Source organism: Psychrobacillus sp. FJAT-21963 (assembly GCF_001420585.1).
GTDB lineage: Bacteria > Bacillota > Bacilli > Bacillales_A > Planococcaceae > Psychrobacillus.
The window spans coordinates 1-57,671 of record NZ_LJIY01000003.1 but is presented as its reverse complement, the minus strand read 5'-3'; the positions used below and the strand labels follow the sequence as shown (position 1 = coordinate 57,671).

The 57,671-nt window shown below is 36.7% G+C and carries 58 protein-coding genes and 1 rRNA gene (1 of these 59 running past the window's edge); 18 read left to right on the top strand and 41 right to left on the bottom strand.

What is annotated here, in order from left to right:
• Both AN959_RS09940 and AN959_RS09935 read right to left on the bottom strand, forming a co-directional pair.
• A protein-coding gene (locus tag AN959_RS09940) for a substrate-binding domain-containing protein (protein WP_253278903.1) crosses the window boundary here: on the bottom strand, nucleotides 1-723 show its 5' portion. It extends 246 nt beyond the left edge of the window; 723 of the gene's 969 nt are visible here — the first part of the coding sequence; it begins with the start codon at nucleotides 721-723; the stop codon falls past the left edge of the window.
• Between the two features lie 121 nt (nucleotides 724-844).
• Nucleotides 845-1,858: a LacI family DNA-binding transcriptional regulator gene (locus tag AN959_RS09935; protein WP_156350768.1), complete on the bottom strand. Its 1,014-nt coding sequence runs from the start codon at nucleotides 1,856-1,858 to the stop codon at nucleotides 845-847.
• Nucleotides 1,859-2,029: 171 nt separating this feature from the next.
• On the opposite strand from AN959_RS09935, the gene AN959_RS09930 reads away from it, so the two are divergent.
• Nucleotides 2,030-2,998 carry a sugar phosphate isomerase/epimerase gene (locus AN959_RS09930; RefSeq protein ID WP_056830410.1) on the top strand — a complete coding sequence of 323 codons (969 nt, stop codon included), beginning with the start codon at nucleotides 2,030-2,032 and terminating at the stop codon, nucleotides 2,996-2,998.
• Nucleotides 2,999-3,057: 59 nt separating this feature from the next.
• Here AN959_RS09930 and AN959_RS09925 read toward each other — a convergent pair whose 3' ends face one another.
• The 23 genes from AN959_RS09925 to AN959_RS09815 form a co-directional block, all read right to left on the bottom strand.
• Nucleotides 3,058-3,696 carry a hemolysin III family protein gene (locus tag AN959_RS09925; protein WP_056830408.1) on the bottom strand — a complete coding sequence of 213 codons (639 nt, stop codon included), beginning with the start codon at nucleotides 3,694-3,696 and terminating at the stop codon, nucleotides 3,058-3,060.
• Nucleotides 3,697-4,000: 304 nt separating this feature from the next.
• Nucleotides 4,001-4,201 (bottom strand): cold-shock protein, encoded by a 201-nt coding sequence (locus tag AN959_RS09920; protein WP_053591738.1) that lies wholly within the window; start codon nucleotides 4,199-4,201, stop codon nucleotides 4,001-4,003.
• 178 nt (nucleotides 4,202-4,379) lie between these two features.
• Nucleotides 4,380-4,895, bottom strand: a complete 516-nt coding sequence (locus AN959_RS09915; protein WP_056830406.1) for a hypothetical protein — start codon at nucleotides 4,893-4,895, stop codon at nucleotides 4,380-4,382.
• 161 nt (nucleotides 4,896-5,056) lie between these two features.
• Entirely contained in the window at nucleotides 5,057-6,163 is a 1,107-nt protein-coding gene (locus AN959_RS09910) for an HD-GYP domain-containing protein (protein ID WP_056830403.1), read from the bottom strand.
• A gap of 129 nt (nucleotides 6,164-6,292) precedes the next feature.
• On the bottom strand, nucleotides 6,293-7,039 hold the full coding sequence (locus AN959_RS09905) for an SDR family NAD(P)-dependent oxidoreductase (protein ID WP_053591728.1): 747 nt from the start codon (nucleotides 7,037-7,039) through the stop codon (nucleotides 6,293-6,295).
• Between the two features lie 347 nt (nucleotides 7,040-7,386).
• The gene (locus AN959_RS09900; protein WP_056830401.1) at nucleotides 7,387-8,283 is read right to left on the bottom strand and encodes an ROK family protein; all 897 of its coding nucleotides are present in this window, start codon (nucleotides 8,281-8,283) and stop codon (nucleotides 7,387-7,389) included.
• 17 nt (nucleotides 8,284-8,300) lie between these two features.
• Entirely contained in the window at nucleotides 8,301-9,317 is a 1,017-nt protein-coding gene (locus AN959_RS09895) for an SIS domain-containing protein (RefSeq protein WP_253278902.1), read from the bottom strand.
• Nucleotides 9,318-9,330: 13 nt separating this feature from the next.
• On the bottom strand, nucleotides 9,331-10,269 hold the full coding sequence (gene pfkB / locus AN959_RS09890) for a 1-phosphofructokinase (protein WP_056830399.1): 939 nt from the start codon (nucleotides 10,267-10,269) through the stop codon (nucleotides 9,331-9,333).
• Complete coding sequence (locus tag AN959_RS09885) at nucleotides 10,266-11,108, bottom strand: class II fructose-bisphosphate aldolase (RefSeq protein WP_056830397.1); 843 nt, start codon at nucleotides 11,106-11,108, stop codon at nucleotides 10,266-10,268. The genes pfkB and AN959_RS09885 overlap by 4 nt, the downstream gene beginning before the upstream one ends.
• A 74-nt stretch (nucleotides 11,109-11,182) precedes the next feature.
• Entirely contained in the window at nucleotides 11,183-11,914 is a 732-nt protein-coding gene (locus AN959_RS09880; protein ID WP_056830394.1) for a GntR family transcriptional regulator, read from the bottom strand.
• A gap of 66 nt (nucleotides 11,915-11,980) precedes the next feature.
• Nucleotides 11,981-13,171 carry an N-acetylglucosamine-6-phosphate deacetylase gene (nagA, locus tag AN959_RS09875; RefSeq protein WP_056830392.1) on the bottom strand — a complete coding sequence of 397 codons (1,191 nt, stop codon included), beginning with the start codon at nucleotides 13,169-13,171 and terminating at the stop codon, nucleotides 11,981-11,983.
• The gene (locus AN959_RS09870) at nucleotides 13,168-13,851 is read right to left on the bottom strand and encodes a YesL family protein (RefSeq protein WP_082460928.1); all 684 of its coding nucleotides are present in this window, start codon (nucleotides 13,849-13,851) and stop codon (nucleotides 13,168-13,170) included. Before AN959_RS09870 ends, nagA begins: the two co-directional genes overlap by 4 nt.
• A 66-nt stretch (nucleotides 13,852-13,917) precedes the next feature.
• Nucleotides 13,918-15,534 carry an extracellular solute-binding protein gene (locus tag AN959_RS09865; protein WP_056830390.1) on the bottom strand — a complete coding sequence of 539 codons (1,617 nt, stop codon included), beginning with the start codon at nucleotides 15,532-15,534 and terminating at the stop codon, nucleotides 13,918-13,920.
• Nucleotides 15,535-15,568: 34 nt separating this feature from the next.
• A complete protein-coding gene (locus AN959_RS09860; protein ID WP_053591721.1) occupies nucleotides 15,569-16,447 on the bottom strand; it encodes a carbohydrate ABC transporter permease in 879 nt (292 codons plus the stop codon).
• A 12-nt stretch (nucleotides 16,448-16,459) separates the two neighbouring features.
• Complete coding sequence (locus AN959_RS09855) at nucleotides 16,460-17,461, bottom strand: sugar ABC transporter permease (RefSeq protein ID WP_056830389.1); 1,002 nt, start codon at nucleotides 17,459-17,461, stop codon at nucleotides 16,460-16,462.
• Between the two features lie 28 nt (nucleotides 17,462-17,489).
• Nucleotides 17,490-18,641: a Gfo/Idh/MocA family protein gene (locus tag AN959_RS09850; RefSeq protein ID WP_053591719.1), complete on the bottom strand. Its 1,152-nt coding sequence runs from the start codon at nucleotides 18,639-18,641 to the stop codon at nucleotides 17,490-17,492.
• A gap of 103 nt (nucleotides 18,642-18,744) precedes the next feature.
• Nucleotides 18,745-19,767, bottom strand: coding sequence for a LacI family DNA-binding transcriptional regulator (locus tag AN959_RS09845; protein WP_056830387.1), 1,023 nt, complete (start codon nucleotides 19,765-19,767; stop codon nucleotides 18,745-18,747).
• Nucleotides 19,768-20,224: 457 nt separating this feature from the next.
• The gene (locus tag AN959_RS09840) at nucleotides 20,225-21,751 is read right to left on the bottom strand and encodes a tripartite tricarboxylate transporter permease (RefSeq protein WP_056830385.1); all 1,527 of its coding nucleotides are present in this window, start codon (nucleotides 21,749-21,751) and stop codon (nucleotides 20,225-20,227) included.
• An 18-nt stretch (nucleotides 21,752-21,769) separates the two neighbouring features.
• Entirely contained in the window at nucleotides 21,770-22,219 is a 450-nt protein-coding gene (locus AN959_RS09835; protein ID WP_056830383.1) for a tripartite tricarboxylate transporter TctB family protein, read from the bottom strand.
• A gap of 54 nt (nucleotides 22,220-22,273) precedes the next feature.
• Complete coding sequence (locus tag AN959_RS09830; RefSeq protein WP_056830673.1) at nucleotides 22,274-23,290, bottom strand: tripartite tricarboxylate transporter substrate binding protein; 1,017 nt, start codon at nucleotides 23,288-23,290, stop codon at nucleotides 22,274-22,276.
• Nucleotides 23,291-23,437: 147 nt separating this feature from the next.
• Entirely contained in the window at nucleotides 23,438-24,124 is a 687-nt protein-coding gene (locus tag AN959_RS09825; protein ID WP_056830382.1) for a response regulator, read from the bottom strand.
• On the bottom strand, nucleotides 24,108-25,718 hold the full coding sequence (locus tag AN959_RS09820) for a sensor histidine kinase (RefSeq protein WP_056830380.1): 1,611 nt from the start codon (nucleotides 25,716-25,718) through the stop codon (nucleotides 24,108-24,110). Before AN959_RS09820 ends, AN959_RS09825 begins: the two co-directional genes overlap by 17 nt.
• A gap of 1 nt (nucleotide 25,719) precedes the next feature.
• Entirely contained in the window at nucleotides 25,720-26,649 is a 930-nt protein-coding gene (locus AN959_RS09815; protein ID WP_056830378.1) for an AEC family transporter, read from the bottom strand.
• A 193-nt stretch (nucleotides 26,650-26,842) separates the two neighbouring features.
• On the opposite strand from AN959_RS09815, the gene AN959_RS09810 reads away from it, so the two are divergent.
• Together AN959_RS09810 and bioB are read left to right on the top strand one after the other, a co-directional pair.
• Nucleotides 26,843-27,415, top strand: a complete 573-nt coding sequence (locus AN959_RS09810; protein WP_056830671.1) for a biotin transporter BioY — start codon at nucleotides 26,843-26,845, stop codon at nucleotides 27,413-27,415.
• Complete coding sequence (gene bioB / locus AN959_RS09805) at nucleotides 27,412-28,425, top strand: biotin synthase BioB (RefSeq protein WP_056830376.1); 1,014 nt, start codon at nucleotides 27,412-27,414, stop codon at nucleotides 28,423-28,425. Before AN959_RS09810 ends, bioB begins: the two co-directional genes overlap by 4 nt.
• A gap of 97 nt (nucleotides 28,426-28,522) precedes the next feature.
• On the opposite strand, the gene AN959_RS21025 is transcribed toward bioB, so the two are convergent.
• Nucleotides 28,523-28,666, bottom strand: coding sequence for a hypothetical protein (locus AN959_RS21025; protein WP_156350767.1), 144 nt, complete (start codon nucleotides 28,664-28,666; stop codon nucleotides 28,523-28,525).
• Between the two features lie 107 nt (nucleotides 28,667-28,773).
• Between AN959_RS21025 and AN959_RS09800 the strand changes: the two genes are divergently transcribed.
• Nucleotides 28,774-29,721, top strand: coding sequence for a nucleoside hydrolase (locus AN959_RS09800; RefSeq protein ID WP_056830373.1), 948 nt, complete (start codon nucleotides 28,774-28,776; stop codon nucleotides 29,719-29,721).
• Nucleotides 29,722-29,867: 146 nt separating this feature from the next.
• Here the strand turns inward: AN959_RS09800 and AN959_RS09795 are convergent, their stop codons facing one another.
• Nucleotides 29,868-31,871 (bottom strand): AarF/ABC1/UbiB kinase family protein, encoded by a 2,004-nt coding sequence (locus AN959_RS09795; RefSeq protein ID WP_056830371.1) that lies wholly within the window; start codon nucleotides 31,869-31,871, stop codon nucleotides 29,868-29,870.
• A 219-nt stretch (nucleotides 31,872-32,090) separates the two neighbouring features.
• Between AN959_RS09795 and AN959_RS09790 the strand changes: the two genes are divergently transcribed.
• From AN959_RS09790 to AN959_RS09775, 4 genes are read left to right on the top strand one after another with little or no spacing between them, the layout of a single operon-like run.
• A complete protein-coding gene (locus AN959_RS09790; RefSeq protein ID WP_056830369.1) occupies nucleotides 32,091-32,810 on the top strand; it encodes an ABC transporter ATP-binding protein in 720 nt (239 codons plus the stop codon).
• 12 nt (nucleotides 32,811-32,822) lie between these two features.
• Nucleotides 32,823-33,569: an ABC transporter permease gene (locus tag AN959_RS09785; protein WP_056830368.1), complete on the top strand. Its 747-nt coding sequence runs from the start codon at nucleotides 32,823-32,825 to the stop codon at nucleotides 33,567-33,569.
• A gap of 49 nt (nucleotides 33,570-33,618) precedes the next feature.
• Nucleotides 33,619-34,077, top strand: a complete 459-nt coding sequence (locus AN959_RS09780; RefSeq protein WP_056830366.1) for a LytTR family DNA-binding domain-containing protein — start codon at nucleotides 33,619-33,621, stop codon at nucleotides 34,075-34,077.
• Nucleotides 34,074-34,484: a DUF3021 domain-containing protein gene (locus AN959_RS09775; protein ID WP_056830364.1), complete on the top strand. Its 411-nt coding sequence runs from the start codon at nucleotides 34,074-34,076 to the stop codon at nucleotides 34,482-34,484. Before AN959_RS09780 ends, AN959_RS09775 begins: the two co-directional genes overlap by 4 nt.
• A 323-nt stretch (nucleotides 34,485-34,807) precedes the next feature.
• Here AN959_RS09775 and AN959_RS09770 read toward each other — a convergent pair whose 3' ends face one another.
• Complete coding sequence (locus AN959_RS09770; protein WP_172794357.1) at nucleotides 34,808-35,962, bottom strand: PstS family phosphate ABC transporter substrate-binding protein; 1,155 nt, start codon at nucleotides 35,960-35,962, stop codon at nucleotides 34,808-34,810.
• 229 nt (nucleotides 35,963-36,191) lie between these two features.
• Between AN959_RS09770 and AN959_RS09765 the strand changes: the two genes are divergently transcribed.
• The 6 genes from AN959_RS09765 to menC all read left to right on the top strand — a co-directional run bounded on the left by AN959_RS09765 (nucleotide 36,192) and on the right by menC (nucleotide 42,847).
• The gene (locus AN959_RS09765; RefSeq protein ID WP_056830360.1) at nucleotides 36,192-37,754 is read left to right on the top strand and encodes an ABC transporter substrate-binding protein; all 1,563 of its coding nucleotides are present in this window, start codon (nucleotides 36,192-36,194) and stop codon (nucleotides 37,752-37,754) included.
• Nucleotides 37,755-37,799: 45 nt separating this feature from the next.
• On the top strand, nucleotides 37,800-38,750 hold the full coding sequence (locus AN959_RS09760) for an ABC transporter permease (RefSeq protein WP_053591703.1): 951 nt from the start codon (nucleotides 37,800-37,802) through the stop codon (nucleotides 38,748-38,750).
• A 65-nt stretch (nucleotides 38,751-38,815) separates the two neighbouring features.
• Nucleotides 38,816-39,667, top strand: coding sequence for an ABC transporter permease (locus AN959_RS09755; RefSeq protein ID WP_056830669.1), 852 nt, complete (start codon nucleotides 38,816-38,818; stop codon nucleotides 39,665-39,667).
• 19 nt (nucleotides 39,668-39,686) lie between these two features.
• Entirely contained in the window at nucleotides 39,687-40,724 is a 1,038-nt protein-coding gene (locus AN959_RS09750) for an ABC transporter ATP-binding protein (RefSeq protein WP_053591702.1), read from the top strand.
• Entirely contained in the window at nucleotides 40,681-41,697 is a 1,017-nt protein-coding gene (locus AN959_RS09745) for an ABC transporter ATP-binding protein (RefSeq protein ID WP_056830358.1), read from the top strand. The genes AN959_RS09750 and AN959_RS09745 overlap by 44 nt, the downstream gene beginning before the upstream one ends.
• Before the next feature lie 19 nt (nucleotides 41,698-41,716).
• Entirely contained in the window at nucleotides 41,717-42,847 is a 1,131-nt protein-coding gene (gene menC, locus AN959_RS09740; RefSeq protein ID WP_056830356.1) for an o-succinylbenzoate synthase, read from the top strand.
• Nucleotides 42,848-42,937: 90 nt separating this feature from the next.
• Here menC and AN959_RS09735 read toward each other — a convergent pair whose 3' ends face one another.
• Both AN959_RS09735 and AN959_RS09730 read right to left on the bottom strand, forming a co-directional pair.
• Nucleotides 42,938-44,050, bottom strand: coding sequence for a M20 peptidase aminoacylase family protein (locus AN959_RS09735; RefSeq protein ID WP_056830666.1), 1,113 nt, complete (start codon nucleotides 44,048-44,050; stop codon nucleotides 42,938-42,940).
• Nucleotides 44,051-44,070: 20 nt separating this feature from the next.
• Nucleotides 44,071-44,913 carry a MurR/RpiR family transcriptional regulator gene (locus tag AN959_RS09730; protein WP_056830354.1) on the bottom strand — a complete coding sequence of 281 codons (843 nt, stop codon included), beginning with the start codon at nucleotides 44,911-44,913 and terminating at the stop codon, nucleotides 44,071-44,073.
• A 17-nt stretch (nucleotides 44,914-44,930) separates the two neighbouring features.
• Here AN959_RS09730 and AN959_RS09725 point away from each other — a divergent pair, with 17 nt between their 5' ends.
• A complete protein-coding gene (locus AN959_RS09725; protein ID WP_156350766.1) occupies nucleotides 44,931-45,212 on the top strand; it encodes a hypothetical protein in 282 nt (93 codons plus the stop codon).
• Between the two features lie 92 nt (nucleotides 45,213-45,304).
• Here the strand turns inward: AN959_RS09725 and AN959_RS09720 are convergent, their stop codons facing one another.
• Nucleotides 45,305-45,919 carry a PH domain-containing protein gene (locus AN959_RS09720; protein ID WP_056830350.1) on the bottom strand — a complete coding sequence of 205 codons (615 nt, stop codon included), beginning with the start codon at nucleotides 45,917-45,919 and terminating at the stop codon, nucleotides 45,305-45,307.
• A 117-nt stretch (nucleotides 45,920-46,036) separates the two neighbouring features.
• Here AN959_RS09720 and AN959_RS09715 point away from each other — a divergent pair, with 117 nt between their 5' ends.
• Complete coding sequence (locus AN959_RS09715; protein WP_056830348.1) at nucleotides 46,037-48,199, top strand: M28 family peptidase; 2,163 nt, start codon at nucleotides 46,037-46,039, stop codon at nucleotides 48,197-48,199.
• Between the two features lie 55 nt (nucleotides 48,200-48,254).
• On the opposite strand, the gene AN959_RS09710 is transcribed toward AN959_RS09715, so the two are convergent.
• Both AN959_RS09710 and AN959_RS09705 read right to left on the bottom strand, forming a co-directional pair.
• Entirely contained in the window at nucleotides 48,255-49,214 is a 960-nt protein-coding gene (locus tag AN959_RS09710) for a D-2-hydroxyacid dehydrogenase family protein (RefSeq protein ID WP_056830346.1), read from the bottom strand.
• A 13-nt stretch (nucleotides 49,215-49,227) separates the two neighbouring features.
• Nucleotides 49,228-49,962, bottom strand: coding sequence for a sulfite exporter TauE/SafE family protein (locus tag AN959_RS09705; protein WP_056830345.1), 735 nt, complete (start codon nucleotides 49,960-49,962; stop codon nucleotides 49,228-49,230).
• 163 nt (nucleotides 49,963-50,125) lie between these two features.
• Between AN959_RS09705 and AN959_RS09700 the strand changes: the two genes are divergently transcribed.
• Nucleotides 50,126-51,133: a sorbosone dehydrogenase family protein gene (locus AN959_RS09700; RefSeq protein ID WP_056830343.1), complete on the top strand. Its 1,008-nt coding sequence runs from the start codon at nucleotides 50,126-50,128 to the stop codon at nucleotides 51,131-51,133.
• A 1-nt stretch (nucleotide 51,134) separates the two neighbouring features.
• Here the strand turns inward: AN959_RS09700 and AN959_RS09695 are convergent, their stop codons facing one another.
• The 6 genes from AN959_RS09695 to AN959_RS09670 all read right to left on the bottom strand — a co-directional run bounded on the left by AN959_RS09695 (nucleotide 51,135) and on the right by AN959_RS09670 (nucleotide 55,255).
• Nucleotides 51,135-51,608 carry a GNAT family N-acetyltransferase gene (locus AN959_RS09695; protein WP_056830341.1) on the bottom strand — a complete coding sequence of 158 codons (474 nt, stop codon included), beginning with the start codon at nucleotides 51,606-51,608 and terminating at the stop codon, nucleotides 51,135-51,137.
• A gap of 11 nt (nucleotides 51,609-51,619) precedes the next feature.
• Nucleotides 51,620-52,315, bottom strand: a complete 696-nt coding sequence (locus AN959_RS09690; RefSeq protein ID WP_056830339.1) for a hypothetical protein — start codon at nucleotides 52,313-52,315, stop codon at nucleotides 51,620-51,622.
• Nucleotides 52,312-53,040 (bottom strand): hypothetical protein, encoded by a 729-nt coding sequence (locus tag AN959_RS09685; protein ID WP_056830337.1) that lies wholly within the window; start codon nucleotides 53,038-53,040, stop codon nucleotides 52,312-52,314. The genes AN959_RS09690 and AN959_RS09685 overlap by 4 nt, the downstream gene beginning before the upstream one ends.
• Nucleotides 53,027-53,905 carry an ATP-binding cassette domain-containing protein gene (locus tag AN959_RS09680; protein ID WP_056830335.1) on the bottom strand — a complete coding sequence of 293 codons (879 nt, stop codon included), beginning with the start codon at nucleotides 53,903-53,905 and terminating at the stop codon, nucleotides 53,027-53,029. The genes AN959_RS09685 and AN959_RS09680 overlap by 14 nt, the downstream gene beginning before the upstream one ends.
• The gene (locus tag AN959_RS09675; RefSeq protein ID WP_056830333.1) at nucleotides 53,902-54,276 is read right to left on the bottom strand and encodes a GntR family transcriptional regulator; all 375 of its coding nucleotides are present in this window, start codon (nucleotides 54,274-54,276) and stop codon (nucleotides 53,902-53,904) included. The genes AN959_RS09680 and AN959_RS09675 overlap by 4 nt, the downstream gene beginning before the upstream one ends.
• Before the next feature lie 112 nt (nucleotides 54,277-54,388).
• Nucleotides 54,389-55,255, bottom strand: coding sequence for a helix-turn-helix transcriptional regulator (locus tag AN959_RS09670; RefSeq protein WP_056830664.1), 867 nt, complete (start codon nucleotides 55,253-55,255; stop codon nucleotides 54,389-54,391).
• 138 nt (nucleotides 55,256-55,393) lie between these two features.
• On the opposite strand from AN959_RS09670, the gene AN959_RS09665 reads away from it, so the two are divergent.
• Complete coding sequence (locus tag AN959_RS09665; RefSeq protein ID WP_056830331.1) at nucleotides 55,394-55,747, top strand: VOC family protein; 354 nt, start codon at nucleotides 55,394-55,396, stop codon at nucleotides 55,745-55,747.
• A gap of 95 nt (nucleotides 55,748-55,842) precedes the next feature.
• On the opposite strand, the gene AN959_RS09660 is transcribed toward AN959_RS09665, so the two are convergent.
• Entirely contained in the window at nucleotides 55,843-56,847 is a 1,005-nt protein-coding gene (locus AN959_RS09660) for a nuclease-related domain-containing protein (protein ID WP_056830329.1), read from the bottom strand.
• Nucleotides 56,848-57,402: 555 nt separating this feature from the next.
• Nucleotides 57,403-57,518, bottom strand: a 5S ribosomal RNA gene (gene rrf, locus AN959_RS09655).
• Nucleotides 57,519-57,671 lie beyond the last annotated feature (153 nt).

Genomic DNA, 57,671 nt, shown 5'->3' with positions numbered 1-57,671 from the left:
AGCTTCTTTAATAGCTTGTAGTACACCAAGCGCCATTCCATCATCTTGTGTAAACACAGCATCTATTTGCGGATGTGCTTGTAAAATGTTTTGCATCACTTCTAATGATTTTTCAGTAGAGAAGTCACCACTTTGTGAAGCAATAATTTCCATTCCTTCTGCATTTTCCATCGCTTCTTTAAAACCTGATCCGCGTTGTTCTGTAACTGAACTTGGTGGTCCGGAAATTTCCACTACCTTACCTTTTCCATTTAATTTTTCCACAAAGTATTTACCAGCATTTACTCCGATACCTTCATTGTCCCCTTTGACAACAACTGTAGCCGCATCATTTTCAAGCTCACGGTCCACAATTACTAAAGGAATTCCAGCATCCTTTATTTTTTGTCCCACTGGTGAAAGTGCCGCAGACTCAATTGGAAGCATAACGATAACGTCCACACCTTGTGCGATCAAATCGTCTACATCGTTTGCTTGTTTGTTTGGATCAGCGGCATTTGTCATCACATATTCAATGCCATCGCTTTCTTTAAGAGCTTTTGCTTGCTTTTCCGCACTATCAATTAGTGCTCCCATCCACCCATGTGTTGCTGAAGGTAAAGAAATACCGATTTTTAACGTATCATCTTCTTTTCCATCTGCAGTATTCGTATCATCACTACAAGCTGCCATAATAAAGACTGTTACTAAAGATAAACATAAGATTAGAAATTTCTTCAACACTATTCCCCCTTGAATTTAGTGAACTGCTCCCCTTTTTGTAATCGATTACATCAGCAACTAAGGGCAACGCTCTATTATTAATCCCTTTTAATAACAGAGCGCTGATCTTAGTTGTTTATCGTCATGTAGATTCCCGAATGACTAATTCATGGTTTAATATGACATTATCCACATCATTTCCTCTGATCTTATCGATTAACATTTCCGCCGCCACCGTACCCATCTTATACATAGGCTGAGCAATCGTTGTGAGCGTAGGGTTTGTCATATTAGAAAAATCAATTTTGTCAAAGCCTATTACTGCTATATCATTTGGTACATGTAATCCAGATGCATTTATCTCTTTTAGCGCCCCTATCGCCAAAAGGTCCGATACTGCAAATATCGCTGTTGGGCGTTCGTGCATAGCGAGTATCTTTTTCATTGCCTGTTGTCCGTGCTCAAAGCCTAGATGTTTTGTATAAAGAATATAATCGTTGTTTAATGCTATACCATGTTCTTCTAATGCTCGCTGGTATCCCATTTCCCTCTGTCTCGAATAAAGAAATCTATCATCCGAATTCATAAGAGCAATTTTTTTATGGCCGATTTGTATCAAATGCTTAACTGCGCGATAAGAAGCTTCTTCATTATCTATCGTCACATAAGGAATCCCGCTATCGACGTTATACTCACTACATTGAATAATGGAATACTTTTCAGCTAGCTCTTTTAATGTTTCGATATTAACTGCAGGGTCCATTGAAATAATTCCATCCGCCATCTTCTTTCTAACAAGGTCAAAGTAAATATTCTCTTTTTCCGGATTGGAATCTGTTTCACATAACAGGATATTGTAATTCTGACTAAGTGCAACGGTTTCAATTCCTTTAATGATTTCTAGATAGAACGGATTGGAAATGCTTGGGATCAATATTAAAAGAATTCTACTTTCTGAATTTCTTAGATTCCTCCCTAACATACTAGGTTCATAACTTAAATTCTTTATAGCTTCTTCTACTTTAATCCGCGTTTTTGACGATACTGTATTTTGTCCGTTGAGTACTCTGGATACTGTCGCTACAGATACCCCAGCTTGTTTAGCCACCTGTTGGATGTTTGTCATCTTTCTAAGTCTCACTTTCTCTGATTTCATTGATAGAAAAATGAAATCGTTTACATTTACATGTTATTATATTCCGAATTATGCGTCAATATATATTTTTTTATTATAAAAATCTATTGATTTACTTGAATGTTTTATATATGTTAGTAATGTAACGGTTTACATTACTGTAAATTCTGATAACTAAGGGAGGTTGTTTTATTGAAACTAGGTGTTTTTACCGTACTCTTCTCTGATAAAAGTTTTGAAGACATGTTAAGCTATGTTTCCTCTAAAGGTATAGAAGCAATTGAATTGGGTACAGGAGGGTATCCTGGTGATGCTCACTGTAAAGTGGATGAACTTTTAACCGATGACAAGAAATTGCAGAGCTTTAAGCAAAAAATTAGCGACCACGGATTAATCATCAGTGCGCTAAGCTGCCATGCAAACCCTCTCCATCCACAGAAAAAAATTGCAGATCCCGCTGATGAATTGTTTGTAAAAACCATTCATCTAGCATCCAAGCTAGGCGTTCCAGTAGTTAATACATTTTCAGGATGTCCAGGAGATCATGAAAATGCCCTTTATCCTAACTGGCCAGTAGCCCCTTGGCCACATGATTTTCAAGAAGTATTAAAATGGCAATGGGAAGAAAAACTGATTCCTTATTGGAAAGAAAAAAATGATTTAGCACAATCACTTAACGTAAAGATTGGATTAGAACTACATGGGGGATTCTCTGTACATACTCCTGCCACACTATTGCGATTAAGAGAAGCCTGTGGTTCAATGATTGGTGCTAACCTTGACCCTAGTCATATGTGGTGGCAAGGTATTGACCCAATTGAGGCGATAAAAATACTTGGACGTGAGAATGCCATCCATCATTTCCATGCAAAAGACACAATTATCGACAAGCAAAACATGAATCGAAACGGTCTGACGGATATGACCGACTACGCGAATATGCGTGACCGTGCATGGTATTTTAGATCCGTTGGTTTTGGGCACAATCAAAAAACATGGGCAGACATCATTAGTATTCTACGACTTTATGGGTATGATTATGTCGTGAGTATCGAACATGAGGATGGATTAATGTCGATTGAAGAAGGTTTTACAAAAGCAGTCGAAAACTTAAAGCCGATTATTGTGAAGGATTCTATCAGTCAGATGTGGTGGACTTAGTAGTAAGTGGATAGAAACATTAAACTCCTCTCTTTTACGTATCAGAGAGGAGTTTAAATTTATGGCAATAAAGTCATTACTGCAAAGAAATGTAGTATGGACGCAGCAAGCACAAATATATGCCAGACAGCATGATGGTACGTAAACCCTCTCCATACATAAAAAATCGCACCAAGTGTATAGAGAACACCACCTACAGCCAGATAAATCATGCCTTCAGTCGATACGTTTGCCACAAGGGGTTTCCAAGCAAATACCATAAGCCAGCCCATCACAACGTATAACAACGTCGACGTATGCAAAAAGCGCTTAACAAAATATGCTTTAAATACCGTACCTACTATCGCAAGCCCCCATACAATCCCAAATAGCGTCCAACCCAGTGACCCTTTTACTGCAAGAAATAAAAAAGGAGTATACGTCCCTGCTATAAAAAAATAAATGGACGAGTGATCCATTATCTCAAACACATCTTTCGCACGACCAGCCGGAAACCCATGCACGAGAGTTGAAGACGCATATAACAGCACCATCGTTGCTCCGAACAACGTAAAACTCACCACATGCCACGCCGTTCCTTGCGTCACAGAGGACACGATCAAAATGACAAGTGCAGCTATACTTAAAAGAGCCCCAATCCCGTGAATGATTGCATTCGCAATCTCCTCACGCTTCGAAAATATATGTGTATTACTCATCTTAGTTCATCTCCATCTAGTGATTCATCTATTTCCTATGCTATCACTTTGTACCGATAAAAGCAGATACAAACTTTAAAAATTTGATCAGTTATTATTGAATAAGTTTTATATGGTCAGAAGTTTTTCCATCTGGACGTATTTTCTTCTATACGGTCAGAAACAATTCTATCCGGTCGTATTTTCTTTTATCCGGTCAGAAATTTCTCTATCCGGAAGTATTTTAATTAAAATGACAAAAAAAGAGACACTCTTTTCAGAGTGTCTCGAATTCACGGTTAAACATTTACTTCATTCCGAAGAATTAAAGTTTTACGATGTTAACTGCTTGTGGTCCACGTTGACCTTGTTCTACTTCAAATTCCACTTTTTGACCTTCGTCAAGTGATTTGAAACCTTCGCCTTGGATTGCTGAGAAGTGAGCGAATACGTCGTTTCCGCCTTCAACTTCGATAAATCCAAAACCTTTTTCTGCGTTAAACCATTTTACTGTACCTTGTGTCATTTAAAAGACCTCCAAAAATTGTAGTGAATAAAAAATTCACATATTACAAAAAGTACCGAACAAACACGATTACTTTTTGTAATATGTGAATTCATTGTTTCTGTTAAGCAATTTAATTATTGTCTTAACTATATAACAGTTTTATACATTTGTCTACCAATATCCACTGAGTGCAAATTTAAATACTATGCAGTTCTTCTAACGTTTCTAAAACATGCTCCAGAAAATCTTCAATATCCCCCATGTGTTCTTCATTAATTTTACGAGTAAACTTTACTTCAATCGTGTCAAGATAGCTTGGTTCTTCTTGGTTGAACAGGAAGCTCAATGTCTGTGACAGCTCCACATCATCTTCCCAAATATCGTTTAGATTTTGTTCAATAATTTTGCATTGAATAGGAAAATTTTGAACTTGCTTGTAGAATCTTAACAGTAAGGAACACCCTAAATTTGTTCCAGGAAGCTCTAATATCTCCCCTGCCAGTTCATCTAATGAGGCCATTAATACAATCTCTGCTGTAACGTCTCGAGAGCTGACGAGAGTAAATTGAACAGAAAATTCTCTAGCCAAAATGGATAAATCAATTTGGTCCACCCGGTTTGTAATAATGATTTTTCGTTCTATATTATCTAAATCATACACCTGGTTTTCCAATGCAACTTTTAAATTCTCAAAAATAGTTGGATCAAACATATAGATTCCTCCAAAGAAATTCAATAGAGCTTTTCTTTATACTAGCCACTTTTTATCGAAATTATATCACAAAGGGTACTTGCATAATTGGATATTTTAAAAGACTACCGAATTAAAAAATCTAACCCTCTTTTATAAGTAAACATCGTGATTTATTACTTTTAAATTAATGCGTCCGCCATCACAATTTCAAGCGTAAGGTTTTCCATTGCTCCTAAATTTATCTCATATGGAGCAACATTTTCATTTTCTTCATTCTTAACAATGCGAACTTCAGGACGCCCCGCAGCCTGGTAGTTATATTGTGTGACGATTCCTGTTCGACCATCATTTAATGTTACGGTTAAGCCTGGTGGATAAATGGCGATACAATCTTTGAATAAATTGACTTGATGTGTGTCGAATTGAGAGCCACTTCCAGTATACAGAATTTCTAGTCCTCGATGAGGCATTACGGCCGGCCTGAATGCTCTTGGATTTGTTACCGCATCAAACACATCTGCAACACTGATGATTTTCGCATATTTATGAATTTCATCTTCCTTTAATCCTCTTGGGTATCCCATCCCATCGATTCTTTCGTGATGCTGAAAAGCACAATGAGCAACTGGTAAAGGGATTTCATGTATTTTTCGTAGAGTATTAAAGCCCTTTTCACAATGTTGTTTGACTAGGGCATATTCCTCTTTCGTTAACTCCCCGGGTTTATTTAAAATATCTAGGGGAATATGCACCTTACCTAAATCGTGTAACATGGCCCCCAATCCAATTTCTTCAATATTCTTAAGAGGCAATCCATTTTCGATAGCAAGCTGACAAGCATATATAGAAACGTTTAACGAATGATTGAACACATAATTTTCATGTACTTTTGTCGAAGCTAGTAAATTTAATGCATTTTGATTGTCTGTTAGTGACGCTAGTATATCCTTAAATACTTTTTGAAAACTTCTTATAGCTCTACCTGATTTCATCATCCCTTGAAGATTCGAGTTGGAATGACTTAGATCCATTAATGATTGGAATCCTTCCGTAATCGTATTTAAAGCTTCCATGCGTAAAGCTTCTGGAATAGATTCAATAATCTCTATTCCTTCAGATGCTTCGTCTTCTATGTAAACAGTTGTAACATTATATTTATGTAACTTAAGGATGATTCGATCTCTTAGTTCTGCTCCTTTTGCTAACAGAATTTTACCTTTGTCATTATATATAGGTTTGCCCAACCTCATCCCCGGCCGACATTGATCAATTTTAACTAAACGCATTCGACTACTCCCTATTCTTAGTATAATGAGTCTATTTTACTTATATTTTNTGATCGTGAATAAATAAAGCCTATTCAAGGATTTTTTTCACCTTAAATAGACTTTATTTTTATAATTGTATTAAATATATTAATGTGCCAGCATACCAGCATCTACTAAATGTTCAGCACCTGTAATATAAGAGGATTCATCAGAAGCTAAGAATAATACTAAATTGGAAACTTCTCTTGCCTCCGCTAGACGTCCTAATGGAATATCTTTTAATGCGTCTCCACCCGACTCATCAGTTGCCTCAACCATCATTGGAGTGTTGATAAATCCAGGGTGAACAGAATTAACACGGATATTATTTGGACCATATTCGATTGCAGTCCCTTTTGTCATACCTCTTACTGCTGCTTTACTTGCAACGTAAGCAATGCTTGGGAAACCATAATTTGCTACAATTCCAGCAATGGATGAAATGTTCACGATTGATCCAATTCCCGCTTCCAGCATAGATGGAATTACTGTTTTCATGCCTAGGAAAATACTATGTTGGTTAATAGAACATACTTTTAAATATTCTTGTTCATCTAATTCCGCAGTTTTGGCAATTGGTCCAAGAACTCCAGCGTTATTTACCAATATAGTTATATTACCAAATGCGGCTTTCGCTTCTTCAAATACTTTTTCCCAAGACTCTGCACTTGTCGCATCATGTTTAACAAATAATGCATTTGAACCTAATTCTTTCGCAAGAGCTGATCCAGCTTCTTCATTTAAATCAGTTAAAATCACTTTTGCTCCTTCTTCAATAAAAACACGAGCGTGTGATTCTCCCATACCTCTTGCTGCACCAGTAATAATTGCTACTTTACCATCTAATCTTCCCATCCTAATTCATCCTCCACTCTATATTCTTATTAGTAAAGGAAAAATAAGCGCTTACATTTCTCTTTAATTCCATTATATCAACCACAAAAAGCTAAACAATCAATAGTATTAAGTAATATGTATCAATAACCAACACATTTAATCATTATGTAGGTTTTTTATAAATTAATTAAACAGTCAGAAATTATTTTATCCGATCACATTTTTGTGTATCCGGTCAGTAAATTTTCTATCCGGTCACAATTCTTTTTATCCGGACACAAATTTTTCTATACGGTCAGCAAGTAATAAAATGCGGACTCTACAAAAGTACCCTCGTCTAATACTATTTAGACGAGGGTACGTTCTTATTCATATTCTCTATTTATTACGGTTGAAGCTGCACCACGTAATCCCGCTTCTCCCTTATAGGCACTTGCTTCAATACGTTCTTCTTTACCTTTTAATAAAGGATGACGAAGATACTGTCTAACCTCTTTTCGAACCAATTCGATAAGTTCTGGGTGATGATTGAAAATCCCACCACCAAGAACGATACAATGAGGATCTGAAAATACGATAATATGATATACTTCCTTTGCTAATGCAGTAACTGCTTCATTTACGATTGATAGAATATGGCTGTTGCCTTGATAATAATACTCCATCATTTCTTTCAATGTTAATTCGGGATTACCGAATAGTTTTTGTCCTTTTAATTCAAGTGCAGGACCAGAAACTAGTGATTCAAGCGTTGTTTCTGAAGTATCCGTCAAGCAAAATCCAATTTCTCCTGCCATTCCAGCTCCTCGTAAAAACGCCCCCTGATGAATCGAACAGCATGAAATACCTGTACTCAGTGTTACATATACCAAGGTTTCCGTAGAAAATCCACGATTTGTATATTCTCCCCATGTTGCCATATATACATCATTATCTATGACAATCTTGGATTTAGGAAACTCATTAGCGAGCCTTTCTGCCAATGGGAAGTCTCTCCAAGGTAAATTATTCTGAAAGACTGCTATTCCTTTTTCTGTATCAACAATTCCTGGTATTCCGACTGCTATTCCATTTATATCATCTAAATTCACCCGTTCATTCACACAAATAGACTTGAATGAATCAACTAATGACTGAAACAGAATTTCACCATCATTTTTTTCACTTCGTATTTCGTTAACTTTTGCAACTGTTCCATCCTTTATAAATAGAGCCGTCGCAAGTTTTGTGCCTCCGATATCTGCAGCGAGAATGTACTCCATTTATACTCACCTTCCGATTATGACAATTTAACAACTTGTGTAAGATTTCGTGGCTTATCTGGATTAAATCCTAAATGCACCGCGCGTTGATGTGCAAGTAATTGAAGATATGGAACATAAATAGCATGTCGGTTCCTATCACTTATTTTATCCGTCAATTCAATAATGTGATCTGCTACAAACTCTTGAGGTATCGGTCCAATAGCAAGTACGTATCCACCAAGCTTTTGAATGTCCTTAACAAGTTGTTGGTCATAGTCTTCGGTCTCATGTTGAGTCAATAAAACAACTACTGTAGAATCATCTACGATAGATATTGGTCCGTGTCTAAATTCCAAACTTGAATAACTTTCGCATTCTGTTTGTGTCATTTCTTTTAATTTCAGCGTTGCTTCTTTCGCTAAACCGTTATATGAACCTGATCCAAGGAAAATAAAGCGTTTTTTCGATAAATCTTCTGCTACACCTTTTGTTAAAACTTCAAATGTTAAAGCTGTCTCTACCAACTTCGGAATTTGTTTTAGTTCATTCAAATTTTGAGTAGAACTTGTTTGCTTTGCCGCGAAAACTTGGAGAGCAAACAGCATATTGGAGAATGACTGTGTCATAACAACACTTTTCTCTTTAATATGGTCAAGTGAAAGAACTTGATCAGCTGCAGTGGCCATAGGTGTATCTCCATTACATGTAACTGCCAGTGTACGGATATCTGCTTGGTCTTTCAAATGATTGAGTGCGATAAGAATTTCGGATGTAGTTCCTGATCTAGATATCCCAACAACAAGATATTTTTTACCTGGCACAATCGTCGTCGATGTATGAAGGAATAATTCAGAAGCAGGAACTGCAGAAGCAAATTGTCCTGTTACTGTTTGATAATATTTAGCAGCTGAAGCCGCTAAGTAATATGATGTTCCACATCCTGTGAATAGGACATAGTCTACATTCTCATGTTCGATTTTTAAATTCTCCACTAGTTCAAGTGTCTTTTGAAGTTGGTCCGCCTGTCCGATGATTTCATTATAAGTATGCATAGTATTCATACCCCTATCTATCTTTAATTTTATTAATCGTAATTTGTTTCATTAATGCTTCCACTTGCTCCAAATCTATAAAACCAATTGACTGATACATCGCATTAACTGATCCGCACGCTATTGCTCGTTTATAGGCAATACTAATCTCTTCATTATGAGCTAATCCATATAGCAGACCACCAACGAATGCATCTCCACTGCCTACAGTATTGACGACATCAATCGAAGGTGCATCTATTTTAAAATATCCAGTTTGGTTGACGAAAATTGCTCCTTCTCCACCTAATGTGAAGCAAACATGTTCGATTCCTTCATTAACAAAACGATTTCCTGCTTCAAGCAAATCATCTTCAGTTAAAGTATTTTTGCTTAGAATTGCTGCAATTTCATGTTCATTCGGTTTTATTGCAAAAGGCTTTGCTTTTATTCCGAATCGTAAAGCGTCACCGCTAGAATCGAGTATCACTTTCCCACCGTTAGCATTTATAATTTCAATAAGTTCTGCATATGCAGTTGATGGTAATCCTTTCGGTAAGCTACCAGACAGCGCAAACCACTTTACTTGTTTAGATTTCTGTCGTACCCAATCAAGCATTGATTGCCATTCCACTTTGGATATCTCTGGTCCACTTTCAAGAAGTTCTGTCACTTCACGAATCGTTGAATCTAGCACTGTTAAACAGATTCGGCTTTCACCACTAACTGGAATAAGTTCACTTGAAATAGACCGCTTTTCCAATAGCTGTCGAATTCTCTCTCCATTAATGCCCCCTGCAAATCCACCAGCATCTACCTTTGCACCTGAATATTGGAGAACCTTTGCGACATTAATCCCTTTACCACCAGCCTCCTGAGTAATAGCAGAAACGCGATTCGTACCTCCAACTGCCAATTTTTCAACTTCATACACTTGATCGATTGCAGCATTTAATGTAATAGTTGTAATCATTTTTGTAATATCTTAATCTTTCTTTTAACTAACTCTATTAATGCCTCTCTTGCAGGAATGAAATATTTACGAGGGTCATTTTCATGTGGATTTTCTTTGAAAAAGGCTCGAACTTCCTCTGCGAATAAATCTTTTAATTCCGTAGAGAAATTCACTTTTGCTATACCATAATCCAATGATTTTCGTACACTTTCTTCTGGAACTCCTGATGCTCCGTGCATAACGAGTGGAATATTAGTCAATTCTTGAATTCTTTCTAGTAAGTCAAATTGTAGTTTAGGTTCTTTTTTGTAATTACCATGCGCAGTTCCAAATGCAGGTGCAAACGAATCAATCCCTGTTTCACGCACAAATCGTTCTGCCATTAGTGGATCAGTTAAAAGAGCTAGACTTTCGTCAAGTACAAAGTCATCTTCCACTCCACCTATCGTTCCTAGTTCTGCTTCTACAGGGACTCCAATAGGACTTGCTGCATCTGTTACTTTGCGTACAAGTGCGATATTGTCTTCTAATGAAAGCTTAGAGCCGTCAATCATGATGGATGTATACCCCGCTCGTAAACATTCCATAACTACGTTAAATGATTCTCCATGATCAAGATGCAAAGCTACAGGTACTTTTGCTTGTTCAGCAGCAGCCTTAGCCATCGCAATCATATAAGGCATCTCCACGTATTTGTATGTACTGGATGTGGTTTGCAGGATAACCGGTGAACCTATTGCTTCAGCACCAGCGATTACTGCTTTAATAATTTCTAAATTGTGCGCACCGAATGCTCCAATAGCATAGTGATTGTTATAAGCGTCTTCTAACATTTCTTTCGTTGTAACTAGTGGCATAAAACCACTCCTCTCGTTAGTGGGTTGTTGGTACAACTTAATCTATTTTAAAACTCATAGAAATTTCTATGAGTTTAATATAGATCTGTGTAAAATCTGCAGCGATCTCCTCTTACAATTGATATACAAAACTCGACTGGTTGGTCGTTCGTGTCATATGCTGTTCGCTCCAATAACAACGCAGGCTTTCCTACTTTCGTCTTAAGAAGAACACTTTCCTCTTCTCTAATTAAAACAGGCTCGAATGCTTCTTTCGCACGAACAACAGTCACGTTATAACGTTCAGCCAATAAATCATAGAGTGATGAAGTTCCTACTTCATACAAAACCGACATATCTTGAACAACTGACTTTGGCATAAACGATGATTCAAGAATGATAGGCTCCCCGTCTGCCAAACGTAATCGCTTCATTTCAACTACACTTTCACCTACTGGAAGCTGCAATCCTTCTCTTACAGTAGCAGAAGGTTCAACTTCCTTTACTTCAAGCACTTGGTCCGTAGGATGAAGACCTTTTTCTTGTAACACTCTACTAAAACTATAAAATCCTCCTAGAGACTGTTCAAATTTAGGTTTGGAGACGAAGGTCCCTTTCCCTTGAACTCGATAAAGTGTTCCTTCCTGAACTAATTCTTCAATCGCTTTCTTCGCCGTATTTCTACTTACTTGAAACAAGTCCATCAAACGATTTTCCGAATCAATTTTATCACCAGGCTTCCATTCACCTGCTCGAATGCGGGCGTCTAAGCGTTGCTTCAATTGATGATATAGCGGTATAATACTTCCTTGATCTAACGGTTTCATATTATATTCATCCTTCTTCGTACGTCTTCACAATTTCAATATATCATCAATTCAGAAATTTTTACATCATTTGAATGCATCTTTACATTGGAAAGCAATAGCGCCTCTACAAATCGTAAACACGATTTCTCCATTCATACCGAGAATTACGATGTCAGCATCTTTTCCAGCCTGAATGGATCCTTTTCTATTAAATAGGCCTAAACGTTTAGCTTGGTTCACTGATGTTATCTGTAATTGTTCCTGTATCGACAGTCCTAGCCATTTAGCCAGATTCATCCTTGCATTATTCATTGTTACAATACTACCTGCAAGCGAACCGGTAGACGTTAACGTACATTTTTCATCACTAACTGTCACTTTCTGTCCACCTAAATCATAAATACCATCTGCCATCCCTTTCGCCCGTATTCCGTCAGTAATGACCAAAATCCGTTCTAGCCCCTTCATTCTAACTACAAGTTTCAATAAATCAGGGTGAAAATGAATACCATCTGGAATTACTTCAACATAAACCTCATCATGTAGAAGAGCTCCACCTACGACTCCTGGATCACGATGATGCAACCCTTTCATCCCATTAAATAAGTGTGTCGAGTGCGTTATTCCATGAGTAATAGCTTGTACAGCTTCATCGTAAGATGCATTCGTATGTCCCATCGATGGAATAATTTCCATTTTTTTCAGTTCCTTTAGTAGCTCAAAATCTACATCTAATTCAGGAGCAAATGTAATAATTTTAATTGCGTCTCTTGATAGCTTCTGCCATTCTTTGAACAGAGTAACATTTGGAGGGAGGATATCATGTTCCGGTTGGGCTCCTTTTTGATCTTTGTTTATAAAGGGCCCTTCCAAATGAATGCCTATCATTTCTGCTACACCAGTTTCACTATTATTTTCTTTGTAGCTGGCGAGATTCTTAAGCACATAACTAATTTGTGAGATTGGATTTGTCATCGTTGTTGCAAGATAAGAGGTCGTCCCTTCTTTAGCAAGTGCTTTTGCAATACCTTCAAAAGCTTCTTGCTTGGAGTCCATAAAGTCAAATCCGCCAGCTCCATGCACATGTATATCAATCATTCCAGGTATAACGTATTGATTGTCAATACAATCAATAACTATTTCCCCAATAATAGGTGGGCAATCTACCATTTTCCCAACAGACTTTATTTTTTCTCCTTCAATATGCACAAATCCATTTTGTAAAACCGATTGTTCAAGAACAATTGTTGCGTTAATTAAATACATACTCTTCATGGTAAGGTACTCTCCATAATTAGCTTTTTTGTTTTCTTAGTTTCCTCTATCTGTAATGTTCCATCCGATTCACCTTTAAGTCGGAAGATTTGGGATGACATCCAAGTAAGAAACAGAACAGTTAAACTCACTCCGAAAAATGGAAGAAGGCCCGGTATGAATAAAAAAATCCGATACAGAATATAGAGTCCTATAATAGATCCGATTATTTGGAGTGGAAATGAAATACTAAGTAAGAGAGATGTTGAAAAATAACGAGCAAATGGAAGTTCATAATGTGCAAATACTTGAAATATGTTCATCACCATCACTATGTACAAAATCGTAATCATGACGATCAACGTCAACATGAAGAAACCATAGTTCTCGTTCATCGTTAAAGTAATTTTTAAATTAATTGTGAGAAAATAGCCAATGCCTATCAAAATGACTCCAATCTTATTTGAAGCGATGAACTCTATTTTATACGTTGCCCAATAATGTCTCATTAGTGATCGTAAGTGATCCTGGCCTTGCAATCTTTTTCTCATTACTACGAATAGCCCTACAGTAGCTGGTGATATTCCAAAGAACACAAGACCAAGCAGTGTTAACCCAATCCACATCAGCTGTAATACTGCTAGCATAGTCACAAACTCTACGAACTCATAGAGCTTTCCTTTCCATCCATTTAAGTCCAATCAAACTACCTCCCTTAAAGGGTAAAACTCATACAAAGGAAAACCATTGTATGAGTATAATTTATTTTACTTTTCTTTTGTTGATCGATCGTAAGCTCCTTGTGCCAGCTCAAGATACTCTTGTATTCCCATTTTATCAAGTGTTTTCTTGTAGTCATCCCATTTACTAAAGTCTTGTTTTCCAGTAATAAAAGCAGCTGTCATTTCATCAATATATGTTTGTACATCTGTCATAATTGCACTAACTTTTTCCGTTTCATCCATTGTATAGTTCAACCCTGGAAGAATATCTTCATCTTTTATACGATAAGGACGAGCCTTCTCAGCGTTTAGGATTGAATTTTCTTTACCTTCTGCACCTTGGAAAAACTTTTGTCTAACCACTCCAGGATAATATCCTCCTGGCCAAGTCAAATATTCACTTATTGCTTGGTCCATATTTAAACCATTCGGATTGTTTGTAATCGTATCTAAATACTTGAAATTTCCAGCATCATCCTCTTCATATGTTACACCTTCAAACCCCATGAAGAACATCTTAGAACCTTCTTCTCCATAAAAATAATCCATCCAACGAACCATTGCTTCTGGGTTTTTTGCCTTATCGGTCAATACGAACATCCCCAGATTTCCAAGACCATTCGAAACTGTATTATAAGCACGTTCTCCAGTAGGCCCTTCTAAGACCGGTACACCAATGTAACCGTCAAGTTTGTATAATTCTGCCGGGTCTACTTCGCTCAGCATACCAAAATTCCCTTTAGATGCTTCTGCAGCAAACACATGCGGTTCAGTTGTGAAAACATCTTGGTTGATTAAACCTTCTGTATATAGTTTGTTCAAGAATGTAAGCAATTCCTTGTATTCATCCGTAGTTGGAATAAAACGAAATTCTTCCGTACCTTCTTTAAAGTCGAGGTTTAAATTCATAGAACCTTGTTTGTTTAAACCATATGTTCCGCGCAAATAAGCAATGAATTCACTAATGCCATAGCCACTGCCCCATCCAAGCTCATCGGCTTGTCCATTACCATTCGGATCTTGTTCTTTAAACGCTTTCAATACTTCGTACAATTCATCTGTAGTTTCAGGTTCCTCTAGTCCCAATTTATCGAGCCAATCTTTCCTTATCCACGGTGTATTTGCGCGAAGTGATTCAAATTTCGGATCGTAAAATGTAGGGAAACCATAAATATTTCCATCCGCCATCGTTACTCCTTGTTTCACTGATGGATACTCCTCTAAAATCTTTTTAAAATTTGGTGCATATTCATCGATATAGTCATTTATCGGTAAGAATACACCTTGCTGTCCATATTTTACTAAATCTGTTTTAGAAAATGCTGAAGCAAAAAATAATTCGGGATAATCTCCAGATGCAAGCATTAAATTTCGTTTCTCTGCTAATCCCTCAATTTGCGTTGTTTCCCAGTTCACTTCGATATTCGTCATTTTCTCATATTCATCCCAAAGCATAAGTTTGTTCCAATCTTGCGATGCAAAGAATTTTGCTGCAAAACCATCCACTTGAATCTTTTCTTCAACAATTGGCATTCCCGTCGCTTTTACATTACCGGCATTTTCACTTTTTTCAGTAGCTCCTTCCTCATTAGAACAAGCTCCTAAAATACTAGCCGTTAGTAATAGACTTGCAGTAAAACAAGTAATATAGTTTTTCTTCAAAACATTCTCCCCCTTATTTATCCTGTTTACCTTGTTACCCTTTGAGTGATCCAATCATGACACCTTTCACAAAATACCTTTGTAAAAATGGATAGAGCATAAGCATAGGCAAATTTGCAACAATAAGTACAGCATATTTCAACCCTTCAACACTTAGTTGCTGAGCTAAAAAGCTTTCTGATGTCGCTTTAATCATGTCATCAGTTTGACCTTGAATAAGAATTTGACGAAGAATCAGTTGAAGTGGAAACTTCTCTTGATCCTGTAAATAAATCAATGCTTGGAAGTATGAATTCCAGTGACCGACTGAGTAGAAAAGAACCATTACTGCTATAACTGGAAGTGACAACGGCAAAACGACACTCCATAAAATCCTAAAATTTCCTGCTCCGTCTATCATCGCCGATTCCTCTAACTCATGAGGAATCGATTGGAAAAACGTTCGCATAATAATAATGTTCCAAACTGCAACTGCGTTTGGGATGATCATAACCCAAAACGTATTTAACATCCCAAGATCTCGAATAAGTAAGTACGTCGGGATAAGCCCACCACTAAAAAATATTGTAAAAACGATAAACGCCATGAGGAATCCGCGACCTTTTAAATCCCTTCGAGACAATGGATATGCCGCTAAAATAGTCATAACGACATTCAGAATCGTACCAAAAACTGTATACTTCAATGTGTTAATAAATCCATTTATAATATCCTCGTTTTGAAATACCTTTTCATATGCATCTAATGTAAACTCTTTTGGCCATAACCACATATCGCCTGATATGACATTCTGAGGGTTACTAAGAGAAGCACTAAAAACAAAAATTAATGGATAGATTACGAGAAAAGCGACAATTGCAAGAAATACATAGTTGAATACATTAAACGCGCGATCAGTTTTAGTTTCTCTCAATCTAGTCACCCCTTACCATAGACTTGTCTCATTCACTTTTTTTGCAATCTGATTTACCATAATGAGCATGATGAAGTTAATGAGCGAGTTGAACAGTCCTACCGCAGCTGAGAAACTATATTGAGCTTCCAAAATTCCACTTCGGTAAACAAATGTCGAAATTACATCAGACGTCGACATATTTAAATCATTTTGCATTAGATATACTTTTTCAAACCCTACAGCCATAACAGATCCAGCATTCAAAATGAAAAGAATAACAATAGTAGGCATGATTGCCGGGATGTTGATATGGATAATTCGTTGAAATTTTGACGCTCCATCTATCATTGCAGCTTCATGTTGTGCCGGGTCCACTGCAGCAAGCGCAGCAATATAAATAATGGAGCTCCACCCCATCGTCTGCCATACATCCGAGAACACGTACAAGCTTTTAAACCAAGCCGGCTCCGTGATAAAATCAATCGGTGAACCTCCGAAAAGTTGGATAATCTGATTGACTAGCCCATCTGTTTTCAAAAACAACAGGAGCATTCCTACAACAACTACAGTCGATAAGAAATGCGGTGCATATATAACTGTCTGTACGAATTTTTTATAACGCAAACTTTTTATTTCATTTAACATGAGCGCTAGTATAATAGGGACTGGAAAAGAAACAGCTAGCGTAAAAATACCAATTCCTAATGTATTTTTTATTAGTCTCCAAAAATAGTAACTATCAAAGAACCGCTCAAAGTGTTTAAATCCTACCCATGGGCTCCCCATAATCCCTTTTGAAGCAATGAAATCTTTAAATGCAATTTGCAAACCATAGAGAGGAAAGTAATGAAAAATCAGAAAGTATAAAATTACGGGTGTAAGCAATAAATACAGTTCCCAATTTTTTCTAAAAGACTTTTTCCATTCAACCCATACACTTTTCTTCAACTTTTGTCGATTTTTCAATGACTTCTTTTTCCCTCTGTTGTCTGTATCTTCTACATAGCCTACGCCTTCACTCAAATTTGTCATGATCACACCCCTTTTCCTGCTATCCTATTTAATTGTGAACTATGCTAGATTCTTGTGAAATATTGACTACTTTACCGCCTGCACGTATAGATTCTGTTGCTGCACATCCGACTGCTACACTCATTCTCCCTGCAAATGGCGTTGTTAGAGGTTGTTTATCATACAGCACTAACTCTACAAAATCTTGCGTAATTTTAGGATCTGCTCCACCATGACTACCATCTTCAGGCTTCATCTCATAGGTAACATCACTAAAATCTTTCCATGAGTTTGTTTTTCGAGTTTTCAAGTATATTTTTCCGTTTACATCATCATTCTCTATACGACCTTTTGTCCCGATGAACGTATAGTTCCGTGAATAATCTGGTGTAAAATGACATTGAAGATAAGATGCCTTAATACCGCCTTCAAGTTCCATAATGAGCATATTATTATCTTCCACATCGATTTCTTCGCGAAATGCACATTCCGTAAATGTATGGGCAACATACTCTGGACACGTATTCTTTAATTCACACTCGGGACAAGTTAAGTCGTTTGGATTGTTCCCACCATAATAGTCAAGCCCACCAAATGCTGAAACCTTCGTCGCATACTTACCTGAAATCCAATGGATAACGTCAAGATCATGTGAACCTTTCTGTAACAGAAGTGAAGTTGTATTTTCTGATTTTCCATGCCAATCGTGGTAATAGAAGTAACCACCAAATCCGACAAAATGACGAACCCAGATACTCTTCAATTCCCCAATAGCACCTGAGTCAATTAATTCCTTCATCGTCTGGTACATACTCATATAACGCATATTGAAACCAACCATTAAGTGCTTTCCTGATTTCTGCCAAACGTCAATAATCCGGTCGCATCCTTCTACCGTAATAGCAAGTGGTTTTTCAGAATAGACATGTTTACCTGCCTCAAGTGCTGCTATAACATGTTCCTCATGCAAATAATCCGGTGATAACACCGCAACTGCATCCACATCTTCACGTTTCAATAGTTCTCTGTAATCCTGTGTCATGAATATTGGAGAATCGAATTTCTCTTGAAACTTTGACAATCGCTCTTGAGAAATATCTGCGACCGCAACTACTTCTGATTCACCTTCGGGCTTATGCCAGTAGTGTGCTAGTCCGCCTCGAAGACCAACTCCGATAATGCCCATTCTTACTTTCTTCATTTCTCCACCCCATCAATATTTATTGTCATTTCTATCTCGGAAAATTTCCCGTATTTATGGATAACGTTTTCCCGTAATGCTTGATTAAGTAATCTCCAAAATTTCATGTAGATTGACGAATTAGTAATTCAAATGGTAATAAGGTTTTTAAAGCTATATTTGGATTATCTTCAATTTGATTCATCAGCGTTTTGGCTGCGATAACACCCATTTCATATTGCGGTATCGATATGGTCGACAATGAAGGAACTACATATTGAGCCATATCATTATTATCAATGCCGATAAATGCAATATCTCCTGGAATGTTAAGATCAAGTTCGTGTGCAGCCCGCATCGCAGCAATCGCTAGTAAGTCACCAGCACAAAAAATAGCAGTTGGGCGATTATTTTGAGGATTATTTAATAATTCCTTTGTAGCTTTATAGCTTTGTTCCAAGCACCAATTTGAATTAATGATCCAACTTTCTCTAATAGGCAATCCAAATTCATTCATTGCTTTTTTAAATCCTTTGAAACGTTTTTCGTTTGTCATTGTAATGTCAATTCCACCACCGATGAAACCGATATGACGATGTCCTTTTGATATTAGATGTTCCACTGCTTTAAAAGCTGCTTCTTCCCGGTCATAATCTACAGTGGAAATTGCATGATCACTATAGTTAAAGTCAACGCCCACGACTGGAATCATATCCTTGATTTCAAGAAGTATTTCTTCATCCACCTTGTCAATCAGTAAAACCCCATCTACTTCCTTTTCCCTAATAATCTGATGAAAAAAAGCTTCGTCTTCCAAATCCTCATTACTTAACAGTAATAGCGAGTAGCCTGCATTATTCAATGTTTCACTAATACCGGAATATATTTTGGAAAAGTATGGGTTAGACTCGGCAAGACGTGGACTTGCAAGCCATGCGATTCTCCTAGTGCTCTTCTTTTCTTGCACGGAAGATGCGACAAGATTCCGAGCGTATTCGTTTGGTACATAGCCCAGCTCTTTTACAGCCTGCCAAACTTTTTTCTTTGTTTCAGGATTCACATTCCGTGAAGAATCATTTTTAATGACGCGAGAAACAGTAGTAATTGACACTCCAACGTGCTTAGCGATATCTTTTAATCTAACCAATTTTTTTGTACCTCTTTCCTTTGCAACCGTTTTCAATTTATATAATTGTACTATATAATCCATAGCAATCTAGTACAATATTAAATTAAGTATAAATAGGGTCAACAGGTTGTAGGTACAAGTTAGTGCAAAAAAAATTCAATGAATATATTATATTCAGAAAATTGGTACTGGAATTAATATATAATTAGATCCCTCGTGTGTCAATATATTTTTTTAACAGATTATACCGTTTTTGATTAGAAACAACGGTTACACTTGAACACCCCTTATCTAGAAAAATTATATTCATGGTTACTACTAGTATATAAATCGGTTAAACGGTCAGAAATTATTTTTATCCGGTCACATTTTTGTATATCCGGTCAGATAACTTTCTATCCAGTCACAAATCTATTTATCCGGTCAGAAACTAAAAAAATGCAGACTCTCCATTCACGTAGAGTCTGCATTTCTCTTATTCTTCTTCATTTACAATAACTTGACGTCCCTTTAATTTTAAAAGTAAAGGAATCAGCAACCATGCTACAGCTGCAATGATAAAAACTAGCGATAACGGTTTCGTTACGAAAATACTAAAGTCTCCATTCGAAATCGTTAAAGCACGGCGCATATTGTTTTCAATCATTGGGCCAAGTACAAGTGCTAAAACTAAAGGAGCTACTGGGTAATCGTTCTTCGATAATAGATAACCTAAAACTCCACAGCCTAACAATATGAAGAGATCAAATGTTGTATATTGTACTGCGTAAACACCGAAGAATGAGATGGCAACAATCATTGGTAGCAAATACTTCTTTGGTGTCTGAATGATTTTAGCAAAAACACGTACTAGTGGCATATTCAGCACAAGTAACATTAAGTTCCCGATGAACATACTTGCGATTAGGCCCCATGCAACTTCTGGATGTTCATCAAATAATAATGGGCCTGGTTGAATATTGTACATGATGAGTGCACCCATTAGTATAGCGGTCGTACCTGATCCAGGTATCCCTAAAGTTAAAAGTGGAATCATTGCTCCGCCAGATGCTGCGTTGTTTGCTGACTCCGGACCCGCTACTCCAGCAATATGTCCTGTTCCAAATTTCTCTGGAGTTTTACTAAATTTTTTCTCCGTCATATAGGAGAAGAATGAAGCTAGTGTAGCACCTGCTCCTGGTAAAACACCTATAAAAAAGCCTAGAAGTGAACCACGGGCAATTGGGACGGCACTTTCCTTCATATCCTGCTTTGTTGGCAATATCCGATTGATCTTAGCAATTGCCCCTGACTCTTTATCTCGTTCTAAAATTGTTTTAAACACTTCCCCCAGGGCAAATAAACCAACTGCAATCGTTAAAAATTCGAATCCTGAATATAAAATGGGAAGGTCATATGTAAAGCGGGCAATTCCCGAAACCGCATCTATTCCTACTGTTCCTAGCATAAGTCCGAAAACAGTCATCATTAATGCTTTCGTCATTGATTTTCCTGCAAGTCCGCTCACTGCTGCTAAACCTAATAACATTAACGAAAAATATTCTGCTGGTCCAAATTTTATAGCCACATTCGAGAGTGGTTCGGCTAATAGTACAAGTCCAATTAACGAAACTATCCCTGCACAAAATGACCCAATTGCCGAAATTGCCAAAGCTGCTCCTGCTCGACCTTGTTTCGCCATTTGGTAACCATCTAAAGTTGTTACAACAGAAGACGATTCTCCTGGTGTATTCAATAGAATAGAAGTTGTAGAGCCTCCATACATCGCTCCGTAATATACTCCTGCTAATAAAATAATCGAGCTTGCTGCAGCTGCTCCAGTTGGCATTCCAGATGTAATCGTTGCTGTTACTGGAATGAGAAGAGCAACACCACTCATCGGACCGATACCTGGCAATACGCCAACTGCTGTTCCGATAACCACACCAACAAAGGCGAACAATATATTATGCCATTGAAATGCGACACTAAATCCGTCAGCTAAAAATTGCAATGTGTCCATAGCTTAATCTCTCCTTCCTTAAAACAGCGGGAATCCTGGCAATGATCCACCAAGAAGCTCTGAAAATAAATAATAAATGCCAAATGAAAATACTGCTGCTATAACTACAGAGGAAACTGTTTTCCCTCTCTCCATCGTTTGAAAAGCTATGAATAAAAATAGAAAAGTAGATACAACGTAACCAACTATCTCTAAGAAAAATGCATATAATACCGCGCCTCCAAAGATGATTAGGAACTTCTTATATTGCAATTGCTCCTTTTGGGAGGCTTCCGATTTATATTTAAATGTTTCATATAATAGTCGAATGCTTAATAATATTAAAATTATTCCAAGGCCCATCGGGAAAATCTTCGGACCGACAGTAGATCCATAAGCACTATCTGAAATTCTTTGGCTCTCTACAAAAAACAGAATTCCAATTAATAAAAAAGCAATTCCGGCTATTCGATCAAATTTTTTATTCACAGTGCACTCTCCTTTCTAATAGAAAAGGCGGCAACAATGGCCGCCAATTACTTTTTATTTCTGCATGCCAAGTGCTGTTAATAATTCAACAATCACTTTATCTTGGTCTTCTAAATACTTAGTAAAGTCTTCAGCGTTACGGTATTCACTAGCCCAACCGTTCTTCGTAAGCTCAGCTTTCCATTCTTCCGTTTCTACCATTTCACTTAATTTTTCAGACCAGTAGTTTTTAGCGCCTTCTGACATTTCTTTCGGTCCGAAAATACCACGCCAAATTGTAAATTCTGCATCGATACCAGACTCTTTGAATGTTGGCACATCTGCTAAATCACCTTCTAGACGTTCTGTCGAGCTAACTGCAAGTACACGTACATCGCCAGATTTTACATACGTAGCAATCGTAGATGCATCCGTCGCAATTACATCTGCGTTTCCACCAAGAAGAGCAGCAACTGCCTCTCCACCGCCATCATACGAAACATACTTAACTGTTTTTGGATCAATTCCAGCTTCAAATGCTGGTAGAACTCCTACTAAATGGTCCATAGACCCTGGTGCAGATCCTCCTGCAAGTGTTACAGCCTTTGAATCAGCTTTAATCGCATCTAATACATCTTGTAAAGTTTTAAAATCAGAGTCATTTTTAACTACTATTGCACCGTAGTCACGAGTTAACTGTGCTAATGGTGTTGTATCTTTGTAGCCATATGGGCTATTTCCTTCTGCTTTGTTGTTGTTAATAAGAATTGGTGGAGACTTAACCATCAATGCATAATCATTCTTTGCTTCCTTCGTTGCAAATTCCGCCATGTAAACTGCTCCGCCGCCACCTGGTTTATTTTCAACTGTGATTGGTTTTTCAATTAATTTCGTATCATTCATTGTTTTTGCAATAGATCGTGCTGTTAAATCCCATCCGCCCCCTGCACCAGATGGAGCAACAAGCGTAATATTATTTTTTGGATACTCAGAAGCTCCTGCTTTTCCTTCTCCACCTTCTTCGGATGAACAAGCTGCTAAGCCTACTGCTAGTGACGCTGCAAAAGCTATTGAAGTAATTTTTTTCCACATACTCACATTAAATCCCCCTTAACCCCTTTTTATGATAGCGTTTTCATTCGCTTGTTTATAATTTATCAAAACATTACGTAAACTCAATGCTTTTGGTTATAAGTTGGATAAAGGGTATTAAGTTCATTTTGTTCATATTGTTCACGACTACTGGATAAAGTATCTTCGCTCCGGTCTACCAACCGTTCCGTATATGAGCTCTGCATACACAACCTTTTCTGAAACTAAATATTCTAAATAGCGTCTTGCAGTAGATCGACTCACCCCTACTTGTAGACCAAGAGATTCCGCTGTAATTCCTTCCTTTATTGTTTTTATCTCATTTACTATTTTTTCTTTCGTAATTGGATCGATTCCTTTAGGAGGAATCGATTCCATATACTGTGTAGGTGTCGCTTTATTGTTCCAAAGTGACTTGATTAATTCCTCTTGGACATTGCCTTCTCCTGTGAGGATATCTCTTTTTTCTTTATAAGCCAGAAGACTTTCCTTGAATTTTTCAAATGTTAATGGTTTCAAAATATAATCTGCCACACCACCACGAAATGCTTTTTTCACAATATCCGCCTCAGCTGCAGCAGTGATGAAAATAATATCTGTGTCTGGACTATGCTCCTGTATGACTGTTAACAAGTCAGTTCCTAACGTATCAGGAAGGTATACATCTAGTAAAACTAAATCTGGTTGATAGGAAATTATCCAATCCTTCGCTTCATCCCCTGTAAATGCAGAACCAATGACCTCAAATCCTACTAATTTTTCAATAAATCGTCGATGAATATCAGAAATTCTTTTATCGTCTTCCACTATTAGTATTTCAATTTGGTTTGTCATGTAAATACCCCCCTTTTGGAATCGAAACGATAAACAGAGCTCCTCCTAGATCGCCTCTTTCGATAGCAATCGAGCCACCCAAATCATTCACATTTTCCTGTACCTTCACTAAACCATATCCTCGATTTCCATCTTCCTTCGTAGAAACTCCTTCCTTCCAAATATCATTTAGTACTTCCTCTTTTATCCCATTTCCAGAATCTTCTACTTCAATTAAAATTTCTTCTCCGTTATCTAATATGAATACTCGGACAATCCGTTCGTCTTCTAGTAAGCCCTCGACTGCTTCAAATCCATTCGTTACTAAGTTTCCAATAATCGAGACAAAGAGGTGTTTCTGTAAATGTTTCGGCAGCTTCTCTAAGTAACTGTCTTCATCCAAAACAAATCGTACCTTCAATTCCTTTGCACGATTTAAAAATCCAATAACAATCCCACCAAGGAATGGATCCTGTAAATGCTTCGTCATGAATTGAATTAATGATTGATGTTCTGCTGTCTCTACATGGATTAAACTTAGTGCTTCCTCATAGGAATTTAGCTGAATAAGACCGGATATCGTATATAAAAAATTGTTATATTCATGTGTCTGTGCACGTAATGCTTCGGTATAACGCTTCACTTGCGATAACTCTTCAGCTAACCGATCAATATCAGACTGAAGACGAAAACTTGAAACCGCTCCCACTATTTTGTCTCCTACTCGAATCGGAATACGATTTACAATCGCTTTTTTTCCACGAATCTCCATCGGACGGTCTAATTGATCTTCTCCAGACTCCATAACTTGTGGTAGATTCGTATTTGGGATCACTTCCCAAATATTACGACCAACTAGCTCCGTCTGTTCTGGTAAAGATAATATTTCGTGTGCTGCTAAATTGACCATCGTAATGACACCATTTGCATCGACCATAATAATTCCTTCACGTACAGATTCAATCAATGCATTACGCTCTGTAAATAAACTCGCTATTTCAGAAGGTTCCAAATTAAATAATTCTTTTTTAATATTGCGTGCTAATATACTAGATCCAACAATTCCTATAAAAATAGCAATTACAACGATATATGCAATATTGTCCACATACTGCATGAATATCATTGCAATATTGTCCTTTAAAAATCCAACTGAAATAACTCCAATAACTTCTCCTTTGTCATCGAAAACTGGTGCTTTCCCTCTTAGAGCTGTTCCCAATGTACCAGTAGCTTCCGATATATAGGATTTACCATAAATAAGTGCTTGCTCATTATCATCGCCTACCATCTTTTGCCCGATTCTTTCCCTTACAGGATGGGCATAGCGAATTCCTTCTTTATTTCCAATAACAACATACTCTGCCCCTGTGCTCTCTTGGATAGATGTTGCAATAGGCTGAAGAACATCCGTAGGATTCTCTGCTTGAAAGCCAGCAATAATATCTTGCCGTTCTGAAGTAGTGATTGCTATACTAAGGGCCCTCTCCCCTATTTGTCTTTCAATGGCATGAGAAATGATAAAGTAAAAGGATATCCCTATGACTATTGCCACTAACGAAACAAATATAGCCCCAAATCTAAAAATACGTGCTTGTAATGAATTCTTTTTCATATTACCCCCACAAAACTTTTGATAAATAAATAACGATTGTCACGGTAATGCAGCTGACAACCGTTGAAAATAATACAATCTGTGCCGCTAAATTTGGCTCAATATCATACTCCAGTGCAAGTGTAGAGCTATTTCGAGAAGTTGGAAATGCACTTGCTATGAATAAGGATTGTGCTACTACACCATCAATATCCATCAGCATAATTAAACCAAACGCAAGCATCGGGCCTAATACTAACCTTCCAACTGTGCTTGTTAATATAACCTTGTTAAATATTGTTTTAATATCGAGCTGAGCTAACTGGGCTCCCAATGTAATAAGTGCAATAGAAATAAATGCATTTGCCAAGTAATCTAATGGTATCCGCAAAGAAATGGGAATACCTATATTCCATATGTTCATCACTGCTCCAATTATTAACGCATGTACAAGCGGCAGGCGTAATAAGCTACGTAAAATATCCAACCCTGACTTTGTAGAAGATATTAAATTATATAAGCCATATGTATAGGTAATGATGTTTTGGAAAATCACGATAATAATTTGAATAGAAGTACCAAGAGGATTAGCTGCGAATAGCATCTGACTGACTGGAATCCCATAGTTCCCAGAGTTAATGAGCACAATGCTATTTTTATAAATAGCAGCCTGATTTCTATTTAACTTTAGTAGTTTGCTAACAACTATCCCCAAAATCATTAAACAAATACTAAAAATCACTAGGTACAAAACAATCTCAGCCATTACAGAAGCGTTTACTTTTGTTTCATAAATATTAACAAATACTGCTGCAGGCATTAAGCAGTACGTGATTAAATTCGATAACGCCTTCAAATTAAATTGAAACTTGATCTGTAAAGCTGCTCCTATTCCCAACATGATCAGAATAGGCGCAACAACTTGAAAAAACACCATCCCTAAATAAACCATCCTAGTTGCCCCTTTTCAACAAGCATTTCTTATTTTAGAATATTATCGCACTTTTCTTAATGTTCTACTAGACGTCATTTGTGTTAACCTAAAATAAAAATAGGTTTACACATTTATTTGAAATACATATAATTGAAAATGAAATAGAAAAGAGAGGTGTGGAGTTGAAGTGGTTAAATCACGTTTACACGGGATGATTTTGGCATCCTTATTTGCAGCGTTAATGGGAATTGGAGCGAATATAACATCCATTCTTCCTTTTTTTATTATCGCCGGAGTTCCTATTACTTTTCAGCCGGTCGTTAGTTTGCTTGCCGGTGCTTTGCTTGGAAAAAAATATGGACCATTGTCTATGATTATTTATTTATTCATTGGTTTAGCAGGTATTCCAGTGTTTGCAAGATTTAGCGGAGGGATAAGTGCGATTCTAAGTCCAACGTTTGGATTTTTGTTGGCATTTATACTCGTGGCTTGGGTTACAGGTGTAATGGTAGAAAAAAGTAAGTCGTTCCGGATGCTTTTAATTTCTTCCTTTGTGGGGACAGTCATTACCTATTTGATTGGAACAAACTGGATGTACATAGCCTATAAACTTTGGTTTGCTGCTCCGACAGGTTTTGATTACCAAATGGCTTGGACTTTCATGCTAGTGCCATTACCAAAGGACTTAGCATTATCGGTACTTTCCGCAATGATTTCTTATAAAGTGCTTCGAGCTTTTCCAGCACATACACAAACAAATCTAAAACATGAGGTGATTGGATGAACTGGAATGTACTAGCAGAAAATGTGTTAAACGGCCATCAGCTGACGAATCAGGAATGTCTTGATTTTTTACAGGCAGATAGTAAAGAAACACTTGCTCAACTGGACGCAGCATATAAAATCAGACATCATTATTACGGCAATGACGTTAAATTGAATATGCTCATTAATACGAAGTCAGGGCTTTGTCCCGAAAACTGTCGTTACTGTTCCCAATCATCCGAATCAAATGCCCCAATTGAAAAATATAGAATGATGACGAAGGACGAAATTGTAGAAGGGGCAAAACGAGCTGCTGAATTAGGAGCCGGTACTTTTTGTATCGTAGCAAGTGGTCGTGGTCCAAGTAGACATGAGTTAGCAACTGTCAAAGAAGCAGCTAGGGAAATAAAAGAAACATTGCCACTAAAGTTATGTGGCTGCCTTGGAATACTTGCAGAGAATCAAGCGGAGGAACTTAAAGAAGCTGGGATTGATCGCTACAATCATAATATTAATACATCGGAAGATTTTCATGACAATATCGTTTCCACTCATACATTCGACGACCGAGTTGGCACCGTTGAAAAAGTAAAACAGGCAGGCATCTCCCCTTGTTCCGGTGTAATAATCGGAATGGGTGAATCTTTGGACAATATTATTAGTATGATGCGTTCTCTTCACTCGATGGATGCAGATTCTGTCCCGGTTAATTTCCTACATGCGATAGAAGGAACAGCATTTGAAAATAAAACACCTATGACACCGATGTGGTGCTTACGAATTGTGGCATTTGCAAGGTTCATGCTACCTACAAAAGAAATACGCATTGCAGGTGGTCGAGAGCTTAACTTGCGTTCTCTACAACCAATGGCTATGTATGCGGCAAATTCTATTTTTCTTGGAGACTACTTAACAACTTCTGGTCAAGAAGCAGAGAAAGATTTAAAGATGATTGAAGACTTAGGATTTACAATTGAAAAGGATGCGTTCGCAACAAGTGCAGAACATTTCGAAGCTAGCGTACTTTAACTAATCCAGCTTCTCGTTAAAGAGATTGAACGGTCACAAATATATTTATCTGGCCACATTTTTATTTATCCGGTCAGAAAACACAAAATGCAGACTCCTAAGCAGGGAGTCTGCATTTCAGGTTGAATAACTTTTCAATAATATCTGCACGTGTAGCTATAGTACCAAGACCATCTGCCGATTTTAACATTTCAGCAATATATTTATCTTGTGCATCTAAATATTTTGCTGGGTTTTCCATTGCTGATAAGAGCTTGCTGGTAGTTTTATTTGTTGAAAAGTACTGTTTTAACTTATACTTAGAGAGGAAAAATATGAATAGAAGATTATTGAAATGGAGTGTCTAGTTTGAAAAAGCCTGTTTACTTAAATCACGATGGTGGGGTAGATGATTTAATCTCACTATTTTTATTATTACAAATGGAAGAAGTAGAATTAATCGGTGTTGGTGTTATTCCAGCTGATTGTTATTTAGAACCAGCACAATATGCGAGTCGAAAAATTATTGACCGTTTTGGACAGGGTAAACAAGTTGAAGTTGCTCTTTCAAATTCTCGTCCTGTGAATCCCTTCCCTAAGGATTGGCGTATGCACGCGTTTTATGTAGATGCATTACCAGTCTTGAATGAATTCGATCTAAAAACGGGTGTTGTGGATGAACCCGCCCACATTCATTTAGTAAATAAATTAAATGCCTCTACTGAAAAAGTCACATTACTTTTCGTAGGTCCATTAACAGATTTAGCTCGTGCGCTTGAAAATGCACCAGAAATTGAAGAAAAAATCGAAAAGCTTGTTTGGATGGGCGGTACATTCCTTGAAAAAGGAAATGTTGAAGAGCCTGAACATGACGGAACAGCTGAATGGAATGCATTCTGGGATCCGGAAGCTGTTGCAACAGTTTGGAATTCGAATATCAAAATTGATTTAGTAGCCCTAGAAAGTACGAATAAAGTACCTCTTACAAACGACATTCGTAAAATGTGGGCAAGACAACGTGAGAATCTAGGTGTTGATTTCTTAGGACAATGCTATGCAGCCGTACCATCTCTAGTTCATTTTCAAACTAATTCAACTTACTTTTTGTGGGATGTGTTAACAACTGCCACTCTTGGCCATGAAGATTTAGTGGAGAAAAAGACTGTTAACTGTATTGCGATTGCAAGTGGTGCAAGTCAAGGTAAAACTGAACTAAATGAAAACGGTCGCCCTGTTCATCTCGTATACGATGTAGACCACGATGTATTTTTTGATTACATAACACAATTAGCAAAAAAATCAGTTCTAAACAAATAAGAAAAACGCAATCGCCCTGTTAAGCCCTTACAAGCGCTTCAGTCACTCGAGGAGCTTGGCGTCTGGAGCTAGACACTGTTCAAAATTTTTATACTTTCTTTTCTTTTAAAAAATGCAGACCCCCAAGCAGGGAGTCTGCATTTATATTAATTATTACTTCGTTTCATATCTCGAATAGCTTGTATGGATAGTCTGACAAGTAGTATCGCACATAGAAATAAACCAACATAAGCTGCTGTATTTAAATATACCGCATACGCTTCATACACAAATTGGGCGATGGCTAAAAGTGCTACGGATATAATCCCAAATGTAATTCCGACAAGTAATAAGACAAATCGGGAAAACAGTTGCGTAACAAAATCTGCATTTTTCCTATCCGAGAAAATATCATGATGCAAGATGATTTTTCCACTTTCCACACGCTGAACGAGACGGTCTATTCTACTTGGAATTTTACGAAGCGTTGGGATAATCATCGTGAGCTCTTCTTCAATAAAATCCTTTGTAGCACCAGGTTCTTTGAACGGTTTTTTCAATATGGACTCTATATACTGTTTGGAGTACTCTTTTCCTTCTACGAAAATATCAAAATCGGGTGTAATAATGCGTAATGTACCATCTAATGTGATAAGAGAGCGAAGTGCAAGTCCCACGGATGGATAAAAGGACAATCCGAAATCACGGACAACTTCAAATAGAGATTGAATCAGTTGTTCAGTTGGAACACGGTCCACATAAGAAATCTTCAATAATATTTGACCTAACGCTTGTTCAATATCTTCTCGTTCTATATCGTCTGCATCTTCGATAAGTAACATCACTCCATCGTAAAGTATGCTCGCATCATTTTGCCGAATCCCAAGTAAGAGTAGTTTCATCCCTTCTTGCTGAGGAGCCGCCAGTCGACCGACTGCACCGAAATCTAGTAATATTGGAAGGCCATCCTTTTTATCTATAAAAATATTCCCTGGATGTGGATCCGCATGGAATATACCTGAAACAAGCATTTGCTCCATGAAAGAGTAAAGTACTGTTCGAGCAAATTCTCTTCTATCAATCTCTAAATCATAAAATAATGTATCACCAACCGCTACACTTTCACCATGAACATATTCAGAAACAATCATACATTTGTTACTAAATTCTGTGTAAACACGTGGTATCTTCACTTTATACTGACTTTCCACAAGCGCATTTGTAATTTGTATCGTGTTGCGTACTTCTATATCGAAGTTTACTTCCTCTCGTAAACCATCAGCAAACCCGATTGCGAGCTCTCGAAATCCTAAACTTTCTGCCCAAGTTGATTTACTACAAACCCAATCTGCAAAATCAACTAATATATTTAAATCGTCACGCATTATATCTTTCACATCAGGACGTAACAATTTGACGACGACTTCCTCATTATCTCTTCTTAAAATCGCTTTATGTACTTGTCCAATCGATGCAGCTGCAATTGGCTTCATATCAAAATAGGAAAATACACTTTCTAAACTATAAGGCAGGCTTCTTTGCAGAATTGACTTCACCTGTTCCTCTGTCAAAGGCTTCACATTTTGCTGTAATGAGCCAAGCTCCTCGATGAATGCTTCCGAAAAGAGTTCCTTTCTCGTAGATAACACTTGACCAAACTTGATGAAGATGCCGCCTGACTGCTCTAATATTTCTCGGAAAGCAATTGCTAACTGCCGGTCATTTTCTCGATGTCGAGCGTATTTTAATGCTCTTGTAAAACCATTTGTAAGACCAATTTGAACGACTTGGCGCAGTCTTTTCTGTTGACGCCATTGGTTTCGAACGCGTTTGAGAAAAAACTTTTGATTGGTATGTCTATTTCTTCTTTCATCCAATTCAAGTGGGGAAAATAACTCAAAAAACAGATAAAGTAACATCGTGATCAACAGCATACTAGCAATCCAAATAAGTGTGCTTGCATTCGTAACTGCAGTGACCATGCTTTCATTCAAATAATCCGTATAACGTAAATAAGAATACCAATACACCAATGAGGTTAAGGACACGCTAAGAACAACCGACAATATACGCTTAGTGAACTTTATCTGGGTGCCCATTAACCGTCCACTAACAAAATAAATACAAATTGCTACTACAATCATTTGTATAAATAGCTTTACATAAATCATAGTCCCACATCCTCCTATAAATTGTTTCTACTATAACAAGACCTATTAATATGTATGATAATTCGTTCCGTTCACATTCCTATCGTGGCAAGCCATGCAAGTCACCTTCTTTTTATTGCAAGTCACTCCCCTTTAAATACCACTCACCTAAAACAAACTGTCTTTTTAGTTATTCCACCATAAACTTGGTATACAAAGAAATTTATTGGAGGAATTGCAATGAATATAATTGACGTTCGTAATTTAAAAAAATCTTATGGACAAAACAATGTTTTACAAGACGTGAATTTTCAAGCAAAAGCAGGTGATATTATTGGGGTCATCGGAAAGAATGGAGCAGGAAAATCAACTTTTCTTGAGATTCTGATGACGATTAAACAATATGATGCTGGTAATGTAGTCGTATTAAATGAAGATATACAGTCTCTATCTATTACCCAATTGGAGCATATTCGAAAACAAATATCTGTCGTTTTGCAGCCCACACAATTTTATAAAACGTTAAAAGTAGAAGAATTACTGAAATTATTCAAAGCTTACTATCAATCACCCGTTGATATTAAACAAATCATTGCAGATTTCAAATTAGAGCCACACCGAAAGAAATACTTTGATAAGCTCTCTGGAGGTTGGAAGCAAATAGTTAGTTTAGCAATAGCATTTTTGTCTGAACCAAGGCTTCTTATATTAGACGAACCAACTACAGGACTTGATCCACATATGCGAAATCTCCTTTGGTCGTATATTACCGATTACAACAAACGTACAGGAGGCACCGTCATTTTAACCACACATAATATGGATGAAATCGAATTGTACTGCGATAAAGTGATGCTGATTAACAATGGAAAAAGTGAGGTATTCGACACTACCCAAAATATTCTAGCTACAGGCTATAAATCTATTCATGCGTTTTATCTTGCGAAAGTTTCCATTTGAGGAGGAGTTTAAATGTTAGCTACACAATTAAAATATGATTTATTAATGTTCACAAGAGAAATCTTTTATTTAGTTTTCACCGTTGTCGTTCCACCTGCTACGTATATATTTATGGGGCAATTATATGGGGATCAAACATATGGCGCAAACTTAAGCTATGCCCAAACCTACACCCCCTCCTTTATCTTACTCATTACTTTTACGGTTGTATTTTTCGCTTATGGTTTTGACCAAGTAATGCAACGGACGACTGGCATCGAGAAAAGAATTAGTCTATCTCCTGTTCCAAGAAAAACGCTATTACTTTCCAGTATTCTCCGCTCCATTATTATTACAAGCCTTGGATATGTGTTTATATATTTGATAGGTTTGCTTATGTATGATTTACAGTTTCATTTGCTGGAGGCTCTGTCTTCCTATGGTTTTTTCATTTTAATAAATGCTGCGCTTCTTATCTTGGCATCTGCTATTTATTCGTTCTTTCAAAATATGAATAGTGCCCTAGTATTTTCGATCGTCCTCTTCCAAATCGTTATGCTTACTGGTGGATTCGTGATGCCTATCAACATGATGCCAAAGTTTGTGCAAGTTATTGCGGACGTTAATCCTTTGTATCATTTAAACAATTTGTTTATCGCAGTTTGGAATGGGCAGCTTAACTTTGGCCACAGCACCCTCCTTTCCCTCGGTTATATCGTTGCATTAATTCTTGTTTCTATAATAACTTTGAGAATACAAAACAGACGAAAAATGATATAGCTTGCTACTCATGAAACCATTACACTTAGGGAGAGAGGGGTGTCAAGTGTTGAAAGTTTCATTGAATATTGATGATGATTTTAAAGAGACGAAAGTTACAATTGAAACGCCTAAGTTGGATGATTCCGTCCAAGAGTTACTTGATTATATAAAAGGGCAAGAAACAGAATTCCTTGTAGGGAAAGTGGGAGAAATGCAGCATATTTTAAAACCTTTGGATATTCACTACTTCCATACAGAAAAAGAAGCAGTCATCGCGGTTACTACTTCTGGTTCCTATAAATTAAAAGAAAAACTTTATGAACTCGAGGAAATTCTTCCTTCTAATAAATTTATCCGCCTATCGAAATCCGTTATTGCAAACCTGCATGAATTGAGTCGATTTGAAGCATCATTCAATGGCACCCTATGTGTGCATTTCAAATCAGGTGCAAAGGAATATGTTTCCCGAACCTATGTAAACACGATTAAAGAAGCATTAAAGATGAATAGGAGGAAAAGTGTATGAAGACCTTTCTTTTTCGAAGCATGATTGGCATTTTCTTTGGGGCTTTCTTAGCCGTCCTATTTACTAATTCAATAGTACTTTTTGGAGAACAAGATCTGATAGATGGGCAACTATTTTTGAAGAATTCGCTAGGTTCTATTTTTTGTGGATGGTTTTTCACGGTGAGCCCTCTCTATTTTGAAAATCCAAAATTGCGTTTAGCCCAACAGACAGGACTACATTTTCTAACCGTTGTCGTATTGTATTTTATTTTAGCGTTTGGAATTGGCTGGGTGCCATTTGAATGGTCTAGCTTCTTCTCAGCAATTGTATTTTTTGCTGGATTTTATTTAATTTTTTGGGCAGCCTTCTATCTTTATTTCCGTAACCAAGCAAAAAAATTAAATGACGAATTGGATTTACTCTAGACTTGTTTAATCTGGACACAACTCGGATGCATCAGCCAAAATTTCGGTTGGCTCAGCAAGATAATAGATAACGAGACATTTTTTATTACAAGTAGAACATTAATTAATGTAGAAAAGATGTTGAATGGACAGAAAGTAATTTATCCGGTCACAATTTTTTCTATCCGGACAGAAAAAATGCTTATCCGGTCGAATCGGATGGCTTGCTTCAATAATCGGTTGGCTCGGCCAGATTATGGGATGGTTTGGCTCTATTATCGGATGGTTCACATTAAGTTTTATTCATAAAAAAGAGCTCCCAACATCTATGTCGGGAGCTCTGTTCATTTTGCTATGGGAACGTACCCAGCTTTCTCGAGTAACTTCTGCCCTTGCTCAGAAAGTATCCATTCAATCATCTTCTCGCCGTTCGGATTATCACTACCTGCTGTTACAATATAAAACTCTGATGCAATTGGATAGTCACCTGATCGAATCGTTTCTTTCGTTGGTGCTATACCATCTATTTCTAATAGTTTTATCTTCTCGTTACCTACCATTTCAGTCGAATAAAAACGGAAAGTATAACCTATTGCATTTTTAAAATTTTTATACTGCGATACTTCATTTATAATTCCGCCCATTCCAGTAGCTATATCTTCTGAAGGTGCCTCCATAATAGAAGTGTCCCCCATTAAGTTTTCGAGTGCTGTTTGGCTTCCGCTATCTGCCGGACGTTGAAAAGCACGTATAGAATCATCTGCTCCTCCGACCTCTTTCCAATTTTTCACTTTGCCAGAGTATATATCTTTTATCTGCTCCATCGTTAATCCATTTACTTTATTTTTTTGATTGACGAAAAAGACAAATGCTTCTCTTCCAATCGGTGTCAATTTCAGCTCTTTTCCTTGTTGCTTTGCTTTAGTGAGCTGTGCTTCAGAAGGAGCTGCGACAAAAATCATGTCTACCTTTCCGTAAATCAAGTTGTCGTAGGCGTCCGGTGTTGTATTAACCATCACTGCACTATCATATGGATAATAGTCATTTTCCGGATATGTAGCCTGAACAAATGCTGAGTATAAGGGATATAAAGCTGTTGCTCCGTCCATTCTCGGTAGCTGGTCTTTAAGCTGCAAAGTTGAAGCCTCTTCTAATGTTGCTACTTCTCGTGAATCTGAAAAAGGTTTATAGACATAAATATTCACTTCTGCATCCACCATCTCAATTCGTTTAGTATATTCATACTTAATAGCTGGAACAGTACTTACTAAAATCGCCATTATTCCAAAGCTTATGAAAATCACCTTCCGCTTTTTCGTTTGGAAGAAATGAAAGACAAGAAGAACAAAAAAGATATATACCACAACTCCACTTGTTAATATGAATGCTACATACGATATTTTCCCAATAATTAAAGTAAAGAAAAGCACTGCAAAAGTTAAAAAAAACATTCCTATGAGAATAAAAACTGCACTTAAAACTTGTTCAAAAAATGACATTTTCTTCAATGGAAATCTCCCCCTATTTGGATATTCTCCAACTCTTTGTGAAATCCTCTTATCTTGACCCTTCTGTTTTACAATTATATGTATTATTTCGTTAATTTTTTTAATTTTTAAACCTATTGAAATTATTAGAATAGAGTGTTAAATTAATTTAAAGTGTTTCCTTCAAAAAAGATTAGTTTTGAAGTGTAAACTTTTTAATAATACAAAATGGGGGAAAGTTATGAAAAAATACAAATTTAGTTTTGTTGCTTTGATGCTAGTACTGATTTTAGCTTTGGCGGCATGTTCTTCTGATGGAGAGTCTGAGGCAAATAGTTCTGATGCAAAGAAAGAATTACAAGTAGCTTATAATGCCCAACCTCCTACTCTTGATCCACTTATCACAACAGCGGTGGCTACTAGAGATGTAATGAGAAATGTATATGAGACATTGTTAACCCTAAATGAAAATTTTGAAATAACACCACTACTTGCAGAGTCGTATGAGCAAAGTGAAGATGGAAAAACAATTACTTTCAAGTTACGGAAGGATATTAAGTTTCATAATGGGGATGTGATGACAGCTGATGATGTTGTAGCTTCCATGACACGTTGGGTAGAAACAACCACTTTAGGAAAAACTTCCTTTAAAGATTCTACTTTTTCAAAGGTAGATGAAGAAACAGTAACACTTGAAATGCCTGAAGCACAATTTACTGCTTTGCATATGTTAGCTGATCCGGGACAAGCAGCAGTTATAGCCCCAAAATCCACTATAGAATCTGCAACTGCAGAAGGTTTAACAGAATTCATCGGTACTGGTCCATATAAGTTAATTGAATGGAAAGCCGATCAATATGTTCATCTGACAAAATTTGAAGAATATCAATCTGTTAATCAACCTGCAAGTGGTTTAGCAGGCAAAAAAGAAGCATTCATTGATGATATTTACTTCCAATTTGTTACGGACGCATCTACAAGATTAGCAGGTATCCAATCAGGTGAATATGACATTGCAAATGCAATATCTTTTGATAATGCCGAGCAACTTGCTACCAATAGTGATGTGAAAAATTCAGTAGATCACAATGGCTTTAATGGTGTTGTATTTAATAAGAAATCTGGTTTCTTTGAAAATGTTGTTGCACGGCAAGCTGTTAATGCAGCCTTAAACGAAGAAGCAATCTTAACAGCCGCCTTTACAAGTCCAGATTTTTATGAATTAGAGCACGGCTTAATGATTAAAGATCAAAAAGAGTGGTATAGCGAAGCTGGGAAAGAGAAATACAATCAAAATGACCCTGAAAAAGCAAAGGAATTGCTAAAAGAAGCTGGATATAATGGGGATGAAATCGTAATTCTTTCAACTCGTGACTACGAAGATCATTATAATGCTGCAGTAGTAGTTCAGCAGCAACTTGAAAGTATAGGAATGAAAGTAAAACTAGATATTTATGATTGGGCAACTGTATTGCAAAAAAGAGCGGATGAAAATGCATATGACATTTTTGTTACAGGTTTCCCTACAGAGCCTATTCCAACTAAGTACGTTTTCTTAGCTTCTTCTAATGAATGGCCAGGTTGGACAAACGATCCAATTATTGATGATTTATTAAATAAAATTAATACTGCAAGTTCTCAAGAAGAAGCAAAACAACATTTTGATGCTTTACAAGAACAATTTTACGAATATTTACCAATGATTAAATTCGGTAACAAAACAACCATCACAACCCTACGTTCTGATGTAAAAGGTATGGATTTCCTTCAAGGAATCATTCTTTGGAATGTAGATAAGAAGTAACTTGTAAAGTATATGAATGAACTAAATCATCGAGGAGATGATCACTTGAAAGGCTATATTTTAAAACGTTTATTATCTTTAATACCTGTTCTACTAGTAGTAGCCGTGGTTGTGTTCCTATTAATGCATATAACTCCTGGTGATCCAGCTGCTGTAATTTTAGGACCAGAAGCATCACCTGAAGAGGTTGCCGAGCTCAGAGAAGAGCTCGGATTAAACCGGCCACCAATTGAACAGTTTGTCTCTTGGTTTGGTAATATACTACGAGGTGATCTAGGTACTTCCATTTTTATGAAACAACCTGTTTCACAAGCTTTTTTTGAACATTTGGGACCTACTCTATCCTTAGCAATAATGGCACAATTTCTTGCAATCGTAGTTGCAATTCCTCTTGGTATTCTTGCTGCAAAGTTTAGAGGATCATTTTTGGATCAAAGCTTTATGGGAATTTCCTTACTGGGTATTTCCGTCCCAAGTTTTCTACTTGGCTTATTCTTAATTTTGTTGGTTGGTGTTGAACTTAAATGGCTTCCTGTAGCAGGATATAAGCCAATTAGTGAAGGACTATTTGACCATGTAAAATATTTAATTCTTCCAGCAATAGCACTTGGCGCAATGCAAGCTGCCCTAATAGCTAGAATGACTCGATCTTCGATGCTAGATGTATTAAATGCAAACTATATTAAAACTGCACGTTCAAAAGGAGTAAAAGAGACTCTAATTGTAATTAAACATACTTTGAGAAATGCTTTTATCCCTATTCTTACAATTATCGGACAAACTTTTGGAACACTTGTTGCAGGTGCCGCTGTTGTTGAAACAGTCTTTAACATTCCAGGTATTGGACAACTAATCATCAACTCCGTAGAGCGACGGGACTTCGCTGTTATACAAGGCTCCGTTATGTTAATAGCTGTGAGTTATGTACTGATCAACTTAGTCATCGACTTACTATACGGCATTATCGACCCACGTGTTCGATTGGGTAGAAAATAGAAAGGAGTTGACATGAAGTGCAAAATGTAATTACTAATGAACAACTAAATGCTTTGAAAAGTGAGATGAAAAAGAAACATAGAGACCTTTTGATAAAACGATTTCTTTCAAATAAACTTGCACTATCTGGTTCAATCATAATGATCGTAATTATTTTGCTAGCGATTATAGCTCCTTTCTTTACTTCTTTTACTCCATATGAGTTAGATGCTATGAAAAGGCTTAAAGCACCAAGTGGAGAACATTTTTTGGGAACTGACAACTACGGTAGAGACCTATTTAGCAGGGTTGTTCACGGTGCAAGAGTCTCCTTAGTAATTGGCTTTGCGGTAGCCATTATTACCTCTATCCTAGGAATGATTATTGGTCTGTATTCTGCTTATTTCAAGAGATTAGACGGTATATTGATGAGAATTTCAGATGGTCTGATGGCCTTCCCAGCAATTCTTTTAGCAATCGCAATAATGGCTTCCCTTGGACCTAGATTAGAAAACGTCATAATTGCTCTAACCATTGTTTTTACTCCTTCCGTAGCAAGAACTGTACGCTCTGCTGCATTAGTTGTAAAGGAGCAAACCTATGTGGAGGCATTAAGGGCACAAGGAGCAAGTTCATCAAGAATAATTTGGTTAAATATTGCTCCAAACGTTTTATCACCACTTATTGTGCAAGCCACTTTTATATTTGCTGACTCGATAATCATTGAAGCAGCATTAAGTTTTTTAGGTGCTGGTATTCCTTCTCCTGATCCTAGTTGGGGAAACCTGTTATTTGACGGAAAAACTGTAATATTTAACGCTTGGTGGATGACACTTTTCCCTGGTATCGCTATTATGCTTACAGTCTTTGGGCTAAATCTTTTTGGAGATGGACTTAGAGATTTATTAGACCCACATAATAATAAGGCAAAAAAATAAGAAACTGCGTGGTGATTCGATGTCAGACATACTGTTAGAAGTAAGAAATTTAAAGATTCATTTTAATACGGAGAATGGAACTGTCACAGCTGTTGATGATGTATCGTTTTCTGTCAAACAAGGTGAAACTGTAGGCGTTGTAGGTGAATCCGGTTGTGGTAAAAGTGTAACTGCAGAGTCTATACTTCGCCTCCTGGATGAAAAGAATACTAGTTATGAAGGTAATATTCTATTTGTGAATAAAGATATTTTAAATTTTAGTTATAGAGATTTACAGAAACTACGCGGAAATGAGATATCGATGATTTTCCAAGATCCAATGAGTTCCTTAAATCCAGTTTATACAGTAGGCAATCAGATAGTTGAAGCATTATTGCTCCATCAAAACTTATCGAAGAAAGAAGCGGAAGAAAAAGCAATTGAAATGCTTAGATTAACAGGCATACCACTTCCTGAAAAACGAGTGAATGAATATCCTCATGAGCTTTCTGGAGGGATGAGACAGCGTGTCATGATTGCAATGGCACTGTCATGTAGACCAAAATTGTTAATTGCTGATGAACCAACTACCGCGCTTGATGTAACAACCCAGTCACAAATTTTAGATTTAATTAATGACCTAAAAGACGAATTTAATATGGGTACCATAATGATTACACATGATTTAGGTGTGGTTGCGGAAGTTTGTACAAAAGTTGTTGTTATGTACTTGGGTCAAGTAATTGAAGAAGCCTCGGTGGAGTTTATTTTCACCTCTCCTCTTCATCCTTATACCCAAGGACTTTTAAAATCAATTCCGCATATCGAAGGTCCTCGTGATGAAAAACTTTATGTCATAGAAGGGAAGGTACCGACTTTAACCCAAATTCCACCGGGATGTCGTTTTGCACCTCGTTGTGAATTTGCAACCAGCCTATGTAGAGAAAAGATGCCTCAATTAGAGTCTTATGATAATGACCGCAAGGTACGCTGTTGGCATTTCAAAGAGATTCAAGAAAAAGGTGGTGTGATGAATGGTTTCAGAAATAAGTCAAGTAGTACCGCAGTCTCCTTCTAAAACAGAAGCACCTAAAGATGTTATTTTAGAAGTTAAAAATCTAAAAAAATACTTTCCTATTATTGGATCTTTAAATAATAAAATTTCACAAGTACAAGCTGTAAATGATGTTTCCTTCTGTCTATTTCGAGGAGAAACATATGGATTGGTTGGTGAATCCGGTTGTGGAAAAAGTACAACTGGTCGTACAATTTTAAGATTACTTGAGCCTACAGAAGGTGAAGTAATATATCAAGGAAAAGATATCAACAAATTAAAAGGAAACAATTTAAGAAATATTCGACGAGAATTACAAATGGTTTTTCAAGATCCTTATTCATCCCTTAATCCTAGGAAACGCATTGGGGCAATACTTGAAGAGACACTTAAAATTCATAAATTGGGAAACAAAAAAGAACGAACAGAACAAGTTATGAATATCTTAAACAAAGTTGGTTTTCAAAAAGAACACTATTATCGCTTTCCTCATGAATTCTCTGGTGGTCAACGACAACGAATCGGATTAGCAAGGGCTTTAATTATCAATCCTAGTGTCATTATATGTGATGAACCTGTATCAGCACTAGATGTATCTATTCAATCACAGGTACTAAACCTATTAGAAGATATACAAGAAGATTTTAACTTAACCTATTTATTTATTTCACATGATCTTGGTGTTGTTCGACATATTTCAGATCGTATTGGTGTAATGTATCTCGGAAAACTAGTAGAAGAATCTCCTACTGATGAGTTATATGCAAACCCATTACATCCCTATACAAAAGCTTTACTCTCAGCAATTCCGGTAGCCAATCCATTTGTTAAACGTGAAAAAATTAAACTTATCGGTGAACTACCATCACCTGTAAATCCACCAAAAGGTTGCGTATTTCATACCAGATGTCCGTTTGCTACGGATATATGTAAACAAGCAGAACCAGTATTAAAAACGATAGACAACGGACATAAAGTGGCTTGCCATCTTTACTAATATACTTGGAGGTAATTAAATGTTAATTGAAAAAGTGGTAATTCGAAAAATGAAGATGGATTTAAAATTTCCTTTTCAAACGAGTTTCGGTACACAACAGGAGCGATTATTTCTAATTACTGAGATATACAGTGGAAATCATATTGGATATGGCGAATGTGTTGTTAGTTCTAATCCGTATTACAGTGAAGAAACAGTTTCCACTGCTATTGCAATTACAAAAGAATTTCTATTACCACTTATTCTTGGAAAAAATATTCAACATCCTGATGAAGCAAATAAATTGTTTAGTCGTATTCGCAGAAACAATATGGCGAAATCTGCAATTGAAGGTGCTCTTTGGGACCTTTATGCAAAAACACAGGACAAACCTCTTGCAGAAGTTGTAGGTGGAAAAAAATCAGAAATCGCCGTTGGAGTAAGTATTGGAATTCAAGAAACGAAAGAAGATTTATTAGATAGAGTAGAAGAATCATTACGACAAGGATTTAAAAAGATTAAAATCAAAATTATGCCTGGAAAAGATATAGAATATCTCCGTAGTGTTCGTGAAAAGTTTGGAGATATACCCGTTATGGCTGATGCTAACTCTGCTTACACTTTAGATCATATTGAGTTATTTAAGGAAATAGATAGTTTGAACTTAATGATGATTGAACAGCCATTGGCGCATGATGATATTATCGATCATGCTATTTTACAAAAAGCTATTCAAACCCCAATATGTTTAGACGAAAGTATACATTCTGTAGAAGATGCCCGAAAAGCAATTGAACTTGGAAGCTGTAAAATTATTAATATTAAAATAGGTCGTGTTGGCGGTATTTCAGAAGCCATTAAAATTCATGACCTTTGCCAAGAAAATAATATACCTGTATGGTGCGGAGGCATGTTAGAATCTGGTATAGGAAGAGCTCATAATATAGCTATTACTTCACTAGCGAATTTCAGCATCCCAGGAGATACAGCCCCTTCTGCCCGTTATTGGGTGAAAGACATCATTAAACCTGAGGTTACTATGGATGAAAAAGGACATATTAAAATACCTACTTCCCCAGGTATAGGCTATGATATTGATATTTATGCTTTAGATGAATATACAATAGAAAAAATTGAGTTTACCGAAGAATCACTAAGTCTGTCTAACTAATAACACGAAACCTACCTAATTTATTAGGCGGGTTTTTTTTATAGAAAAAATCCTCTTTTAACCGATTAAATCGATTACGAGAGGATCCTTTTAGTTATTTTCTAAAGCTATAAGTACTGCTTCCTTTAAAATCTCTGAACCTGTAAATAGCATACCATGGTTAAATGACATTTTAGGGTGATGCAATCCTGGGGATAAATCACAACCTAGTCCTATCATGGTCGCTTTCAATTCTGGTTTCTTAATTGTATAAAAATGAAAATCATCCCCACCAGAAGTTATAAGTGGTTTAGTGCATTTTTCTATTCCTATTACCTTAATAATCGCTTTTCTCATTATTTCTTGTGCTTCATCATTTACTATAGCTGCAGGTAATTCTGACTCAAAATAATAATCAATTTTCGTATTATATAAATGTTGAACGTCTTCAATTATCTTGAGTGCTTTTTCTTTTAAAAGACTCATTGTTTCATTATTTTGTGCTCTCATATCAACACTAAAATTTCCATTTCCAGGTATAATATTTTTATTATCCCCTCCTGCTTGTATGGATGTTATTTTGATAGATGAGGGAACTTGCGGATCCACATTGATAAATTTAAATAAATGATTAACAGAAGTGATGATATCAACCGCATTCGATGTTAGATGAGGTCTCGCACCATGACTGTCATCTCCAGAAATAGTTGCATGCATAAAACAACCAGCTCCATGTACAATTATAGGGGTAGCAAATCCTGTGTTTAGCTCTTGAATAGGTCTCAAATGAATACCAAATAGATAATCTACATCATATATTGCTCCCTTTTCTACCATTTTCAATGCACCGTTTCCTTTTTCTTCTGCTGGCTGAAATATAAATCGCACTGTTCCGTTGAATTTAGATGCCAAAAGGAGTCGAATTGCTCCAATTACCATTGTCATGTGAGCATCATGTCCACACGAATGATTTGCTCTAAATACACCATCTACTTCTTGCCAAAGTGCGTCCATATCTGCTCTAATTGCAACTACCGGCTTCCCTGTCCCTATATCTGCAAATAGTCCAGTACAATCACTAAAGCTAGTGACTCGACAACCTTCCTTTTCAAGTAAATCTATAATATACTTTGTAGTCTGAACTTCATTCCAACTAGTTTCCGGATGTTCATGTAAATGTGCGAAAATTTCTTTCAGATCATTCTCTACCTCAATAGTGCTAATCAATGTAAATCCTCCTTTTATTAATTAAAAAACAATTTACTATATGTTTGTTCATAAGAGGCCCTTTGCTTTTTATACTTATCAGAATCCTTTAAGATTACCCCTGCTAAGAGTGCATTTAAAAAAGAAGTTACAACCGGAGCAGAATCTAATGTGGACATATAGGCAAGTTTAGTTGAGAACAGTAAACTTGTATGCTCTGAGATTGGGGAAATTTCAGAATCAGTAATGCCAATTACAAATACATTTTTCCTTTTTAACTCTTCCGCCACATGTAATGTTTGGACCATGTATCTACTAAATGAAAACGCAATTAATACACACTCTTCATCTAGTTTCTGTAAAGAAAAGTAATCATCCATATTTAAGTTAATTAATTTACTATTACCTCTTATTGTATTTAAGGTGAAGCAAAACCAGTGAGCTAAACCATAAGACGCCCCGTTTCCAACTACCACTATTTGTTTTGCATTATAGATTTTATTAATAGCTTCATCAAAATCAGATTTTTGAATAGATTGAGTGGTTCTTTTAATATTTACTTGATCCCTAAGCATTACTTGTTCAAAAATTGTAGACTCCTCAGGTGTATCTATCATATCTGATTCATAATCCAATATGGTAGATTTCAGTTCAAATACTGAAGATCTAACCTCCTTTTGTAATTCTAAAAAGCTTTTATAACCTAAAGAATATGCCAGTCTTATTACACTCGTTTCACTTACTCCTATTATTTTTCCAATCTTTTCAGCAGAGTTAGATGCAAAAACGAAGGGATGCTCTTTTAATAGTTCAGCTACTTTCTTCAAACTGTTCGAAAGAGTATTGAAGTGTTCCTTTACTCTAATTTCATAGTCATACATATTCGATGTTCTCCTTTTTGAAGGATTTCCTTTTATTTTATAAATTAAATAAGGTTTCCCTTTATTATCATACCATTTTATCTGAAGATTCACAACTTAACAATTATGTTCTCAATCAATGTGGTAAAGAAGAGACTGTCCAAGAAGGAAAGGATGTTACTTTGGAAGGTAAAAATGTGGATTATGCATATGAATTTACGAAAGGATTAGAAGAATTTAAGACCAATGAAAAACTAGGATATCGCACTGCTGGCTCCGAGCCAGAGTTAAAAACTGTTGAAAAAATTGAAGAAGGATAGTTGATTAAGTACGTTTTTTATTACAAGTAACCAAAGTTTATTCATCCGGTCACAACAAAAGCCCCCGACATTCATCGGAGGCTCTTCTTGTTTTATTCATTAATATATAGTTCAAAAACGTCTGCAAAATCTTTTTTAACGTATTTATCCTTTTGATTAAGTAACCATTCTGTTGCGAAGCGAGTAATCTCTTCAAATGAACCAGCAGGAGTCACTTCTCTACTTTCAATTTTGCCGATGGATTGTGCTGCGTATCCTAAGCTATTTTGGGCAATATCATATTTCTTAGCGTTTTCTTTCATTTCAACAGAAATAGTGTGAATTACTTTATATAAGTCTTTTATTTCCGTTGAGAATTTTTTATGAATATCAATTGATAAAGGGACATTGCCGATCGTGAATTTGATTTCTACATCTAGATCAATTGTTCCTGCTGTTTCAAGTGCTACGTCTGTAATTGGGTGATAGGCATAATCGTATCTTCTTAGCATTCTTTTCTTACTCATTGCGTTTTGACCATCTACATGAATAAGCGCTTTATTTGTGAAGCAATATTCATCCGCTTTTGTTTTGATAAGGAAATAAATAACCTCACCTGATTCGTGCATCACAAAATCGTCTGATTCTGTTTTATCAAATTCTGTTTTCGGTACAACTATTCCAATATCCGATAAGCCTAATGCGTCTGATGCTAATTTTTTTAGCATTTGATTTACCCCCTTGATTTTATACTAATTTAAGATTATCATAGTTTAGCTTGGGCAATGAAGGGAATTCTTAACTATAAAGAATTTTTTAAATTTTTAGTAAAGGAATGTGATCAATTGAAAAAGTTTGTTAGCTGCCTTACTTTGGCGATGTTAGTTGGTATGTCGCTTGTAGCATGTACACCTAAAGAGGAATCTTCTGACAAGAAAGAAGAGACTGTCCAAGAAGGAAAGGATGTTACTTTGGAAGGTAAAAATGAAAATTATCTATCTGCAGTAGATGTGGATTATGCATATGAATTCACGAAAAGCTTAGAAGAATTTAAGACCAATGAAAAACTAGGATATCGCACTGCTGGCTCCGAGGCAGAGTTAAAAACTGGTGAAAAAATTGGAGAAGAAATGAAAAAAATTGGCTTAACCGAAGTAACCAAGGATGAATTCACTTTAGATACTTGGGAATTTGAGAAAGCAGATTTAACATTCACAGACGAAAACGGCAAGGAGCATTTAGCTGTTTTAGGTGGTTACCAAGTTAACTTTGATACTAACGGCGTGAAGGAATTAGATATCGTCTATGCAGGTAAAGGTACTGCAGAAGAACTTGCTGGACTTGATATTGAAGGTAAACTCGTTTTAATAGACATCAACCAGCGTGAGGAATGGTGGATCAATTACCCTGCTTATCAAGCGCATTTAAAAGGGGCTGCTGCAGTAATTGCAGTACAAGAAGCTGGCTACGGTGAAGCGGACCCAGATGCATTGAATGCCCAAGATATCTGTGGCCCGGATGATGCACCTGCATTTTCTATGTCCCAAACAGACGGTAATAGTTTAAAGAAAGCTTTAGAAGCCAGTGAGAATGGTTCCATAAAAGTTAAATTCGATGCAAAATCAACCGTGAAGATGGATGGGAAATCATATAACTATTACGGTAAAATCATCGGAAAAGATCCTGAGTCTTATATTATTCTATCTGCACATTATGATTCTTATTTTACTGGATTCCAGGATGACAATGCCGCAATCGGTTTAATGATGGGTGTTGCGAAAGGTTTAGTTGATAGCGGCTACAAACCAGAAAAAACGATTATTTTCAATGCACTTGCTGCAGAAGAATGGGGCGTTTCCAACTCTCGTTATGACTGGTCAACAGGCGCATACAATCAAATCTTCAATATCCACCCGGAATGGGTTGGAAAAGCATTTGCTAATATGAACTTTGAGCTTCCCGCTTATGAACATACTACCCAAGATGAAATCCGCTCTGTATATGAGTTAGATAACTATTTAACGAGATTTGCGGAGACAGTCCCAGCTGTAGATGGTGTATATAAAGATGGTATTTCCGTCGTTTCCCCACTACGTACTTGGTCTGATGACTTCTCTTTTGGCATTGCTGGGGTTCCCGCACTGCGTAATGATTTCCAAGATAGTGAATTCATGCGTTCGCATTATCACTCTCAATTTGACAATGAAGAAACGTATAATGAAGATGCTTTTAAATTCCACTTAAATTTATACGGTTTACTCACTATGAAATATGATCAAACTGCAGTCGTACCACTAGACTTCACAAATCGATTACAAGCATTGAAAGAAAAAATCAATGCAGAAACATTTGAAAAAGCTGCTGTTTCTTCGGACGAGCTTGTTGCAGAAATTGATCGTACTCTAGCAATTACAGAAGAAGTAAATGCGAAGGTAGCAAAGATTAATGAAGATTATCTAGCAGCGTTAACAGAAGGTGACTCTGAAACAGCTAAAAAGCTTTACGATGAAAGCCGTGAGTTGAACAGTGGCTTACTTGCTGCATTTAAATATGCGGAAGATAATTTCACACGTTTAACATGGGAAGACGTTCTAATATTCCCTCACGAACACGCACAAAGTAATATAGATAATTTAACATTATCTATTGATGCGTTAAACCAAGGTGATATCGCTACCCCACTGGACGAGTACCTATGGGCAATCGATAACAACTGGTACGCATATGATTTTGAAAAAGAAGTATTCGATTATTTCACGGACTATGTGCTTGAAGCTCCAAAGGAAAAACTTATGTGGGGTGAAGGCAGAATTGTTGGCCATGAAGATTTATTCGATACAATTAAATCGCTGAAAGAAAAAAGAGATCTAGCTGATGCGGATGTGTCTGCAGAGATCTCAACTTTGAATGAAACATTAGAAAGACAAAAGGAACTATTAAAAACAACCGTTTCCGATGAAACTGCTAGTATAAAAGAACTTGGTGAGATGTTGGCCAAATTAAAATAAATCGAAAAAGCTGTCCATAGGAGTAATTAAACTCAATGGACAGCTTTTTTCTTATTTAATTCAACTGCCGAATAACTTTTCCTTCCAAGAATGCCTGGATATCTTCTACTGTTTCTTTAAAATAAGTGCTGTAATTTCTTTCGCTTACATAACCAAGATGAGGAGTTGCAACCACATTTGGCAGAGCGCGGAAAGGATGACTTATTGGAAGTGGCTCGGTGTCAAATACATCTATCCCTGCTCCTGCGATCCAGTTTTCTCGTAAAGCATGGATGAGTGCATCTTGGTCAACGATAGCTGCGCGAGAAGTATTAACAAGATAAGCTGATGGTTTCATCAGCTTCAATTCTTTCTCACCAATCACACCTCTTGTTCGATCACTTAGTACAAGATGAATGGAAACAAAGTCACTCGTTTCAAGTAACTCCTCTTTTGAAGTTGCAAGTTGTACACCAAGATTGTCTGTTTGTTCTTTCTTTAAGTTTTGACTCCACGCTATAACTTCCATACCGAATGCTTGCGCAATCATTGCCATCTTACTCCCTATTTTTCCAAGTCCAAGAATCCCAAGACGTTTTCCATATAAATCGGACCCGACCGTGCTCTGCCAAGGTCCATCATTTCGAAATTCATTATTTTCTTTTGTAATTTGGCGAGCAAGATTTAAGATAAGAGCCCAAGTCAGTTCGGTTGGCGGCTCAGACATGCTTGCTGTTCCACATACCGCTACTCCATGTTTTGTTGCAGCCGGAAGGTCAATAGAAGCATTTCTCATACCTGATGTGATGAGTAATTTTAGTTTTGGTAGCTTTTTAAACAAAGATGCAGTAAATGGTGTACGCTCACGCATGATTACTACTATTTCAAAGTCATTTAATGCATAAATGAGCTCCTCTTCCTTTTCAAAATGATTTTGAAAAGATTTTACCTCTACTTCATCCAAAATATTGGACCAGTCTGCCATCTTAAGGGCAACATTTTGATAATCATCTAGAATAGCACAACGCAATTTCATTTATTCTCCCCCACTATTTAAAATAATCGACCATAATTTGCACGATTAAAAGAACTGTTACTAGTCTAAGAAGTGGTTTCACATGCTCGGTTTTTAATTTGCGAGCTAGTCTTACTCCAACCTGAGCACCTACAATTGCTCCCAGCATTAATGCTAATGTAAGTGGCCAAATGATTTTACCAGTTGAGATATACGTAATGGCTGATCCAAAGCAACTCGCAAAAACTCCAATTCTAGCTAAGCCGATTGCTCGTATATATGCAATTTTTTGGCTTGCATATAAGTACATAGCAAGTGTGCTGCTCCCTGGACCAAACATTCCATCGTACATGCCTATACCTAGCAGTGCAGGTCCTGTTCTCTTATTAACATTAAATTGTTCCGTCCCATCAAAATTCCCTTTTCCCATGAAGGAAGTTACAAACGCAAAGCTTAATAAAATGATGGCAATGATGGTCAGTGTACTTCCGCTTAATAGAGACGCAATTAGTCCACCTAAAATACCTCCCCCTAAACAAAACACAAGGACCGACAGTGCTTCTTTCACAGAAACTTCTTTTTCCTTAAAGATAACAAGAAAGCTTGAGAGAGAACTGACCGTATTGGAAACCTTGTTTGCACCGATTGCCGAATGCACTGGTAATCCCATAAGTAACATCGTCGGTAAGCTTATCAGTCCCCCTCCACCGACCAATGTACCGACTACATTACCTGCAATTCCGATCAAAAAAAATATGAAAAATTCCATTGTCTATCCTTCTTTCCAAACTTCTATCATATGGTTAGCTTACGCCTCTATTATTGATAAGTAAATTCAATAGTTATTATCGATTTACATAGGAAAAACTTATCAAGATTTAAAGGAGATTAGATAAGGAAAAGGGAAGAAGTAATAGTAGGAGGGATATCCATTGAAGAGACTAATACTCTTATCACTCATTTTATTTGGTTGTACAAATGAACCCATTTCAGATGGAGAAATTATTGCGGAGAAAGTGGCAACAAACCTAGATATTCCATGGGCGATTAATCAGCATGTAAACACTTTTTATATTTCCGAACGTGTAGGTAGGATTGCAAAAGTGACAAGTGATGGCAATCTTACGCATGAAGAAGTGGTGCTTTCAGATAATTTGTCTGACGCATCCGAAGCGGGTTTACTTGGTTTTGTATTAAAAAACGATTTTATAGATTCACAAGAAGCCTATGCTTATTATACGTATGATGAAAATGGGGAATCCTTCAATCGAGTAGTAACCATTAAATTAGAAAACGACATGTGGAGAGAGACTGCTATTCATTTAGACGGTATCCCGACTGGCAACATCCATCACGGAGGTCGATTAGAAATCGGACCAGATGGACTTCTTTATATCACTATTGGAGATGCTGGAAATCCCCAGAATGCCCAAGACCCATCTTCCCTTAATGGAAAAATAGTCCGAATGAAAGAAGATGGCACTTTTGAGATTTATACTACAGGTCATCGGAATCCACAAGGATTGGCATGGGATAAAGAAGGAAAGCTTTATGAAGCCGAACATGGACAATCAGCTAATGATGAAGTCAATTTAATCGAGCAAGGAAAAAATTATGGCTATCCCATTATAGAAGGCACGGAAAGGAGAAATGGTTATGTTACACCTATCGTCACTTCCGGTGCCAATGAGACATGGGCTCCTTCAGGTATCAGTTTTCATAAGGGAAAATTATATGTAGCTACCCTTCGAGGAGAAGCGATAAAAGTAATTGATGTCTCCACTGGAGAAGTGGAACGCTCTATCACCGGTTTTGGTCGTTTTGGTCGTATTCGAGATGTTTACTCAGACGGAGAATCCCTTTATTTTGTTACGAATAATACAGATGGAAGAGGGTCACCAAGAGAAGATGACGATGTGCTTTATCGATTGATTGAGTAATCTACGATACTCGTATGCACATCGCAATTTGTACACCAGACCTTCCTGTAAATCGTGTGCCTTCATCTATAAATCCAGATTTTAAATAGACAGATTGCGCAGCTTTATTTGCTTCATTTACACCAAGTACAACCTGTTCTACTAACGGAAAGTGTTCTTTTACATATTTCGTTAGTAGAATCATGGATGTTTTAGCAATTCCTCTTCCTTGATATGCTGGATGGATCGAATAACCTCTTAGTAAAATGCTTTGTTGGTGATCGGTATAGTTGAATTTATCATCACCCGTATCCAAAACAAAAAAACCTGCCACACTATCATCTTCTTTTATAACAATTGGCGTATATGTCGTATTGCTCTCGCTACGTTCCAATAGTTCAAGGGGATGTCCTGTGAATCCTAACTGCTCCTCCGAAAGCGGATAATCCTCTAATGCTGCTCGATGTATTGTTTCATATTTGGCAAGTGTGATCATAAATTTTCCTCCTAATACAATTGTAATCCCATCTCATCTACTACGTTCATATGTTTTGGAACTGTCAAATATAAATATGTTTCCCCATGAACTATTACTGTTTCATTGCTTGGAAAGACATCATTATTCGTTAAAATTGCTAGATTGTTTGAAAAACGATAATACTTAAACTCTTGCTCGGTAGGCATTTCTATTATTAATTGATCACCTTCCCATTTAACTTTTGAAAATGGAATTCTATCTTTCATATTCATTCCGTTTATAAATAAATTTGTACGATACATTTTACCTTCTATTCGTTTCTCCTTGGAGTCAGTCCATTCCACAAATACTTTTGCCGGTAGATAATCTGGATTAGAAGATACTATATGGAATGTATCTCCCTCTATCTCGTGCGTCCATTCTTCCACTAGAAAATCCTTATGAAGCTTGCTTACTTCATTCTTTCTAAACGCTTCATCAAATACTTGATTTTCGTTTTCTAGCTTTTCTAGATCAGATTTTGTAAATATCTCTTCCTCATTAGCTGGCATTAATTCATATAAGATAACTGCGAATAAGAGAACACTCACATAGCTTAGAATAATTCCTTTTGCCAAGCGTTTAGTTAAAACTATACGTTTCGATAAGTTCTTCATCCCAACACGAATAAACCAAGAAAAAAGTAAAATTAATAATATAGGTATGAACGCCATAATTACTGTCATGGTCTAACCTCCAGTCGATTAGAGCTGACTATTGCAGTTCCAAAGAAAACTATTGACACAAAAATTAGATTAACGATTAATAACCATATTGATTCATTCATAAAGAGAATCTGAATTAGTTTTTGCCCGATTTCTGTCGTCAGTATAGATAATACAATAATGGGGATTATAAACAAAAATAGTTTACTATTTTGTATAAGCATTCCAGCTAAATAACCGCCCGACGCAAAACTCAAAATCAATAATGTAATGGCAATTATCGTACCGATCGAACTAAAGGGTTCATCGAAAACACCTGGACTTTTCATATACTCTGTACTGCCAAATAAAGAAAGATATACACGTAAAACATAGTTAGATAAAAAAGTGGACACTCCAGCAAATACACTAATAATTAGAAGGACAAGGATATTGGCTAAATTACTGCTAAGGCGAGTAGTAACAAAAGAAAAATCGTCATAACGATATGCTTTGGTCGTAATAAGATTTCCTACAAAAAGAGCCCAAATTGCTACAAAGACCAATACTAAATCATTTGAAATTGTAATTACTTGGATATGGATATTGTTAATACTAGTTCCAAATGTACTCGAACCATTCGTAGAAAATAAAAGTCCTACTATCTGCACGAAAATAAGCGATAATATTGCCCCCATGTAAGCGTTCATCTTGAACTTAACCTGTGTCATAACTACTTTTCCTAGAGTACTATTAGTTAAAAACATCATCAATCCCTCCTTTCGAATCACTAGTTACATACATACAAACATCACTTGCTGAAATAGATTTTGTACTAACTCCTTCTAGATGCATTGGTCCATCCTTCTTCACCACAGTATATAGAAGCTGATCATTAAGTTGTTTCGTATGTAGAATCTCTTTTTGAGATGTCCATTTTTTCACTTCTTCGGTATGACCTTGAATTCCAATTGCATACTCCTTCACTTCATCGAGAGACTTATGAAAAACTACCTTGCCTTTATGAATCAAAAGAATATCTTCAAGTAAATGTTCTATCTCCGCTAGGTGATGACTAGAAATTAAAATTGTGCGAGGATGTGCTATGTATTCTTTCAGCAAAGCTCTATAAAAATCAGTTCGTACAGCTTCATCCATTCCATTCGTCGGCTCATCAAACATCGTTAATTCACAACGTGTAGCTAAACCAAAAATTATATTAAATGTTCCTCGTGTTCCTGTGGATAATTTTGAATGCTGCTGTTTGGGATTCAAATTGAAATAGTTAAATAATCGTTCTGCTAGTTCTGCATCCCATTTGGAGTAGAAACTTGGGGCAGTTTTCAAAATATCTGCCAACGTATATGAATCGGGAAAGCTCATTTGATCGTCTATTAAGATACTGTTCGCGGAAACACATAAATTATTAAAAGGTTTATTAGAAAATACTCTTACCTGCCCAGCGTCTTCTTTTATAAATCCTGCTAGTATTTTAAGTAATGTTGTTTTACCAGCACCATTACGACCAATTAATCCAGTAATTTTATGGTCTTCTATGTGAAATGATATATCTTCAAGCGCATGTATCTTCCTGTAACTCTTTTTTATATGTTGGCATTCTATAACCTTCATTTTTGCCCCTCCTCACATCTTTTTATTAATTGGATGAGTTCTTCTTCTGACACTGAAAGTCTCCTAGCTTCTAAAACAAGTTCCATCGCCATCCGTGTCAGCGTTTCCCCCCGTCTCTTATTTAGAATTGTTTCTTTTGCCTCGGTAGCTACGAACATGCCAAGACCTCTTTTTTTATATAAAATCTCATCTTCCACAAGAATTGTTAAACCCTTTGCTGCAGTTGCAGGATTAATATTAAAAAGGTCCGCTAATTGATATTGAGAATGTACTTTTTCATCGCTTTGGAATCGATCAGCGATTATTTCATTCTCAATCCATTCCGCTATTTGAATATAAATGGGCTTCGAACTATCTGAGTCAAGATTCACTTATAGCAACCTACTTTCATATGAGTTAGTACATTAGTGTTGTAATGTAGTATATACTAAATTACAAAAAAATACCACATTCTTTTATAGAATGTGGTTAAATGAATTGCGATTAATTTTCAAATTCCTTTTCAAAGTTCAAGTTCACTGGTTCACTAGGCATTTCTTCTGATACCATCATGTTAGTAGAAGGAGTTTTATCATCCACCTGCATAAAAGCAAATTCATCCATCCACACTTCTCCTACACCCTGAAGCATAACCCCAAAATAAATAGAATGTGCATTATGTGGCACATCTAATACGACAGAGTAATGATTCCATGCAGATGTCCCAGTAATAGGACGATTTTGCATATTATCAAATTGCATAGTGTCTCCATCTTTACCGTCTACACGCATCCACAATCCAACAAAACCTTCCACTTCTTTCGTTTGAATAAAACTAGATAACTTCATTCGCTTCCCGCACCATTCGTTTGCAAGAAACTGCTGCATGACAGTACCAAATTCCCCTTGAACGGCTGGTGCTACAGATCTTAAATATCCCGAAGCACTACCCTTATGGACATTCTCAAAATCCCTACTCATCTCATACTTATTATTATGGGCACCACTTAAAAACCAACCTTCCATCATCTCTTCCTCCTTTTGATCTTTTTCTTCTAATAAAGTTCGCATGAGCACTCGATACTTTCCTGGGGGTAAGCCATATTCTTTTCGAAAGGCTCGTGTAAATGACTCTTGTGATTCAAACTGGTAAGTAAACGCAATATCTAGTATTCGAGTATCTGTATATATTAGCTTATTTGCAGCGTTCGTCAGCCTTCTATGACGTACATATTCACTTAGCGTCATGCCTACTTTACCTTGGAATAAACGATGAAAGTGAAAGAACGAATAGCCCGTTAACTGAACAATCTCTTCATTATTCACTGGTTCCTCCAGTTTCGTTTCTAACCAACTAATCGTCTTTTGCATAATATCCACTGCCCATGCACCTCCTCATACACTTATTTTAATAGACTTATTATGAGGGATTTTGATATTTTTTGCGATAGTAAAAGGATTTTAGGCTGTAATATAGAATTTATTAAGGAGAGATGGAGGGTTTATCAAATGAAACTCGGACAAATTGCCGTAAATGTAGAAATTGTAGAACGCGCAGTTGCGTTTTATAAGAATGTAATTGGACTACCACTATTATTTGAAACGAATGGATTAGCATTTTTTGAGTGCGAAGGAACGAGACTACTGTTAAGCCGCCCCGAAACAGAAGAGTTCAATCACCCAAGCTCCGTATTATACTTTCAAGTAAAAGATTTAAATGGAGAAGTAACACGCATGAAAGAAGCAGGAGCCACTTTTATTGATGAACCCCATATGGTTGCTAAAATAGGAGAAGTAGAAACATGGATGGCCTTCTTTAAAGATACGGAAGGTAATACCCACGCACTAATGAGTGAAATTTAAAATGGTAAGCCCCTCTTTGGAGGGGCTTTTCTTGTTTGTGACCGTATAATGATATTTCTGACCGGATAGAATTAAATGTGTCCGGATAAAAGAATTTATGACCGGATAAAATTTTTTCTGTCCACATAAATAGTTTTCTGACCATATAGCATTTTTTCATTCATTTTATATTTAGTCGATTTTCCTTCTCCCATTCTTATTAATCCCATACTTTGAATAATTCTAGTCGCTGTCTGATGTTGATGAATATGCAAAAATTTACAGCATTCTTTATTTGATATTTTTTCACCAATCAGCACAAACCACTCAATTATCGCCTTTATATGTGCATGTGCATCTTTAAAATTGCAATTTGTGCATAACCAAGTTCTTTTAATTCTCTCCATACCAAAACTCTCACATTTCCCACACTGAACCCCAGTAATCAATTCACTAGGATCAATCCGCCAATTTCTGCACATTGGGTAAGGAAGATAAAACTGATGAGACTCCATAATATTTTTAACTAAATAGTCCATCTGATCAGCAGACAAATATTCCTTCTGCGTTTGTAACTGTCGGAGATAAACAGGAATACTTGTTGCATAAATAACATCTAGATGCTGCGGAGGTTTAACAATTTTTGATTTAGTTGTACTAAATACAATCACCCCACTTACGGGTAAACTAATTCCTCGATCTTTTAACCATTCTCTAAGTAGATATATATTTCGATTTAGCTGTACTTCTGGACTTTCAAAAGTATCCTCCTGTCCATTCTCCAACCTTCTGACTAAACAAGCGGGATCATTTTGAAAACTCAACTCCCCAACAACATTTTTACATTCTAAAATAACTATTCCATATGGAGTAATAAAAACAGTATCCATTTGGAATTTACCATTTGAAGATAGGCTCACATCATGCAATATTCGACATTCATAAGGAAATTGGTATTTTTCAAATATCTCTTCTACTATTGTTTCTCCAATGATTCCAGCTTTTGCGGATAACATCCTAGAATTTATCAATGGTTTCATCGCATGCTCTTTTGGTAGACGGTGGTAGAGTATCTTCAACCCCATATATTTGTGTTCAATTGAACGTTTTTTTATAATCAATTCTTCCTTCACCCCTTTGTTGCACCATATCATATATATTCATAATGTAAATTGTATAAAAATGACGATAATTTTGTTATGAACATTAAAGTAATTCAAAATTGTAATTTAGGCCGAAATTATATATTAAAATTCAATTTTTGATTTTATAATTTATGTCGGTAACTGTCAGTATTTCCCGGGAAATGTCGCACTTTATAAGTTAAAATTCCTTTTCATTTTTCACTAAATAAAAAAATAAACAAAAAAAAGCCGCCACCGATTACTCGGTAACGACTTTTCTAGTGCCCAGCGACGTCCTACTCTCACAGGGGAAACATCGAACTACTAGCTGCGCGCTAGCTTCACTTCCGTGTTCGTGCTGCGAATGCAGATGAACGGCAGATTTCTTCGTCAGCCGCGATCGTTCTATATCAACGCTCCAAGCCTCTCTCCCTTGCCTCCTTGATTTGTTCCTCTACTTTCTCGCTAGTTTATCTACAATTCTTGCCTTCAGCTTTTTTTAGTACAAAAGAAAAAAGTCGCCACCGATTACTCGGTAACGACTTTTCTAGTGCCCAGCGACGTCCTACTCTCACAGGGGGAGACCCCCAACTACCATCGGCGCTGAAGAGCTTAACTTCCGTGTTCGGTATGGGAACGGGTGTGACCTCTTCGCCATCATCACTAGACTCTTCGGCTTTCCATACACATCGTACTTCTTCGTCAACTTCATTCGTTCGGTCAGTCACGTACTTGAGTACGCTTCTTTCCTCTCTCAATCGTTTCCTTGAATTACTCGTGTCTAGAAACCCTCTTATTAGAGTGCTTGTTCACTCAAAACT

What these genes read in the sequence shown, in the direction of transcription:
- AN959_RS09710 (WP_056830346.1), bottom strand. Translation starts at nt 49,214, where the DNA reads ATGAAATTGCGTTGTGCTATTCTAGATGATTATCAAAATGTTGCCCTT.
- AN959_RS09775 (WP_056830364.1), top strand. Translation starts at nt 34,074, where the DNA reads ATGAAGACCTTTCTTTTTCGAAGCATGATTGGCATTTTCTTTGGGGCT.
- AN959_RS09910 (WP_056830403.1), bottom strand. Translation starts at nt 6,163, where the DNA reads ATGCGTTTAGTTAAAATTGATCAATGTCGGCCGGGGATGAGGTTGGGC.
- AN959_RS09785 (WP_056830368.1), top strand. Translation starts at nt 32,823, where the DNA reads ATGTTAGCTACACAATTAAAATATGATTTATTAATGTTCACAAGAGAA.
- AN959_RS09685 (WP_056830337.1), bottom strand. Translation starts at nt 53,040, where the DNA reads ATGTTTTTAACTAATAGTACTCTAGGAAAAGTAGTTATGACACAGGTT.
- AN959_RS09895 (WP_253278902.1), bottom strand. Translation starts at nt 9,317, where the DNA reads ATGCATACTTATAATGAAATCATCGGACAGGCGGACCAACTTCAAAAG.
- AN959_RS09925 (WP_056830408.1), bottom strand. Translation starts at nt 3,696, where the DNA reads ATGAGTAATACACATATATTTTCGAAGCGTGAGGAGATTGCGAATGCA.
- AN959_RS09855 (WP_056830389.1), bottom strand. Translation starts at nt 17,461, where the DNA reads ATGACAAATTTGAGTGAAGGCGTAGGCTATGTAGAAGATACAGACAAC.
- AN959_RS09830 (WP_056830673.1), bottom strand. Translation starts at nt 23,290, where the DNA reads ATGTGGAAAAAAATTACTTCAATAGCTTTTGCAGCGTCACTAGCAGTA.
- AN959_RS09765 (WP_056830360.1), top strand. Translation starts at nt 36,192, where the DNA reads ATGAAAAAATACAAATTTAGTTTTGTTGCTTTGATGCTAGTACTGATT.
- AN959_RS09810 (WP_056830671.1), top strand. Translation starts at nt 26,843, where the DNA reads ATGATTTTGGCATCCTTATTTGCAGCGTTAATGGGAATTGGAGCGAAT.
- AN959_RS09790 (WP_056830369.1), top strand. Translation starts at nt 32,091, where the DNA reads ATGAATATAATTGACGTTCGTAATTTAAAAAAATCTTATGGACAAAAC.
- AN959_RS09900 (WP_056830401.1), bottom strand. Translation starts at nt 8,283, where the DNA reads ATGGAGTACATTCTCGCTGCAGATATCGGAGGCACAAAACTTGCGACG.
- AN959_RS09840 (WP_056830385.1), bottom strand. Translation starts at nt 21,751, where the DNA reads ATGGACACATTGCAATTTTTAGCTGACGGATTTAGTGTCGCATTTCAA.
- AN959_RS09665 (WP_056830331.1), top strand. Translation starts at nt 55,394, where the DNA reads ATGAAACTCGGACAAATTGCCGTAAATGTAGAAATTGTAGAACGCGCA.
- AN959_RS09690 (WP_056830339.1), bottom strand. Translation starts at nt 52,315, where the DNA reads ATGACAGTAATTATGGCGTTCATACCTATATTATTAATTTTACTTTTT.
- AN959_RS09815 (WP_056830378.1), bottom strand. Translation starts at nt 26,649, where the DNA reads ATGGTTTATTTAGGGATGGTGTTTTTTCAAGTTGTTGCGCCTATTCTG.
- AN959_RS09915 (WP_056830406.1), bottom strand. Translation starts at nt 4,895, where the DNA reads ATGTTTGATCCAACTATTTTTGAGAATTTAAAAGTTGCATTGGAAAAC.
- AN959_RS21025 (WP_156350767.1), bottom strand. Translation starts at nt 28,666, where the DNA reads ATGGAAAACCCAGCAAAATATTTAGATGCACAAGATAAATATATTGCT.
- AN959_RS09755 (WP_056830669.1), top strand. Translation starts at nt 38,816, where the DNA reads ATGAAAAAGAAACATAGAGACCTTTTGATAAAACGATTTCTTTCAAAT.
- AN959_RS09730 (WP_056830354.1), bottom strand. Translation starts at nt 44,913, where the DNA reads ATGTATGACTATGAAATTAGAGTAAAGGAACACTTCAATACTCTTTCG.
- AN959_RS09935 (WP_156350768.1), bottom strand. Translation starts at nt 1,858, where the DNA reads ATGAAATCAGAGAAAGTGAGACTTAGAAAGATGACAAACATCCAACAG.
- AN959_RS09720 (WP_056830350.1), bottom strand. Translation starts at nt 45,919, where the DNA reads ATGCTAAAAAAATTAGCATCAGACGCATTAGGCTTATCGGATATTGGA.
- AN959_RS09745 (WP_056830358.1), top strand. Translation starts at nt 40,681, where the DNA reads ATGGTTTCAGAAATAAGTCAAGTAGTACCGCAGTCTCCTTCTAAAACA.
- nagA (WP_056830392.1), bottom strand. Translation starts at nt 13,171, where the DNA reads ATGAAGAGTATGTATTTAATTAACGCAACAATTGTTCTTGAACAATCG.
- AN959_RS09825 (WP_056830382.1), bottom strand. Translation starts at nt 24,124, where the DNA reads ATGACAAACCAAATTGAAATACTAATAGTGGAAGACGATAAAAGAATT.
- AN959_RS09920 (WP_053591738.1), bottom strand. Translation starts at nt 4,201, where the DNA reads ATGACACAAGGTACAGTAAAATGGTTTAACGCAGAAAAAGGTTTTGGA.
- AN959_RS09905 (WP_053591728.1), bottom strand. Translation starts at nt 7,039, where the DNA reads ATGGGAAGATTAGATGGTAAAGTAGCAATTATTACTGGTGCAGCAAGA.
- pfkB (WP_056830399.1), bottom strand. Translation starts at nt 10,269, where the DNA reads ATGATTACAACTATTACATTAAATGCTGCAATCGATCAAGTGTATGAA.
- AN959_RS09850 (WP_053591719.1), bottom strand. Translation starts at nt 18,641, where the DNA reads ATGAAGAAAGTAAGAATGGGCATTATCGGAGTTGGTCTTCGAGGCGGA.
- AN959_RS09695 (WP_056830341.1), bottom strand. Translation starts at nt 51,608, where the DNA reads ATGATCACACTTGCCAAATATGAAACAATACATCGAGCAGCATTAGAG.
- AN959_RS09770 (WP_172794357.1), bottom strand. Translation starts at nt 35,962, where the DNA reads ATGTCATTTTTTGAACAAGTTTTAAGTGCAGTTTTTATTCTCATAGGA.
- AN959_RS09670 (WP_056830664.1), bottom strand. Translation starts at nt 55,255, where the DNA reads ATGCAAAAGACGATTAGTTGGTTAGAAACGAAACTGGAGGAACCAGTG.
- AN959_RS09880 (WP_056830394.1), bottom strand. Translation starts at nt 11,914, where the DNA reads ATGAAACCGTTAGATCAAGGAAGTATTATACCGCTATATCATCAATTG.
- AN959_RS09820 (WP_056830380.1), bottom strand. Translation starts at nt 25,718, where the DNA reads ATGAAAAAGAATTCATTACAAGCACGTATTTTTAGATTTGGGGCTATA.
- bioB (WP_056830376.1), top strand. Translation starts at nt 27,412, where the DNA reads ATGAACTGGAATGTACTAGCAGAAAATGTGTTAAACGGCCATCAGCTG.
- AN959_RS09705 (WP_056830345.1), bottom strand. Translation starts at nt 49,962, where the DNA reads ATGGAATTTTTCATATTTTTTTTGATCGGAATTGCAGGTAATGTAGTC.
- AN959_RS09885 (WP_056830397.1), bottom strand. Translation starts at nt 11,108, where the DNA reads ATGCCACTAGTTACAACGAAAGAAATGTTAGAAGACGCTTATAACAAT.
- AN959_RS09680 (WP_056830335.1), bottom strand. Translation starts at nt 53,905, where the DNA reads ATGAAGGTTATAGAATGCCAACATATAAAAAAGAGTTACAGGAAGATA.
- menC (WP_056830356.1), top strand. Translation starts at nt 41,717, where the DNA reads ATGTTAATTGAAAAAGTGGTAATTCGAAAAATGAAGATGGATTTAAAA.
- AN959_RS09750 (WP_053591702.1), top strand. Translation starts at nt 39,687, where the DNA reads ATGTCAGACATACTGTTAGAAGTAAGAAATTTAAAGATTCATTTTAAT.
- AN959_RS09795 (WP_056830371.1), bottom strand. Translation starts at nt 31,871, where the DNA reads ATGATTTATGTAAAGCTATTTATACAAATGATTGTAGTAGCAATTTGT.